Origin of the sequence: Streptomyces sp. NPDC102283, from assembly GCF_044766265.1 — a bacterium.
Taxonomy (GTDB): domain Bacteria; phylum Actinomycetota; class Actinomycetes; order Streptomycetales; family Streptomycetaceae; genus Streptomyces.
In genome coordinates this window covers 344833-402503 of record NZ_JBIWLQ010000005.1, presented here as the reverse complement: position 1 = coordinate 402503, position 57671 = coordinate 344833, and the positions used below count along the sequence as shown (strand labels likewise).

General features: G+C 71.3%; 45 protein-coding genes, 1 tRNA gene, 3 pseudogenes, 1 CRISPR repeat array and 1 riboswitch (2 of these 51 only partly in view). Of the genes and pseudogenes, 19 read left to right on the top strand and 30 right to left on the bottom strand.

The features are described from left to right. The 3 genes from ACIRJT_RS13255 to ACIRJT_RS13245 all read left to right on the top strand — a co-directional run. A protein-coding gene (locus ACIRJT_RS13255; RefSeq protein WP_403908255.1) for an SGNH/GDSL hydrolase family protein crosses the window boundary here: on the top strand, window positions 1–207 show its end. It extends 795 nt beyond the left edge of the window; 207 of the gene's 1002 nt are visible here — the last part of the coding sequence; its start codon lies beyond the left edge, outside the window; the stop codon is at window positions 205–207. A 176-nt stretch (window positions 208–383) separates the two neighbouring features. After that, a complete protein-coding gene (locus ACIRJT_RS13250) occupies window positions 384–1604 on the top strand; it encodes an acetyl-CoA C-acetyltransferase (RefSeq protein ID WP_403908106.1) in 1221 nt (406 codons plus the stop codon). Between the two features lie 421 nt (window positions 1605–2025). Next, the gene (locus ACIRJT_RS13245; protein WP_403908104.1) at window positions 2026–2901 is read left to right on the top strand and encodes a hypothetical protein; all 876 of its coding nucleotides are present in this window, start codon (window positions 2026–2028) and stop codon (window positions 2899–2901) included. 66 nt (window positions 2902–2967) lie between these two features. Here the strand turns inward: ACIRJT_RS13245 and ACIRJT_RS13240 are convergent, their stop codons facing one another. The 3 genes from ACIRJT_RS13240 to ACIRJT_RS13230 all read right to left on the bottom strand — a co-directional run bounded on the left by ACIRJT_RS13240 (window position 2968) and on the right by ACIRJT_RS13230 (window position 4624). Further along, the gene (locus tag ACIRJT_RS13240; RefSeq protein WP_403908102.1) at window positions 2968–3285 is read right to left on the bottom strand and encodes a hypothetical protein; all 318 of its coding nucleotides are present in this window, start codon (window positions 3283–3285) and stop codon (window positions 2968–2970) included. 138 nt (window positions 3286–3423) lie between these two features. Continuing rightward, window positions 3424–4308 carry a Bax inhibitor-1/YccA family protein gene (locus tag ACIRJT_RS13235; RefSeq protein ID WP_403908100.1) on the bottom strand — a complete coding sequence of 295 codons (885 nt, stop codon included), beginning with the start codon at window positions 4306–4308 and terminating at the stop codon, window positions 3424–3426. A gap of 230 nt (window positions 4309–4538) precedes the next feature. Further along, window positions 4539–4624, bottom strand: a tRNA-Leu gene (locus ACIRJT_RS13230). A 588-nt stretch (window positions 4625–5212) separates the two neighbouring features. Between ACIRJT_RS13230 and ACIRJT_RS13225 the strand changes: the two genes are divergently transcribed. Further along, window positions 5213–5983 carry an ABC transporter ATP-binding protein gene (locus tag ACIRJT_RS13225; protein WP_403908098.1) on the top strand — a complete coding sequence of 257 codons (771 nt, stop codon included), beginning with the start codon at window positions 5213–5215 and terminating at the stop codon, window positions 5981–5983. A 120-nt stretch (window positions 5984–6103) separates the two neighbouring features. Continuing rightward, entirely contained in the window at window positions 6104–8635 is a 2532-nt protein-coding gene (locus ACIRJT_RS13220) for an ABC transporter permease (RefSeq protein ID WP_403908096.1), read from the top strand. 93 nt (window positions 8636–8728) lie between these two features. On the opposite strand, the gene ACIRJT_RS13215 is transcribed toward ACIRJT_RS13220, so the two are convergent. From ACIRJT_RS13215 to ACIRJT_RS13145, 15 genes are all read right to left on the bottom strand, one after another. Continuing rightward, on the bottom strand, window positions 8729–10042 hold the full coding sequence (locus ACIRJT_RS13215) for a class I SAM-dependent methyltransferase (protein ID WP_403908094.1): 1314 nt from the start codon (window positions 10040–10042) through the stop codon (window positions 8729–8731). Window positions 10043–10373: 331 nt separating this feature from the next. Then, window positions 10374–11759, bottom strand: coding sequence for an NAD(P)/FAD-dependent oxidoreductase (locus ACIRJT_RS13210; RefSeq protein WP_403908092.1), 1386 nt, complete (start codon window positions 11757–11759; stop codon window positions 10374–10376). 444 nt (window positions 11760–12203) lie between these two features. Continuing rightward, a complete protein-coding gene (locus tag ACIRJT_RS13205; protein WP_403908090.1) occupies window positions 12204–13145 on the bottom strand; it encodes an exopolyphosphatase in 942 nt (313 codons plus the stop codon). Next, complete coding sequence (locus ACIRJT_RS13200; protein WP_403908088.1) at window positions 13142–13756, bottom strand: DUF501 domain-containing protein; 615 nt, start codon at window positions 13754–13756, stop codon at window positions 13142–13144. The genes ACIRJT_RS13205 and ACIRJT_RS13200 overlap by 4 nt, the downstream gene beginning before the upstream one ends. A gap of 50 nt (window positions 13757–13806) precedes the next feature. Further along, window positions 13807–14286, bottom strand: a complete 480-nt coding sequence (locus tag ACIRJT_RS13195) for a septum formation initiator family protein (RefSeq protein WP_403908086.1) — start codon at window positions 14284–14286, stop codon at window positions 13807–13809. A gap of 94 nt (window positions 14287–14380) precedes the next feature. Further along, window positions 14381–15661: a phosphopyruvate hydratase gene (eno, locus tag ACIRJT_RS13190; RefSeq protein WP_007456034.1), complete on the bottom strand. Its 1281-nt coding sequence runs from the start codon at window positions 15659–15661 to the stop codon at window positions 14381–14383. Between the two features lie 323 nt (window positions 15662–15984). Continuing rightward, window positions 15985–16701, bottom strand: a complete 717-nt coding sequence (locus ACIRJT_RS13185) for a transglycosylase family protein (RefSeq protein ID WP_403908083.1) — start codon at window positions 16699–16701, stop codon at window positions 15985–15987. A 5-nt stretch (window positions 16702–16706) separates the two neighbouring features. Then, window positions 16707–16890: riboswitch (cyclic di-AMP (ydaO/yuaA leader) on the bottom strand. Window positions 16891–17179: 289 nt separating this feature from the next. Beyond that, window positions 17180–18256, bottom strand: coding sequence for a transglycosylase family protein (locus ACIRJT_RS13180; protein WP_403908081.1), 1077 nt, complete (start codon window positions 18254–18256; stop codon window positions 17180–17182). Window positions 18257–18443: 187 nt separating this feature from the next. Then, on the bottom strand, window positions 18444–19787 hold the full coding sequence (locus ACIRJT_RS13175) for a cytochrome P450 (protein WP_403908079.1): 1344 nt from the start codon (window positions 19785–19787) through the stop codon (window positions 18444–18446). Beyond that, window positions 19784–20845, bottom strand: a complete 1062-nt coding sequence (locus tag ACIRJT_RS13170; RefSeq protein ID WP_403908077.1) for a nucleoside triphosphate pyrophosphohydrolase — start codon at window positions 20843–20845, stop codon at window positions 19784–19786. The genes ACIRJT_RS13175 and ACIRJT_RS13170 overlap by 4 nt, the downstream gene beginning before the upstream one ends. A 73-nt stretch (window positions 20846–20918) precedes the next feature. After that, window positions 20919–21575, bottom strand: coding sequence for a SurA N-terminal domain-containing protein (locus tag ACIRJT_RS13165; protein WP_403908075.1), 657 nt, complete (start codon window positions 21573–21575; stop codon window positions 20919–20921). Between the two features lie 198 nt (window positions 21576–21773). Next, window positions 21774–23411, bottom strand: coding sequence for a protein kinase (locus ACIRJT_RS13160; RefSeq protein WP_403908073.1), 1638 nt, complete (start codon window positions 23409–23411; stop codon window positions 21774–21776). Beyond that, the gene (locus tag ACIRJT_RS13155) at window positions 23408–24031 is read right to left on the bottom strand and encodes a hypothetical protein (protein WP_403908071.1); all 624 of its coding nucleotides are present in this window, start codon (window positions 24029–24031) and stop codon (window positions 23408–23410) included. The genes ACIRJT_RS13160 and ACIRJT_RS13155 overlap by 4 nt, the downstream gene beginning before the upstream one ends. 138 nt (window positions 24032–24169) lie before the next feature. After that, the gene (locus ACIRJT_RS13150; RefSeq protein ID WP_403908253.1) at window positions 24170–24706 is read right to left on the bottom strand and encodes a cysteine hydrolase family protein; all 537 of its coding nucleotides are present in this window, start codon (window positions 24704–24706) and stop codon (window positions 24170–24172) included. Window positions 24707–24825: 119 nt separating this feature from the next. Further along, window positions 24826–25572 carry an N-acetyltransferase gene (locus tag ACIRJT_RS13145; RefSeq protein ID WP_403908069.1) on the bottom strand — a complete coding sequence of 249 codons (747 nt, stop codon included), beginning with the start codon at window positions 25570–25572 and terminating at the stop codon, window positions 24826–24828. 215 nt (window positions 25573–25787) lie between these two features. Between ACIRJT_RS13145 and ACIRJT_RS13140 the strand changes: the two genes are divergently transcribed. Beyond that, window positions 25788–26450: a hypothetical protein gene (locus tag ACIRJT_RS13140; RefSeq protein ID WP_403908067.1), complete on the top strand. Its 663-nt coding sequence runs from the start codon at window positions 25788–25790 to the stop codon at window positions 26448–26450. Window positions 26451–26504: 54 nt separating this feature from the next. On the opposite strand, the gene ACIRJT_RS13135 is transcribed toward ACIRJT_RS13140, so the two are convergent. After that, on the bottom strand, window positions 26505–27299 hold the full coding sequence (locus ACIRJT_RS13135; RefSeq protein WP_403908065.1) for an HNH endonuclease family protein: 795 nt from the start codon (window positions 27297–27299) through the stop codon (window positions 26505–26507). A 111-nt stretch (window positions 27300–27410) separates the two neighbouring features. Beyond that, a pseudogene (locus ACIRJT_RS13130) lies at window positions 27411–28294 on the bottom strand (hypothetical protein). A 114-nt stretch (window positions 28295–28408) separates the two neighbouring features. On the opposite strand from ACIRJT_RS13130, the gene ACIRJT_RS13125 reads away from it, so the two are divergent. Next, entirely contained in the window at window positions 28409–28996 is a 588-nt protein-coding gene (locus tag ACIRJT_RS13125; RefSeq protein WP_403908063.1) for a TetR/AcrR family transcriptional regulator, read from the top strand. A gap of 135 nt (window positions 28997–29131) precedes the next feature. Further along, entirely contained in the window at window positions 29132–29986 is an 855-nt protein-coding gene (locus ACIRJT_RS13120; RefSeq protein WP_403908061.1) for a nucleotidyltransferase domain-containing protein, read from the top strand. A gap of 2 nt (window positions 29987–29988) precedes the next feature. On the opposite strand, the pseudogene ACIRJT_RS13115 reads toward ACIRJT_RS13120, so the two are convergent. The 3 genes and pseudogenes from ACIRJT_RS13115 to mfd form a co-directional block, all read right to left on the bottom strand. After that, window positions 29989–30545: pseudogene (locus tag ACIRJT_RS13115) on the bottom strand (GntR family transcriptional regulator). After that, on the bottom strand, window positions 30542–31081 hold the full coding sequence (locus ACIRJT_RS13110) for a GntR family transcriptional regulator (protein WP_403908059.1): 540 nt from the start codon (window positions 31079–31081) through the stop codon (window positions 30542–30544). The pseudogene ACIRJT_RS13115 and the gene ACIRJT_RS13110 overlap by 4 nt, the downstream one beginning before the upstream one ends. A gap of 202 nt (window positions 31082–31283) precedes the next feature. Beyond that, complete coding sequence (gene mfd, locus ACIRJT_RS13105) at window positions 31284–34817, bottom strand: transcription-repair coupling factor (protein WP_403908057.1); 3534 nt, start codon at window positions 34815–34817, stop codon at window positions 31284–31286. Between the two features lie 680 nt (window positions 34818–35497). Here mfd and ACIRJT_RS13100 point away from each other — a divergent pair. Continuing rightward, window positions 35498–36172, top strand: coding sequence for a DNA-binding response regulator (locus ACIRJT_RS13100; protein WP_403908055.1), 675 nt, complete (start codon window positions 35498–35500; stop codon window positions 36170–36172). A 162-nt stretch (window positions 36173–36334) separates the two neighbouring features. Here the strand turns inward: ACIRJT_RS13100 and ACIRJT_RS13095 are convergent, their stop codons facing one another. Together ACIRJT_RS13095 and ACIRJT_RS13090 are read right to left on the bottom strand one after the other, a co-directional pair. Next, a complete protein-coding gene (locus ACIRJT_RS13095) occupies window positions 36335–38920 on the bottom strand; it encodes an ABC transporter permease (RefSeq protein WP_403908053.1) in 2586 nt (861 codons plus the stop codon). Continuing rightward, window positions 38917–39705, bottom strand: coding sequence for an ABC transporter ATP-binding protein (locus ACIRJT_RS13090; RefSeq protein WP_371623881.1), 789 nt, complete (start codon window positions 39703–39705; stop codon window positions 38917–38919). Before ACIRJT_RS13090 ends, ACIRJT_RS13095 begins: the two co-directional genes overlap by 4 nt. A gap of 691 nt (window positions 39706–40396) precedes the next feature. On the opposite strand from ACIRJT_RS13090, the gene ACIRJT_RS13085 reads away from it, so the two are divergent. Further along, window positions 40397–41953, top strand: a complete 1557-nt coding sequence (locus ACIRJT_RS13085) for an MFS transporter (RefSeq protein ID WP_403908251.1) — start codon at window positions 40397–40399, stop codon at window positions 41951–41953. Here ACIRJT_RS13085 and ACIRJT_RS13080 read toward each other — a convergent pair. After that, a complete protein-coding gene (locus tag ACIRJT_RS13080) occupies window positions 41950–43524 on the bottom strand; it encodes a carboxylesterase/lipase family protein (protein WP_403908051.1) in 1575 nt (524 codons plus the stop codon). The genes ACIRJT_RS13085 and ACIRJT_RS13080 overlap by 4 nt on opposite strands. Window positions 43525–43927: 403 nt before the next feature. Between ACIRJT_RS13080 and ACIRJT_RS13075 the strand changes: the two genes are divergently transcribed. After that, a complete protein-coding gene (locus tag ACIRJT_RS13075; RefSeq protein ID WP_403908049.1) occupies window positions 43928–45391 on the top strand; it encodes a VCBS repeat-containing protein in 1464 nt (487 codons plus the stop codon). 358 nt (window positions 45392–45749) lie between these two features. Here ACIRJT_RS13075 and ACIRJT_RS13070 read toward each other — a convergent pair. After that, window positions 45750–45922 (bottom strand): annotated as a pseudogene (locus tag ACIRJT_RS13070) (haloacid dehalogenase); the annotation flags it as partial. A gap of 489 nt (window positions 45923–46411) precedes the next feature. Here ACIRJT_RS13070 and ACIRJT_RS13065 point away from each other — a divergent pair. From ACIRJT_RS13065 to ACIRJT_RS13055, 3 genes are all read left to right on the top strand, one after another. Beyond that, on the top strand, window positions 46412–47521 hold the full coding sequence (locus ACIRJT_RS13065; RefSeq protein ID WP_403908047.1) for a MarR family transcriptional regulator: 1110 nt from the start codon (window positions 46412–46414) through the stop codon (window positions 47519–47521). A 231-nt stretch (window positions 47522–47752) separates the two neighbouring features. Then, a CRISPR array of direct repeats spans window positions 47753–49508; the repeat unit is 29 nt; unit sequence GTGGTCCCTGCGCACGCGGGGATGGTCCC. 220 nt (window positions 49509–49728) lie between these two features. After that, the gene (locus ACIRJT_RS13060) at window positions 49729–50040 is read left to right on the top strand and encodes an ArsR/SmtB family transcription factor (protein ID WP_403908045.1); all 312 of its coding nucleotides are present in this window, start codon (window positions 49729–49731) and stop codon (window positions 50038–50040) included. Further along, window positions 50037–50426 carry a VOC family protein gene (locus ACIRJT_RS13055; protein ID WP_403908043.1) on the top strand — a complete coding sequence of 130 codons (390 nt, stop codon included), beginning with the start codon at window positions 50037–50039 and terminating at the stop codon, window positions 50424–50426. Before ACIRJT_RS13060 ends, ACIRJT_RS13055 begins: the two co-directional genes overlap by 4 nt. Before the next feature lie 9 nt (window positions 50427–50435). Here the strand turns inward: ACIRJT_RS13055 and ACIRJT_RS13050 are convergent, their stop codons facing one another. After that, window positions 50436–50996, bottom strand: coding sequence for an ATP-binding protein (locus ACIRJT_RS13050; RefSeq protein WP_403908041.1), 561 nt, complete (start codon window positions 50994–50996; stop codon window positions 50436–50438). Between the two features lie 167 nt (window positions 50997–51163). Between ACIRJT_RS13050 and ACIRJT_RS13045 the strand changes: the two genes are divergently transcribed. The 3 genes from ACIRJT_RS13045 to ACIRJT_RS13035 all read left to right on the top strand — a co-directional run bounded on the left by ACIRJT_RS13045 (window position 51164) and on the right by ACIRJT_RS13035 (window position 52799). After that, window positions 51164–52078 (top strand): Scr1 family TA system antitoxin-like transcriptional regulator, encoded by a 915-nt coding sequence (locus ACIRJT_RS13045; protein WP_403908249.1) that lies wholly within the window; start codon window positions 51164–51166, stop codon window positions 52076–52078. Continuing rightward, window positions 52035–52160, top strand: coding sequence for a DUF397 domain-containing protein (locus tag ACIRJT_RS13040; protein ID WP_403908039.1), 126 nt, complete (start codon window positions 52035–52037; stop codon window positions 52158–52160). The genes ACIRJT_RS13045 and ACIRJT_RS13040 overlap by 44 nt, the downstream gene beginning before the upstream one ends. Before the next feature lie 249 nt (window positions 52161–52409). Next, window positions 52410–52799 carry a DUF433 domain-containing protein gene (locus ACIRJT_RS13035; RefSeq protein ID WP_403908037.1) on the top strand — a complete coding sequence of 130 codons (390 nt, stop codon included), beginning with the start codon at window positions 52410–52412 and terminating at the stop codon, window positions 52797–52799. 63 nt (window positions 52800–52862) lie between these two features. Here the strand turns inward: ACIRJT_RS13035 and ACIRJT_RS13030 are convergent, their stop codons facing one another. After that, a complete protein-coding gene (locus tag ACIRJT_RS13030) occupies window positions 52863–54146 on the bottom strand; it encodes an MFS transporter (RefSeq protein WP_403908035.1) in 1284 nt (427 codons plus the stop codon). Window positions 54147–54199: 53 nt separating this feature from the next. On the opposite strand from ACIRJT_RS13030, the gene ACIRJT_RS13025 reads away from it, so the two are divergent. Beyond that, complete coding sequence (locus ACIRJT_RS13025) at window positions 54200–54571, top strand: MerR family transcriptional regulator (protein ID WP_403908033.1); 372 nt, start codon at window positions 54200–54202, stop codon at window positions 54569–54571. A gap of 123 nt (window positions 54572–54694) precedes the next feature. Here the strand turns inward: ACIRJT_RS13025 and ACIRJT_RS13020 are convergent, their stop codons facing one another. Continuing rightward, the gene (locus tag ACIRJT_RS13020; protein WP_403908031.1) at window positions 54695–55027 is read right to left on the bottom strand and encodes a hypothetical protein; all 333 of its coding nucleotides are present in this window, start codon (window positions 55025–55027) and stop codon (window positions 54695–54697) included. 751 nt (window positions 55028–55778) lie between these two features. On the opposite strand from ACIRJT_RS13020, the gene ACIRJT_RS13015 reads away from it, so the two are divergent. Then, window positions 55779–57671, top strand: partial view of an ATP-binding protein gene (locus ACIRJT_RS13015; RefSeq protein WP_403908029.1) — the 5' portion only. Its footprint extends 141 nt past the window's final position; only the first 1893 of its 2034 coding nucleotides appear in the window; the start codon lies at window positions 55779–55781; its stop codon lies off the right edge, out of view.

Sequence of the window (57671 nt, the reverse complement as noted above, 5' to 3'; positions counted from 1 at the left end):
GAGACCGACCGGCTGGACGGCGCACGCCGCGAGGACATCCTCCCGGTGGCGAAGGCCGCGTCCCAGGCGGCCCGGGAGGCCGGTACGGAGGTCACGGGGGCGCGCGCTCCCTGGGCCCTCCTCAAGCACCGCCGGCGGCGGCGTCTGCCCGCCTCCGCGGAGCCCGCTCCGCACCCGCACCCGGACGCCGCCCACGGGCACGCGTAGGGGCCGTCGCCACCCGGCAGGATGTCGGCAGGACGGGGGCAGGACTCCCTGAGCAAGCGCTTAGAAAAGAGTCCCGCATCACACGGCCTGCCGGGTGACCACGGCGATACGTCCGGGTAACTTCCAGAGGAGTTCCGCCCGTCCACACAGCCTTCCAGCCCCCTTGGAGCCGCGTGATGCCCGAAGCCGTGATCGTCTCTGCCGCCCGTTCGCCGATCGGCCGCGCCTTCAAGGGGTCCCTGAAGGACCTGCGCGCGGACGACCTGACCGCCACGATCATCCAGACCGCCCTGGCCAAGGTCCCCGAGCTGGACCCGAAGGACATCGACGACCTGATGCTGGGCTGCGGTCTGCCCGGCGGCGAGCAGGGCAACAACCTCGGCCGCATCATCGCCGTGCGGATGGGGATGGACCACCTTCCCGGCTGTACGGTCACCCGCTACTGCTCCTCCTCGCTCCAGACCAGCCGGATGGCGCTGCACGCGATCAAGGCGGGCGAGGGCGACGTCTTCATCTCGGCCGGCGTCGAGATGGTGTCCCGCTTCACCAAGGGCAACTCCGACAGCCTCCCGGACACGCACAACCCGCTGTTCGCCGACGCCGAGGCCCGCACCGCCGCCCGCGCCGAGGAGTCCGGCGCGAGCTGGCACGACCCGCGCGAGGACGGCCTGGTGCCGGACGCGTACATCTCGATGGGTCAGACGGCGGAGAACCTGGCCCGGACCAAGGGCGTCACCCGCCAGGAGATGGACGAGTTCGGCGTGCGGTCGCAGAACCTCGCCGAGGAAGCCCTGAAGAACGGCTTCTGGGAGCGGGAGATCACCCCGGTCACCACCCCCGACGGCACCGTGGTCGCCAAGGACGACGGCCCGCGCGCTGGCGTCACCGCGGAGGGCGTGCAGGGCCTGAAGCCGGTCTTCCGCCCCGACGGCCTGGTCACCGCGGCCAACTGCTGCCCGCTGAACGACGGCGCCGCGGCCTTGGTGATCATGTCCGACACCAAGGCGCGCGAGCTGGGCCTGACCCCGTTGGCCCGGATCGTCTCCACCGGCGTCTCCGGCCTCTCCCCCGAGATCATGGGGTACGGACCGGTCGAGGCCAGCAAGCAGGCGCTGAAGCGGGCCGGCCTGACCATCGACGACATCGACCTCGCCGAGATCAACGAGGCGTTCGCCGCCCAGGTCATCCCCTCCTACCGGGATCTCGGCCTGCCGCTGGACAAGGTCAACGTCAACGGCGGCGCGATCGCCGTCGGCCACCCCTTCGGCATGACCGGCGCCCGCATCACCGGCACGCTGATCAACAGCCTCCAGTTCCACGACAAGCAGTGGGGCCTGGAGACGATGTGCGTGGGCGGCGGCCAGGGCATGGCGATGGTGATCGAGCGGCTGAGCTGAGCCGCAGCGGAGGGTAGGGGTCGCCTGAGGAACGAAGGCGGCACCTGCCCGCAGCGGAGGCGAAGCTCAGCGCGACCACCAGCACGAGCGGCTGAGCTGAGCCGCAGCGGAGGGTAGGGGTCGCCTGAGGAACGAAGGCGGCACCTGCCCGCAGCGGAGGCGAAGCCCGGCGCGACCACCAGCACGAGCGGCTGGGCCAACCCCGCCGAGCTCCGACCGTGACCGAATCTCCCCCAGGATGTGATCTGCGTCCCGGGGGAGAGTCGTTTCCGCAGGTCAGAGCCAATATAGGGCTAAACACCGGACCGAAAGACCTGTCCATTTCGTGACGTAATGCACTGACAGCCCGTACCGGTACAGGTCAAGCTGATGTAGGAAGTCGGGGGTATCGATAGAAACCGGGAGTATGTCAGTGAGCGCCATGTCATTTGCCCTGTTGCTGACCACCGCCGCTGCCACGGCCGTCGGCGCCGCCGCACTGCACGCCGCTCACGGGCTGCGCAAGCAGGTGGCGGCGCTGCGCACGGAGCTGGCCGCCGGTCGCGCCCTCAGTGCTTCCGTGCCGCCGCAGAGCCGCAGTACGGCCACTCCCGCCGAGGAGATACGCACGGCCGTCGCCGAAGCGCTCGCCGAGGAGCGCGAGCGCGAGCTGGCCGAGGCGCGCGCTTTCTGGGCCGCCCAGGAAGCCCGTGACGCCGCCGACGCCCCGTCCCTGCTGGGCGGTCTGTCCGGCCTCGGCGACGACGCCCCGTACTACCTGCCCCGGCAGGCCGACTTCGCCGGTCTGGAGTCGATGGACCTCGAAGCGGCCGAGGCGATGGAGGAGCTCGCGGAGCTGACCGAGCGGACTCTCGCGGAGCACGGGACCGGCGAGCTGACCGACCTCCCGGAGATCGCGGAGATCGCGGAGTTCCCCGAGGACTCCCCCGAGCTGGCCGCCGCCCGCCGTCGCCACCCCTCGCACCCGGACTTCATCCCCGTACAGACACCGGTGGTCACCGACCACGAGCGCACCGTGAACCGGCTGGAGGAGCTGGCCGACACCGCGACCGAGCTGACCGACGTGCGGCCCGGCCCGCTGGGCACGCTCGACGTGTACGTCTTCGCGGACGGCACCACGCTCTGCATGACCCCCGGTCACCGCGAGACCGCCGAGCGCCTCGCCGACGCCCTGCGGGCGGGCCGGCAGCCGGTGCTGCTGGGCGGCTCGGGCGTCTCGGGCGCCTACGCCCTGACCTTCTCCTGCGGCGAGGACAACGTGTACATCCTCGCCGACCGCGTCATCGCCTCGTTCTGACCGGGGTCCACCCCGTACCGCCCCGGCCCCCGGGCGCGGGCCCCTCACACGCGTCACTCACACGCGTCACGCGAAAGCCCGCGCCGCCGCTTCCCCGACATACCGCACGGCCTCGTCCAACTCCTGGGACGGGGCCGTTTCCAGTGCCACGGCCAGGTCCCGCCCGGCGACGGCGAGCTGGTCGCCCACGGCGAACATCCCGGCGTCCGGCAGTTCACGCGGTTCGGCGTCCGGGTCCTCCAGACGCTGGGCCCGGACGGCGAGTTCGCGGGCCGCGGCCAGCGCCTCGGCGGCCGCACCGCGCTGGAGGCGGCTCTGCGGGGCCGAGCGCAGCCGGTCGGCGAAACGGTCCACGGCCAGGATCAGGGGCGTCGTATCGAGCACCCGGCCGACCCTACGCGGCCCTCCCGCCCGGCTGCCAACGCGCCGGGGCACGGAACGCGCAACGGCCCGCAGGCGCGATGCCTGCGGGCCGTTGCGGTGTCACGGGTACCGCGGATGCTACGGGTGCTCGGCGGTCGGTCAGTCGTCGCCGCTGAGGATCGCGACCAGGCGCAGCATCTCGATGTAGATCCACACCAGGGTCACGGTGAGGCCGAAGGCCGCCAGCCAGGACTCCTCACGCGGAGCGCCGTACGCGATGCCGTCCTCGACCTGCTTGAAGTTCAGGGCGAGGATGCACGCGCCGATGACGATGGCCACGATGCCGAAGATGATGCCGAGCGCACCGCTGCGGAAGCCGAGGCCGTCACCGCCGCCGAACACGGCGAACAGGAGATTGACCATCATCAGCAGCGTGAAGCCGATGGCGGCCGCCATCACGAAGCCGTAGAAGCGGCGCGTGACCCGGATCAGTCCGGTGCGGTAGGCGATCAGCACACCGGCGAAGACCGCCATGGTGCCGATCACCGCCTGCATCGCGGCGCCGGGAGCCCAGTAGACACTGACGATGTTGCTGATGACGCCGAGGAAGACACCCTCGAACGCCGCGTACGTCAGGATCAGCGGCGGCGAGGGCCGGCGCTTGAACGAGTTCACCAGCGACAGCACGAAGCCGATGATCGCGGCGCCGATGGCGACGCCGATCGCCGTGCCGACGTTCTCCTTGTCGACCGGCAGCGTCCACCAGGCGGCGGTCGCGGCGACGATCACGGTGCCGAGCGTCATCGCCGTACGCGTCACCACGTCGTCGATGGTCATCACGTCGGGACGGGCGGGCGCCTGCGGGGCGCCCTGGATGTCCGTCTGCGCGTAGGGGTTGGTGGCGTACGGGTTGGCGGCGGTGCCCTGCGCGTACGGGTTGGCGCCCGTCGCGGGGGCCCCGGCCTGCGGCGTCGCGTTGAAGCCCGCGTGGCCGTTGTCGCGGCTGAACCCCCGTCGCGAGAAGACCGGGTTGCTGCTCCTCATCTCACTCCTCCATGGCCACACTGCGTGGCCTTGCCACAAGAGTAATGGGTAGGCAAAAGAATCACCCTAGTGCCAGGGGAGGATCTTTGCGCCGGCTCACTTCGAGGCTCTCCGAGGCCCGGGAGGAATCGCGTACGGGGCGGGAATCGCGGGGCACGCGGGTGGCGGGGCTCACAGGACCGGGCGCCGGTCACGGTCTGGGCCGTCCGGGTCACGCACGGTGCGGCGCGTGGTGCCCGGAGCCGGACTCGAACCGGCACGCCCCCGAGGGGCAGCGAGGTTTAAGCTCGCCGTGTCTACGTTCCACCATCCGGGCGTGCCGCGCGGCTCCGCGTCTGGCTACCGACCCTATCCGGGGACGTCCCTCGATCAGCGGAACAGTGGCGCGATGTTGTCTTATTTTATTGACCGCTTGAGGGTCCGTCAGGACATCTGGCCGGGCTGACCACACGCCCGCGGCCGATCATGGGCGGTCCGTGGCCCGCACGGGAATGACGGAAAGTCGCCGCACTCGTACGGCCCAACGCGCCAGGTCCGCGCCAGGCTTCGCCAGGGCATCCGCCACCCTCGGGTCCGACGCCGCTCCGGCCCCGGGTCCGGCGTCGCTCCGGAAGGGCCCGCCCGCCGCCGGGGCCGCTCCCCGACCGCTCCCCGGCCGCGTCCCGCGTGCTCACCGTGGGTGACCGGCAGGCGGTGGCCACGACTCCGGTCAGGGTCGGTGTCATACCCGAGGAGGACGGATCCACGCTCGCGATGCGACTCAAGACGGCTACGGGAACGGGCATCGGGAGTGACGACCGGGGCCGATCGGGACGTAACGATGGAGTAAGTCCCCGAGGCATGGCGTCAGCGCCCGCCTCAGCACGGCCCATGCATCCGCATCACCCGAACCAGGAGCGTCCCAGTGACCACCACCCCCACCGTTCACCGCGCCACCGCGGTGGCTGCCCGCGCCACGGAGCTGTCGAAGGTCTACGGCGAGGGCGAGACGCAGGTCGTCGCCCTGGACCGGGTGACCGTGGACTTCCCGCAGGGCGAGTTCACCGCGATCATGGGCCCCTCGGGTTCCGGCAAGTCGACGCTGATGCACTGCGTCGCCGGGCTCGACAGCTTCAGCAGCGGCTCGGTGCGCATCGGCGAGACCGAACTGTCCACGCTGAAGGACAAGCAGCTCACGCAGTTGCGCCGGGACAAGATCGGCTTCATCTTCCAGGCGTTCAACCTGCTGCCGACGCTCACCGCGCTGGAGAACATCACCCTGCCGATGGACATCGCCGGCCGTAAGCCGGACGCCGCGTGGCTCCAGAAGGTGATCGACATGGTGGGGCTCTCGGAGCGGCTGAAGCACCGCCCGACCGAGCTCTCCGGCGGTCAGCAGCAGCGCGTCGCCGTGGCCCGCGCCCTGGCCTCGCAGCCCGAGATCATCTTCGGTGACGAGCCGACCGGGAACCTGGACTCCCGCTCGGGGGCCGAGGTCCTCGGCTTCCTGCGCAACTCGGTGCGCGAGCTGGGCCAGACCGTGGTGATGGTGACGCACGACCCGGTCGCCGCCTCCTACGCGGACCGGGTCATCTTCCTCGCGGACGGCGCGGTCGTCGACCAGATGATCCACCCGACCGCCGACGGGGTCCTCGACCGGATGAAGGCGTTCGACGCGAAGGGCCGCACGAGCTGACGCCGTCGGCGGCCGGCCGGCACGGCCGCCGCACCGGCTGACGCGGGCGCCCGCCGCACCCCGGCCGCCGCCCCCCGCGCGTCCCCGCCCCCCTTCCGGAACCCATCCCAGGACACAGACATGTTCCGTACCGCCCTGCGCAATGTGCTCGCGCACAAGGCCAGGCTGCTGATGACCGTGCTCGCCGTCATGCTCGGCGTAGCGTTCGTCTCCGGCACCCTGGTCTTCACCGACACCCTCGGCAACGCCTTCAGCAAGCAGTCCGCCAAGAGCTACGACAACGTCGCCGTCTCCATCGAGACGTTCGCCGGCGACGACGAGAAGACCGCCGGCATCGACGACGCCACCCTGGAGAAGATCCGGGGCCTGGACGGCGTGGCCTCCGCCACCGGCCGGGTCAACGGCTTCGCCGGGGTCGCCGACCCGGACGGCAAGCTGATCGGCAACGGCTGGTCCAACACCGGCGCGAACTTCGCCCCCGGCAAGGACGGCAAGGACGCGAGCTACGTCTTCACCGACGGCTCGGGCCCGGCGAAGAACGGCTCGGTCGCTCTCGACAAGGACACCGCGAGCAAGGGCAAGTACCGCGTCGGCGACCCGGTGCGGGTCGCGACCAACGGCCCGGTGAAGGAGTACACCCTCTCGGGGATCTTCACCACCGAGGACGGCGCGGTCAACGCGGGCGGCAGCCTCGTGCTGTTCGACACCGCGACCGCCCAGAAGCTCTACCTGAAGCCCGGCGTCTTCCAGAACGCCACCGTCTCCGCCGCGGGCGGCGTCTCCGACCGGAAGCTGCTGGACGCGATCGAGCCCCTGCTGCCGAAGGACGCCACCGCCCAGACCGGCAAGGCGCTGGCGGACCAGCAGGCGAAGGACATCGAGAGCGGACTGTCCAGCCTCAACGCCATGCTGCTGGCGTTCGCGGGCATCGCGCTGTTCGTCGGCATCTTCCTCATCACCAACACCTTCACCATGCTGATCGCCCAGCGGACCCGTGAGCTGGCCCTGATGCGGGCCATCGGAGCCACCCGCCGTCAGGTCAAGCGCTCGGTGCTGCTGGAAGCGGCGGTCGTCGGCACGCTCGCCTCCGTCATCGGCTTCGCCCTCGGCCTCGGCCTCGCCACCGGTCTGCGTTCCGCGATGGGCCTCCTGGGCGGCAAGATCCCCGCCGGCCCGCTGATCGTCTCGCCGACCGCCGTCCTCTCCGCCTTCGCGGTCGGTGTCCTGATCACCGTGCTGGCCGCCTGGCTGCCCGCCCGCCGGGCCGCGAAGATCGCCCCGGTGGCCGCGATGAGCAGCGTGCACGCCACCGCCTCCACCAAGTCCCTGGTTCTGCGGAACTCCATCGGCGGTGTGATCGCCCTGCTCGGCGCCGCGGGCATCGTCGGCGGCGCGGGAGCGGGCGGCACGTCCGGCCGGCAACTGGTCGCGGGCGGTGCGTTCTTCGCCCTGATCGGCGTCATCATCCTGATCCCGCTGCTGTCGCGCCCGGTGATCGCGCTGGTCCGGCCGCTGCTGAAGAAGCTGTTCGGCGTCTCCGGGAAGCTGGCCTCGCAGAACGCGGTCCGCAACCCGCGGCGTACCGGAGCCACCGCCTCCGCACTGGCCATCGGGCTGACCCTGGTCACCGGCATCTCGGTGCTCGGCGTCACGCTCGGCCAGGCCATCGACAAGATGACCACGGACAACATCAAGGCCGACTACATGGTCACGATGGCCAGCGGCGACGTGCTCGACCGGTCCGCGCTCAACGCCCTGGCGAAGGCCGACGGCGTGTCCGCGCTCTCCCCGCAGCAGGCGGCCTGGTTCGAGGTCGACGGGGAGTACCAATCGGCCTCCGCCGTCACCCCGGGCGACGTGGAGAAGGTCTTCTCCCTGACGACCGTCTCCGGCTCGCTCGGCACGCTGAAGGACGGTCAGGTCGCGGTCGGGTCCAAGACCGCCAAGTCGAACGGCTGGAAGACCGGCGACACGCTCCCGGTGAAGTTCGAGGACGACAAGAAGGGTGAGCTGACGGTCGGGGCGCTCTACAAGGAGAACGAGTTCCTCTCGCCCTTCGTGATCCCGAAGGAGCTGGCGGACGAGCACAGCACCTCCACCCGCCCCGAGATCCGGGAGATCTGGATCAAGTCGGACGGCGGCGCGAGCAAGGCCAACGAGCAGTCCATCGTGGACGCGCTCGGCGACAACCCGGCGATGAACGTCATGGACCGGCAGGACATCCGTGACATGTTCGGCGGCTTCATCAACACCGCCCTGAACATCATGTACGGGCTGCTCGCCATGGCCCTGCTGATCGCGGTCCTCGGTGTCGTCAACACCCTCGCGATGTCGGTGTTCGAGCGGCAGCAGGAGATCGGCATGCTCCGTGCGATCGGCCTCGACCGGGGCCGCGTCAAGCGGATGATCCGTCTGGAGGCCGTCGTCATCTCGCTCTTCGGCGCGGTGATCGGGGTCGGCCTCGGGGTCTTCCTCGGCTGGGCGATCGGCCAGACCCTGTCCGCCGACATCCCCGGCTACGCCCTGGTCATCCCGTGGGACCGGCTCGGCATCTTCCTGCTCCTCGCCGCCCTGGTGGGCGTCCTCGCCTCGCTGTGGCCCGCCCGCAGCGCCGCGAGGCTCAACATGCTGACGGCGATCAAGACCGAGTAGTCCGGGCCCGGGGGGCCGTGGGGACGACGAGGGGCCGGCGCCCCGCTGGAAAGCGGGGCGCCGGCCCCTCGCCCGTCGCCGTACGCGTACGGGTCAGGCGTCCCGGCCCTCTACGGGCTCCGCCCAGGTGCGGGCGCGCGACGGCATCCGGGAGCCGCCTGCCTCCAGCGGGCGCACCGCGAGGATCTGGTTGACGCCGATCTTGTTGCGCTCGAAGGAGAGCGCCGAGGCGGCCATGTACAGCCGCCAGACCCTGGCCCGGCCCGGGGAGGTGGCGCGTACCGCCCGCTCCCAGTGCCGCTCCAGGTTGGCCACCCACCGGCGCAGGGTCAGCGCGTAGTGCTCGCGCAGCGCCTCGACGTCCCGGGCCTCGAAGCCCGCCTCCTCCAGGGTGGCCAGGGTGCGGCCGAGCGGGGCCAGTTCGCCGTCGGGGAAGACGTAGGCGTCGATGAACGCGTCGATGCGGTAGGCGTCCTCGTCCCTCTCGGGGCGGCGGGCGATCTGGTGGTTCAGGAGGCGTCCCCCGGGCTTCAGGAGGGCGTAGAGGTCGTCCGCGTACTCCCGGTAGCGGACCGATCCGACGTGCTCGGCCATGCCGATCGAGGAGATCGCGTCGTAGGGGCCGTCGCGGACGTCCCGGTAGTCCTGGACCCGGATCTCGATCCGGTCGGTCAGGCCCTCCTCCGCGATGCGCTTGCGGGCGTGGGCGGCCTGCTCCTGGGAGAGCGTGATGCCGGTGACCTGCGCCCCGTACGCACGGGCGGCGTGGATGGCCATGGAGCCCCAGCCGCAGCCGACGTCCAGGAGGCGGTCGCCCTCCTTCAGGCCGAGCTTGCGGCAGACCAGGTCGAGCTTGTCGCGCTGGGCCTCCTCCAGGGTCCCCCCGTCCTGCCAGTAGGCGCAGGAGTAGACCATGGAGGGGCCGAGAACCAGGGCGTAGAAGTCGTTTCCGACGTCGTAGTGGTGGCTGATGGCCTCCTTGTCGCGGCGTCTGGTGTGCAGCGGGCCGGTGCGGCGGCGCACCTCCTCCGCGGGCGGGGCCGGCGGCGGCCAGGGGCCCGCGATGTCGAGGAGGCCGCGGGCGAAGGCGCGGACCTTGGGGTCGCGGACCGGGTGGACGGAGTCCTTGGCGTCGGCGCCGCGGTCCCAGAGCAGCCCGGCCAGATGGCCGAGCGCTTCGTACAGGTCGCCCTCGATGTCGATCTCCCCGGCCACCCAGGCGCGGGCCAGGCCCAGTTCGCCCGGCTTCCACAGGAGTCGGCGCAGGGCGCGGCGGTGACGGATCACGAGGACCGGGGCGCCGGGCGGCCCCGATTCGCTGCCGTCCCAGGCCCGGATACGGACCCGCAGGGGTTCCGAGAGCAACTCTTCGGCAAGAGCGGTCAGCCGCGACGCGGCGTCTGCCATGGCGCACACCTCCGTGGTGTTTCCCCGACAAGCACAACAATCACCAAGCGAACAGACATGCTCGTAGCCCCGCCGCGACACCCCGGGCGCCGTGGCGAGGTACACCTGCGTCAACTCTCCCCGCACACTCCGTCATCCCGCTACCGGGCAACGAATCGGCAAAGTGTGTGTATGCGCCACCCATATGGGCGGGATCTGGCCACGGCCCGCCGTCGCGCCCCGGGCCGCACCCCTGTCCGGATACGCCGAAGGGGCCGTCCGCACCACGGATGGCGGACGGCCCCTTCGGGCGTCGTACGGTGCGCTCCCCGCGGAGCGCTTCACCGAGAGGTCAGGAGGCCTTGGCCTTCTCGCCCTCGGACTTGGCGGCGGCCGGAGCCGGGGCCGGCTTGGCGGCCTCGTAGAACTCCTCGCGCGGCGTCTCCATGGCGCCGAGCGAGACGACCTCGCGCTTGAGGAACATCGCCAGCGTCCAGTCGGCGAAGATCCGGATCTTACGGTTCCAGGTCGGCATGGCCATGCCGTGGTAGCCACGGTGCATGTACCAGGCGAGACGGCCCTTGAGCTTGATCTTCACCTTGCCCACGACGATCATCGCTACGCCCTTGTGCAGGCCGAGGCCGGCGACCGCACCCTTGTTGGCGTGGCTGTACTCCTTCTGCGGGAAGCCCCGCATACCGGAGATCACGTTGTCGCCGAGGACCTTCGCCTGACGCAGCGCGTGCTGGGCGTTGGGCGGGCACCAGGCGTTCGGGTTGCCGGCGCGGCGGCCGACCATGTCCGGCACCTGGGCATTGTCGCCCGCGGCCCAGATGTAGTCGCTGCCCTGCACCTGGAGCTTCTCCGAGGTGTCCACGTGACCGCGGGGGCCGAGCGGCAGGCCGAAGCGCGCCAGCGCCGGGTTCGGCTTCACACCGGCGGTCCACACGATGGTGCTGGAGTCGACCTCCAGGCCGTTCTTCAGGACCACGTGACCGTCGACGCAGGAGTCCATCGAGGTGGAGAGGTAGATCTCCACGCCGCGGCTCTCCAGGTGCTCCTTGCCGTAGGCGCCCAGCTTCGGGCCGACCTCGGGAAGGATCTTGTCGGCGGCGTCGACGAGGATGAAGCGCATGTCCTCGCGCTTCACGTTCGTGTAGTACTTCGCCGCGTCGCGGGCCATGTCCTCGACCTCGCCGATGGTCTCCGCGCCGGCGAAGCCGCCGCCCACGAAGACGAACGTCAGCGCCTTGCGGCGGACGTCCTCGTCGGTCGTGGAGTCGGCCTTGTCCAGCTGCTCCAGGACGTGGTTGCGCAGGCCGATCGACTCCTCGATGCCCTTCATGCCGATGCCCTGCTCGGCGAGGCCGGGGATCGGGAAGGTACGGGAGACCGCGCCCATCGCGATGACCAGGTAGTCGAAGGGCAGCTCGTAGGCCTCGCCGACGAGCGGCGCGACCGTGGCGACCTTGCGGTCCTGATCGATGGTCGTGACACGACCGGTGAGAACCTCAGCCTTGGGCAGCACGCGTCGCAGCGGGACGACGACATGCCGAGGCGAGATGCTGCCGGCAGCAGCTTCGGGGAGGAAGGGCTGGTACGTCATGTACGACCGCGGGTCGACGACCGTGACGGTCGCCTCTCCGTATCGCATCTTCTTCAGAATGCGACGAGCTGCGTACAGGCCTACGTACCCACCGCCTACAACGAGGATCCTGGGACGCTCCGTGGTGCTCATGCCATCGAGTATCCACCCCGCCCCGGGGGGGTGCTCGTGAGCCCCTTCACAAGGATTGGGCGACCCTCTGCTACACTTCGCCGCCCACGTGACCCAGGTCATGGGCACGAAAGGGAACCACGGCACCGCGGGAAACGTTGTTCACCGCTTGTGAGCTGGCCCTTGACCCTTCGGACAGGGTGGACCACCCGTCCTCTTCATACGGACGCAACGCTCCCGGAACGCGCGCGCGGCACTCACGCGCACCCTCCGGGGCGACCGGTTCCGGCCTGATCGGCCCCAACCGCGACCAACAGGACCCGATTCCTTGTGAAGAAGTTCACGAAGTTTCTCGCGGCGCGTCTCCCAAGGGGTCCCCCGGACGGCCCGGAGGGGCTGGATCGGGGCTCGACAGTGCAGGTGACGATGCGATGGAGCGGGCAGCCGGAGGGGCTGCCCGCCCGGCTACGCCGCGCTCCAGGCGATCCCGTCGAGGATGTCGTGCTCGCTGACGACGACCTCGTGGGCGCCCGTCCGCTCCATCACGGCGAGCAGGACGATCGCCCCCGCGCCGATCACGTCGACCCGGCCCGGGTGCATCACGGGGATCGCGGCGCGCTCCTCGTGGGTGGAGCGGAGCAGATGCTCGGTGATCGCGCGGACCTGGCCGCGGGTGACCCGGGAGTGGTGGATGGCCGCGGAGTCGTACTCCGGCAGTTCCAGCGCGATTCCGGCGAGCGTGGTGACGGTGCCCGCGAGGCCGACGAGCGTGCCGGCGCCCTGGAGCGGCACCGTCGGCTCGACGAGGTCGAGGGCGGCGTCGACGTCCGCGCGGATCGCGGCGGCCCGCTCGTGGCTGGGCGGGTCCATGACGGTCCCGTCCACGGTCAGATGGCGCTCCGTCATCCGTACGCAGCCGATGTCCACGGACCGGGCCGCCTCCACCCGGTCCGAGCCGAGGACGAACTCGGTGGAGCCGCCGCCGATGTCGACGACCAGATACGGCTTCGCCAGGTGGTCGCTGCCCGCCAGTTCCTTGGTGGCCCCGTCGAAGGAGAGCTGTGCCTCCTGGTCGCCGGTGATCACCTCGGGCTCGACGCCGAGGATGTCCCGGACCCCGGCCACGAAGTCGGCGCTGTTCTCGGCGTCGCGGGAGGCGGAGGTGGCGACGAAGCGGATCCGTGTCGCGCCCAGCTCCTCGATGACCGCCGCGTACACGCGGCAGGCGGCGAACGTCCGCTCCAGCGCCTCGGGGGCGAGCCGGCCGGTCCGGTCCACGCCCTGGCCGAGGCGGACGATCGTCATGCGCCGGTCCAGCTCGGTGAAGGAGCCGGTGGCGGGGTCCACGTCGGCGACGAGGAGTCGGATGGAGTTCGTGCCGCAGTCGACGGCGGCGACCCGGCTCACGCGCCCTTCCCCTCGGGGGCGCCGTCCAGGGGGCGGAAGGCGAAGTGGCCGCCGTCGCCCTCGTCCACCGTCCAGCCGTCGCCCTCGCCCTGCGGCACGCAGGGAGTGACGCAGGGGCCCTTGGTCCACCACTCGGGCAGCATCGCGATGGCCTCGTCGCCCAGCGGGTTCACCCCGGGGCCGGCGGCCAGCGAGTGGCCGACCAGGACGTGCAGGCACTTCACCCGGTCCGGCATGCCGCCCGCGCTCGGGAAGCCCTCCAGGACCTCGATGGCGTCGCGGCGGGTGATGTAGTCCTCGTGCGCGGCCCGGTAGGCGTCGGCCAGCTCCGCGTCGGTCTCCAGACGGGCCGTCATCTCCTTCATGACCCCGTTGGCCTCCAGCGTGCCGATCGCCGAGGCCGCCCGGGGGCAGGTCAGGTAGTACGTCGTCGGGAACGGCGTGCCGTCCTCCAGACGGGGCTGGGTCTCCACCACGTCCGGGTTGCCGCACGGGCAGCGGTGCGCGATGGCGCGCAGACCGCGCGGCGGGCGGCCGAGCTGCTGCTCGAACGCGGCGATGTCCGCGTCGGTGGGCTTGGTGGACTCGGTCTGCGGAGGGGGCGTTTCCATGCCTGCCTTGGTTCTGCTCGGAAGCTCGTAGAGGTGGATGTGCGGGTAGGTCAGTCGCGGTCGGCCCGGTCGGCGCCGTCCACGCCGTCCCAGAGGTTCGAGTGCCACGGCCGGTCACTCGCGCCCGACTCGCCGCGGCGGTCCTGGGCCGCGTCGGGGTCGGCCACGGTGTAGCCGGTCTCCCCGGGGAGGACGTAATGGAGGTGCTGGCGGGCCAGCCGCATGATGTACGCGTCGTCCTGGAGCCGCGCCTTCTCGTCCCGCAGCTCCTCGGTGCGCTGCTCCGCCTGCTGGGAGAGCCGCTCCTGCTCGGCGATCTCGTCGCGTTGGGAGACGTACTGCCGCATCGGGTAGGCGAGCGCCACCACCAGGGAGCAGACCACCAGCGCCAGGAACGCGGCCCGGCCGGTGAGCCGGGAGCGGCGGGCCTGCCGGCGGTTCTGGGATCGGTACACGCGGGCCGCGGTCTGCTCGCCGAGCAGTCGCAGCCTGGTCGCGGTGGAGAACCGGTCACGGTCCTTCCCGGCCATGTCTCCCCGCCTCCCCGTTACATACGTCCGTCCCCGCACACGGTACGGGACCGGGTGCGGGGACGGGCGGAGGCTACCGTCTTGACGCTACGGGTCAGCCCTTGAAGCGCGGGAAGGCGGAACGACCCGCGTACACCGCGGCGTCGTCGAGGATCTCCTCGATGCGCAGCAGCTGGTTGTACTTGGCGACGCGGTCCGAACGGGCCGGGGCGCCGGTCTTGATCTGGCCGCAGTTCACGGCGACGGCGAGGTCCGCGATGGTGACGTCCTCGGTCTCGCCGGAGCGGTGCGACATCATGCACTTGAAGCCGTTGCGCTGGGCCAGCTCGACGGCGTCCAGGGTCTCGGTCAGCGAACCGATCTGGTTGACCTTCACGAGCAGGGCGTTGGCGGAGCCCTCCTCGATGCCGCGGGCGAGGCGCTCGGGGTTGGTGACGAAGAGGTCGTCGCCGACGATCTGCACCTTGGCGCCGATGCGGTCGGTGATGACCTTCCAGCCGGCCCAGTCGTCCTCGTACAGCGGGTCCTCGATGGAGACCAGCGGGTACGCGGAGACGAGCTCCTCGTAGTACTCGGTCATCTCGGCGGCCGAGCGGGACTTGCCCTCGAACTCGTAGACGCCGTCCTTGTAGAACTCGGACGCGGCGACGTCGAGCGCGAGCGCGATGTCGCGGCCCGGGACGTAACCGGCCTCCTTGATGGCCTCGACGATGAGGTCCAGGGCGGCGCGGTTGGACTCCAGGTTCGGGGCGAAGCCGCCCTCGTCCCCGAGTCCGGTGGACAGGCCCTTGGTCTTGAGGACCTTCTTCAGCGTGTGATAGACCTCCGCGCCCCAGCGCAGGGCCTCGGAGAAGGACTCCGCGCCGATCGGAGCGATCATGAACTCCTGGACGTCCACGTTGGAGTCGGCGTGCGAGCCGCCGTTCAGGATGTTCATCATCGGAACGGGCAGCAGGTGCGCGTTCGGGCCGCCGAGGTAACGGAAGAGCGGCAGGTCGGACGCCTCGGAGGCGGCGTGCGCGACGGCGAGCGAGACGCCGAGGATGGCGTTCGCGCCGAGCGAGGCCTTGTTCTCGGTGGCGTCCAGGTCGAACATCGCCTGGTCGATGAGGCGCTGCTCGGTGGCGTCGTACCCGACGAGCTCCGGGCCGATCTGCTCGATGACGGCGAGGACGGCCTTCTCGACGCCCTTGCCCATGTAGCGGTTGGGGTCACCGTCGCGAAGCTCAATGGCCTCGAACGCACCGGTGGAGGCGCCGGACGGAACAGCAGCACGGCCCGTGCTGCCGTCGTCGAGGCCAACCTCGACCTCGACCGTGGGGTTGCCGCGGGAGTCGAGGATTTCCCTGGCTACGACGACGTCGATGGACGGCACGAGGCATCTCCTTCTGGGATCTGACACTGGTTGTGCAGGGTCACTGTGGCCTTGCGGCACGAGCCTATCGGGCCCGGCCGCGTCGGCCAGCCGACCGCCCGCCTCCTGGGACGAAAAAGGACCCAAGGGCCTGCATCACGGGACAAAACTCTAGAAATCTACTGAGCGGTAACAACAAGAGGTGAACGAATACGAGTCCACGGGCCTCCGCCTCCCACGAAGAACCCGGCCCGGCGCGCTGGGGGGACGAGCGCGCCGGGCCGGGAAGCCGTGCGAGGGGAAGTGCCGCCGGACGCTTCCCCTCCGGGGAGGAGAGACGGCGATTACTTCAGGTGGAGCTGCTGGCCCGGGAAGATCAGGTCCGCGTCCTTGACGATGTCGTCGTTGAGGTCGAAGAGCTTGCTCCAGCCGCCCTTGACGCCCTCCGCCCCGGCGATGGTGCTCAGGGTGTCGCCGGCCTCGACCTTGTACTCGCCGTCGCCCTTCTGGACCTTCTCGCCGGTCGGGGTGGTGACGGTCTTCTTGCTCTCGGCCTTCTTCTCGGCCTGCGGAGCGGTGCGCTGCTCGGAGCGCGTGGTGGGCTGCTCGGCCTGGCGCTCGGGCTGGGCCTGCTCGGGCTTGCTCTCGCCGGAGCCGGAGCCGGTGTTCACGCCCGGGTCCACACCGTCGTTGGTGAGGCCGCCGGCGCCAGCGCAGGCCCAGGCGCCCGGGCCCTGCAGGTCGAGAAGCTTCTCGGCGGTGGCGATCTGCTGGTCCTTGGAGGCCAGGTCGGCACGGGAGGCGTACTGCGTACCGCCGGCGGCGGCCCAGCTGGACTGCGAGAACTGCAGTCCGCCGTAGTAGCCGTTGCCGGTGTTGATGGACCAGTTGCCACCGGACTCGCACTGGGCGACGGCGTCCCAGGTCTCGACGGAGGCGGCGGAAGCGTTGGTCGCGCCCATCAGCGGGACGGCGATGGCGGCGCCGGTGACACCCGCGAGGGTGGCGATGCGGGTGGCCTTGGACGGGCGGCGGTGCTTGCCCTTGCTGTTCAGCAGCATGGAACGAATCTCCTCACCGACGCCTACGAGGTGAGCTGTCGGGTTCGGGCTGATGAGTTGCCCGGTCGCACGGTGCTGCTCGCGACTTCACCCCAAGCCGTTCCCGTACGTCCTCGTCGGTCTCGACGAGGCGTCCGGACCCGGCGGCCTACCTGGGTCCCCCGCTCCTGCCTACGGCGCTTACGCGTCTGTTCCCTTCGACCGACGGCAGGATTCGGCGTGACGGTCGACGGGGCCCGCGGTGCGAGCGGTTCCGACCGTAAACACAGGCAACCCCGACATTCAAAGATGGACATAGGGGGCAATCAACCCGAACTCGCGGTGGCCTGCGGGCCGTTTCCGCAGGTGGGGGGCGATACGCCCGGACCGGCCGGACGAAAAGCGCCAGTTGAAGCAAAGAGACCCATGTCTCACTTACGCAAAAGTGGACATAGGTCTCTTAACTGCCCCGATTTTCGGGGGGTTTTCCCGAATTCGATCAGTTGGCGGCGGGCGCCCCGGCGGACGCCCCGGCACCCTCCGGCGCCGCCTTGTCCGCACTCTTGTCCGCGCTCCTGTCCGCATCCCGGTCCAGGCCCAGTTCCAGGTTCTGGCCGGGCAGGATCAGGTCCGGGTCGGAGCCCAGGAGGCCCTTGTTCGCCTCGTACAGGCCGGTCCAGCCGCCGGGGATCTCCTGCGCGTCGGCGATCGCCCAGAGGTTGTCGCCGGGCCGCACCGTGTACCCGCCGGAGGCCGCAGCGCCGCCGTCCCGCGCGTCGCCGTCACCGCGCGAGGCGTGCCGGCCGGATTCGCGGGGGCCGTCCGTCCGGCCCGCGTCGGCCTCCTCGGGCGCGGGGGCGCCCCGGTGCTTGCCCGCCCTGCCGTCCTCGCCCGCCGAGGCGTCGGGGACCGTGGAGGGGTCCGAGGCGTCGGGGGCGGGCGGGACGGAGGGCGTCACCGAGGAGTCGGGGCGCTCACTCCCCTTCTCCGCGCCACCACTGCCACCCTTGTCCGCCTCGTCACCCTTCTCACCCTTGCCGGATTCATCAGCTTCTCCGGACTTGCCGGATTCACCCGTTTCGCCGGGTGCGTCCGCTTCACCGGTCGGGCCGGTCGTCGGGTCGGCCGAGGGGTCCGCCGACGGATCGGCGGACGGGTCCGCGGACGGCGAGGTGCCCGGGTCGACGCCCGGCAGGCCGCCGTCCAGTGCGAGGCCGGAGATGACGGCGCAGCTGGGCCACGCCTTCGGGCCCTGGTCGTCCAGCACCTTCTCGGCCACCGAGATCTGCTGCGAGCGGCTGGCGAGGTCGGCGCGGGGTGCGAACGCCGTCCCGCCGTACGCCGACCAGGTCTCCTGCGAGAACTGGAGCCCGCCGTAGTAGCCGTTGCCGAGATCGGCGCTCCACATGCCGCCGCTCTCGCACTCGGCGACCCGGTCCCAGGTGGTGGCCTCGGCGGCCTGCGCGCCGCCTGCGCCGAGCAGCGGGATGGCGATGGCCGATCCCGTCACGCCTGCGGCGACGATGATGGCGGGTGCCTGACGAGGGCGGCGGTGTCTGCCGTTCGCGGAGCCCATGGGTATGCCTTCCGTGCGACTGACAAGCGAGTGACCTGGGCGCCGCGCAGCGGATTCCGTGCCGGACTCCGTGTCTGCTTCGGCGCACAGGTGACGCGTGAGCAAGGTGCGACCGACGCGTCGAACCGTGAACCTAGCGGGACTCGAACGTGTGTCACAAGTCGATGCAGCGCAGATCACGTGAAAGTCACAGAGTTGACACTGTGTCACTTTTTTCGGATCGGCTACCCGGTTCGAACTCGACCGGAAGAGTGCGCAGACCACGCATGATGAGCCCGCCACGCCAGCGCAAATCGCCAGCTTCTCCTGCAAGTCGCAGGTCAGGAAGGCGTCTCAACAGCGTGGCCAGCGCGGTCTGGCCCTCCAGCCTGGCCAGCGGCGCTCCCAGGCAGTAGTGGATGCCGTGCCCGTATCCGAGGTGCTGATTGTCACGCCGTGCAAGGTCCAGGGTGTCCGGATCCGTGAACCGCTCCGGGTCGCGGTCGGCCGCCGCCAGCACCACCAGCACGGGATCCCCGGCGGCGATCTCCTCGCCGCCCAGGGTCAGCGCCTCGGTGGCGTACCGCCAGGTCGCCATCTCGACCGGCCCGTCGAACCGGAGCAGTTCCTCGATGCCGGTGGCGAGCAGCGCGTCCTCCCCCGCCGCCAGGGAGGCCTCCAGCCGGGCGCGCTGCTCGGGGTGGCGCAGCAGCGCGTAGGTCCCGTTGCCGATGAGGTTGACCGTCGTCTCGAACCCGGCGAACAGCAGGATGAACGCCATGGCCGCCGCCTCGTTCTCCGTGAGGTGCTCGCCGTGGTCGCTGGCCCGGATCAGTCCGGAGATCAGGTCGTCGCCCGGGTTCTCCCTCTTGCGGTGGATGAGTTCGGCGAGGTAGCCGCGCATCTTCTTCACCGACCGGGCGACCCCGCCGCGCGGCCCGCCGCCGTGCCGGATCATCATGCCCGCCCAGTCCCGGAAGTCGTCCTGGTCCTCGCGGGGGACGCCGAGCAGGTCGCAGATGGCGTAGATGGGGAGCGGGAAGGCGAAGTCGTGGATGAGGTCGGCGTTCCCCTTCTCCACGAAGTCGTCGATGAGCCGGTCCGTCAACTCCTGCACGCGGGGCGCGAACTCCGCGACCCGGCGCGGGGTGAACGCCTTGGACACGAGCCGGCGCAGCCGGGTGTGGTCCGGCGGGTCGATATTGAGCAGATGCGTCATCAGCTCCGCCTTGCGCTCCCCCGGGATCCCCGTCTTCCCCTTGGCGTGCGGCGACTCGGCGTGGTTGGCCGGGTTCTTGGAGAGCCGCGCGTCGGCGAGCGCTTCCTTGGCGTCCCCGTACCGCGTCACCAGCCAGGCCTCGACCCCGCTGGGCAGCGAGGTGCGGTGCACCGGTCGGTGCTCACGGAGCCAGGCGTAGGCCGGGTAGGGGTCGGTGGCGAACTCCCAGGTGAAGAGTTCCGGGGCGGGGGCCGCCGGGACGGCCCCGCTCGGGGCGGTGCTGTGGGGGCAGGCGGAGGGCTCGGGGGTGCGTGGGGCGGGGCTGTCGTTCACTCCTTGACGGTATCGGTCGGCAGACCGACGTCTTCCCGCAGCTTCCCGGCGCGGTTCGTCCCGCCCTCCGCCGCCACGATCGCGTCGCGGTAGGCGCGGGCGGCGGCGCGCAGGGCGGCCTCCGGGTCGGTGCCGTTCGCCTCGGCGGAGACGGCGAGGGCCAGGAGTTCGTAGCCGATGGTGTCGCCCGTGGGGAGGGGGACATCGAGATCCGCCGTACGGACGCGGCTCGCGAGCTTCGCTGCGAGGGCCAGGCCGGGCTGGCCGAGGGGGACGCCTTCGGTGACCGACGTGCGCTGCTTCTCGATCGCCTTGGTGCGCAGCCAGTGCGCGTGGACGTCCTCGGGGGTCTCGGCGCTCTCGTCCCCGAAGACGTGCGGGTGGCGGTGGATCAGCTTCTCGACCAGGCCGCCCGCGACATCGTCGATGGCGAAGGGCTCCGCCCCGTCCTCCGGGCGGCCTTCCTCGGCGATCCGCGCGTGGAAGACGACCTGGAGCAGGACGTCGCCGAGTTCCTCGCGCAGTTCGTCCCGGTCGCCGTCCTCGATCGCCTCGACCAGCTCGTACGCCTCCTCGATGGCGTACTTGGCGAGGCCCCGGTGCGTCTTCCGCGAGGTCCAGGGGCACTCGCGGCGGATGCGGTCCATGACCTGGACCAGGTCCAGCAGGCGGGCCCCGGGCAGGTCGTAGGAGCCGGGGAGCAGTTCCAGGTCCGGCATGGCCACCCGGCCCGAGCCGCCGAGCCGGGCCAGGCCGTCCGTCAGGCGGCTGTCGCCCTCACCCCCGACCAGGACGACGACGGTCCGGCCGCCCGCGCAGTCGGCGACCAGTTCGTCGGCCGAGGGCGTGGCGTGCTCGACGCTTACGCCCGCCTCGCGGAGATAGGGGAGCTGCGGGTGGTCCGGGCCGGCGACGAGGACCCGGTCGGCCGCGTGCAGCGTCTGCCAGGCCGGCCAGGACAGCAGGCCGGGCGCGACCCGGTGGCTGGCGGTGAGCAGGACGACCCGGCCGGGGTCCGCGGGGGTCTCGACGGGGGCGTCGGGGGTTTCGGCGTTCACTCTGCGAACCTACCTCCGGCCCCGGGCCCCCGACCCGCCGGTTCAGGCACGCGCCGGTTCAAGCGCCGCCGGTTCAGGCACCCGCCGGGGAGTCCTTCGGCGCGAACTCGGTGACCTGGGTGATCCAGGGCGCGCTGTAGTTGCCGAGCTGCATCTTCTGGTCGTCCCAGGTGCCGAAGCGCGGGTTGACGTCGATGTCGAGGGCCTTCGACGCCTTGGTGAGGGCCTCGCCGACGACCTGCTGGCCGGCCGGTGTGCCGAGGTCCGCGCCGAGCGCCTCGGCCAGCTTCGGGAGCTGGACCTCCTGGCGCATGTCGGTGTCGATCTGGTCCGGGGCGACCCAGCGCTGCTGGAGCATCATCGCCTCGAACCGCTTCTCGCCGCCCTGCTGGGCGCCGCTGGCCCTCCGCATCTCCTGGATCTCCTTGCGGGTGACCTTGACCCCCGCGTCCGCGGCGGCGCGGTCGAGGATCCGGCCGAAGATCAGCCCGTGCAGCTTGGCGCGGTTGAGCTGGCCCGACTTGTTCACCAGCTGGTCGGCCTCCGGGGAGCTCTCCTGGGCGCTGCGGACGTCCGCGGCGCGGTCCTGGACCGTCGACACCTCGATCCGCTCGCCGCCCACGACGGCCGCGGCGCCGGGGTGGGACTGGTTGCCGCAGGCCGTAAGGAGCGGCGCGGCGACGAGGGTCGCGGCGAGGACGGCGAGCGCGGTGCGACGACGGCGGTGCAAAGGAGCCTCCCGGGGAGAGTTTGTGCATCAGTGCACAAAGCCTTGCGGTGATCGATGTTAGGCAGTGGAGGTGGCCGGTGCCACTGATTCGACCAACGATTCGGGAGGAGTTGGGGATGTGGTCGGGAAAGCGGTCGGGAGAATGGTCGGAAAAGCGGTCGGGAAGGTGTTCCGGCAGGGGCGGTTACGGGGGTGCTGTCAGCCCCCGCGGACGTCCCGCTGGTGGCTGAGCAGGCGGCGCAGGTCCATCGGCAGCGGGTGGTGCGGCCCGTAGGTGCGCTCGGCGTCGTACAGCAGGGCCTGGAGCTGTGCCCGGCCCGCGGTGTGGTCGCCGACCGCCAGGAGCAGTTGCCCGATGCGGTGCCGGATGTCGAGTGCGCGGCCGGGGTCGGAGGCGATCGGCCCGTAGGCGTTCTCGTAGTACGGGAGTACCGCGCGGTACTCGACCAGCGCGGCCCCTGCCTCACCGAGCTGTTCGAGGCACTGGGCGGCGTCGTAGCGGAACTGGAGGGCCTGCGCGTCGGCCCGGCCCGCTTCGGCGGTGCGGTCCTCGGCGAGGCGTCGCAGCTCGGGCAGGGCGCGGCGGTACTGCCCGTCGTCCATCAAGGTCGCCGCGTACTGCTTGCGCAGGATGCGGACGACCGGCGAGTGCTCGCCGTGCTCGGCCGCGGCGGCCGGGAGCGTGGCACCGAGGACGTCCACGGCCTGGGTGATCCGGCCCTCGCCGAGCAGCCTCTTGACCTCGTCCACGGCCCGCGCGACGTCCGGCCGGGCGGGCGGCGGGGTGCTCCGCGGCAGGTGGGCGGGGCGCGCGGGGGTCGGCGCGACGGCCGGAGGCGGGGTGAAGGAGGGCGGGGCGCCGAGGGAGGGCGGCGCCGCGGCGAAGACGGCGGGTGCGGGCACGGAGGCCGGGGTCGCGACCCGGTCCGGCCAGGGGGCGTGCGGCCGCAGGAACGGGCGCGTCGGGTCGAGCGGCCCGACGGGGGTCCCGTGCTTCGGGAGCAGCGGGGCCAGGTCCTCGTACACCTCCTGGGCGGAGGCGGGCCGGTCCTGGGGGTCCTTGGCGAGGAGCCGCAGCACGAGGGCCTCCAGCGCGACGGGGACCTCGGGGCGGGTCTCGCGGACCGGGAGCGGGGGCTCGTAGAGGTGGCGGTGCAGGACGCCGAGCGCGGTGGACCCGGCGAACGGCACGTCACCGCTGAGGAGTTCGTGCAGGAGCACACCGAGGGCGTACAGGTCGGTGTACGGGCCGACCGCGCCGCCCATCGCCTGCTCGGGGGCCATGTAGGCCGGGGAGCCGATGGGTGAACCGGTGTGCGTGAGGCGGGTGGTGTCCGTGTCGAGGACGGAGGCGACGCCGAGGTCGAGCACGGTGACGGTGCCGTCGGGACGGACCATCACGTTCCGGGGCTTGAGGTCGCGGTGGACGATCGGCACCGCGTGCACCGCGCAGAGGACCGCGCAGAGCTGGGCGGCGACCGCGACGGCCCACGGCCAGGGGTAGGGGCTGCTCTCGGCCAGGTGGTCGGCGAGGTCGGAGCCCTCGACGTACTGCATGACGAGGTAGAGGTCGTCGTCGTCGCTGCCCGCGTCGTGGACGGTGACCAGGCCGGGGTGGTCGACCTGCGCGGTGACCCGGCACTCGCGGACGAACCGGCGGCGCAGTTCGTCGGCCGCGTCGCTGCCGGTGGGCCCGGCGACCCGGTCGGGGCGCAGCAGCTTCACGGCGACACGGCGGTCCAGGCGCCGGTCGTAGGCCGTCCACACCTGACCCATGCCGCCCTGGCCGAGGATGGTCGCCAGTTCGTACCGGTCGGCGATGATCCGCCCGCTCACCGGCCCTCGCCCTCCTTGTTCTCCTTGCGCAGGTAGTCGCTCAACTCGTCCAGCTCGGCACGGACCTGGTCGAGGCGCTGGGGCGCGGGGGTGGGCGTGGGCGGCGGGGTCTGCACGGTGTACGGGTTGGGCTGCGGGTGCGGCTGGTGCTGGTGCGGCTGGCGCTGACTCTGCCGCTGGTGCTGGTGCGGCTGGTGCTGCGCGGGGTGCTGCTGGTACAGGAGCGGTGCGGAGTGCCCGGGAGCGAGGTACGGGGCCGTGGGGCCGAGGGCGTTGTAGTGGCGGATCTCCGCGTACAGGTAATAGGTGATCACCCCGGCCAGCAGGGCGACGATCCAGACCATCATGAACAGCGCCGCCGCGTCCGACATGTCGTCGGGGTCGTCGGGTGTGTCCATGATGAAGGCGAACAGCGCGACGTTGAGGACGATCACGACCGCGAGCAGCACCCAGTCGCGCGGCCTGCGGGTGACGAACGCCAGCCGCAGCATCGCCACCCAGCCCAACAGGCCGCAGCTCAGCACGGTCACCGCCACGAGGATCACGCGCACCGTCGTGAGCGTCGCCGGGGACGGCCGGGAAGTCGTCTGCTGCTGCGGCGTCGGGCCGTAGCCGTGCATGTGCTGCTCCTGGGACGCGTATGTCGGACGTGTGGGGTGAGCGTATACACCTCCACCGACCGGGCGACCCCGGGTTGTACCCGACGTTCTGCCGGACCGCTGCGGTTCACCGCGCCCGCGCGGGCCCGCCCTCCCCGGTCACCCGGCCGCCGCCGGGGCTCCACCGGTGAAGTCCACCTCGGCCGCCGGCAGTACGCGCACCCGGCGGCCCGGGAAGCGGAGGTTGCGGTAGATCTCGTTGTGGTGCGCTACGGACGCCTCCGGCGCGGCGTACGGGCCGGGGCCGGGCCGGACGGAGGTGGTGTGCCCGTCCGCGACGAGGACCACGTCGTACCCGCGGCTCAGCGCCTGCCGGGCCGTGGACTCGACGCAGATCTCGGTGGCGAACCCGGTGACGACGACCTCGGTGACCCGCCGGGCGCGCAGGACCGCGTCCAGGTCCGTGTCCAGGAAGCCGTCCGGGGCGGCCTTGTGCACGACCGTCTCACCGGGGGCGGGGGTCAGTTCGGGCACGATCCGCCAGCCCTCGGTCCCGGACACCAACTCCTCGTCCCGCTGCTGCACCAGCACCACGGGCGCGCCGGTGGCCCTGGCCCGCCGCTGGAGACCGGCGATGGCCGCGACGGTGCCGGAGGCCCGGTACGCCATCGCCACCAGGGCGTTCTGCATGTCGATGACGAGAAGAGCCGGGGCGGGCGCGGGCGTCGCGGCGTGCGCGGGCGTCGCGGCGGGCGCTGTGCCCGGGCGGACGGACCTCGCGGCGGTCGCCGGGCCCGGCCCTTCGGGCTCGGGCGTCACAGTTGGTGCCGCACCCAGACGTTGGGCTCGACGTAGACCGCGTAACCGTGCGCGAGCGCGCAGTGCACCGGCACGAGCGCCCCCGGCACCTCCACCGGACCGTCCGTGTCGAACGGCAGCCCGGTCCACTCCCGCCACTGGGCGAGCGAACCGCGCACGGTCATCGACACGGTGGCGACCGAGTCCACCTTCCCGCCCGCCCGGGCGTGCACCCGGAGCCAGGGGTCCTCGGGCAGCCCGTCCTCGGCCCGGGTGAGCCGGGCGTACTCCTCCATCGGCAGGCCGGACCGCAGGTGCTTGCCGTTCGGGCGCACCGGGGCGACGACCTGGCCGAAGCCGTGCCGTCGCGCGTTGTCGCGCATCGCGGCGAGCATCCGGCCCGATATCCCCTTGCCCAGATGGCCGGTGGCCACCGTGATGTCGATCGCGCTGACCGTGTCGGGTGTGTTCCCGCGCCGCAGGTCCGAGAACGCCCACAGCAACACCTGGTCCCAGCCGCCGACGGGCAGTTCGCCGCGCCCGGGGGCGTCCAGCAGGAAGGGCACGCTGAACGCGCGCGCGACCACGACGCCCTCGGGGTCGGTGGCGACCAGCACGTACTGCGGGAACTCGACGGCGATCCGCGGGAAGTTCGCCCAGCCGACGAGGTCCTCCAGGATGAAGTCCGGCCAGGTGTCCGGCATCCGGTCAAGGGCACCGGCCAGCTCCGGGCGTTCGGCGAGGGTGGTGATGTTCAGCTCCATGCGCGCGACCCTAGACAGCCTCTGCGGCTGCCACCAGCGAATATCGGCACGGGACCACCGTTCACGCCTGGCGCGATCCGGCCGGGACCGGCTGTCGGAACGGGCCGGAACCGGCTGCCGGAACTGGCGGTATCCGGCCGGAACCATGAGGTGTCCATGTCGCGTCCCCACCCGTGACTTCGCACCCCGTGCGCCACTCGTCGAGGAGCAGAACCATGACCCAGCCCGGCACCGCACCGCCCCGCCCCCGGAGAGCCGCCGGGTGCCTCCAGAGCATCGTCGTGCTCGCGGTGATCCTCGGCCTGGGCTACGGGGCGTCCAAGATCTTCGGTGACGACTCCTCGAAGAGGTCCTCGAACTCCTCCTCGTCCTCGTCCGCTTCGGACGGCAAGGGCGGCTCGTGGGAGATCGGTGACTGCGGAGGCCCGGACCCGGAGAACAAGCCGGACGGCTACCGCGCCTTCGACTGCGACGAGTCGGGCGCGACCTTCAAGGCCCTGAAGATCGAGGACGCGAGCTTCCTGCCCAACGCGATCCAGTGCCCGGCCGGTACGGACCTGATCATCCAGGTCTCCCGGGTCTTCGGCTCCGGCGACGACAAGAAGGGCGGCGGCATCCCGACCAACACGGTCTGCGGCCGCAACCTGACGGGTGACCACCCCGGCGACGCGGGCGCCGGCGGCGGCCAGCTCGTCGAGGGCGACTGCATCTCGGCGACGGCCAAGGAGATCGCCTGCGCCTCGGCCGGGGCGGAGGACTTCAAGGTCCTCGGCCTCGTCAAGGAGAAGACCGAGTGCCCGGCGGCGACCACGGAGCCGATGCAGCTGATGATGGCGATGGGCCGCCCGTACGACGTCATCTGCGGCGGCAAGGCCTGAGACCCGCCCGCTCCCGGTGCGGTGGCAGCCGGCCAGCAGCCGGTCAGCAGCCGGTCAGCCGCCGCACTGGGTGAGCATGGTCCGCTTGTCGGCGGCCGTGACCGGGAGTCCGTACTTCAGCGAGACCTGGGCGAACCGCACCGCGTAGGAGCAGCGGACCGGCTTGTACGGGGGCAGCCAGGAGGCGGGGCCGGAGTCCCGCTTGGCGTTGTTGGCCGGGCCGTCCACCGGGATGAGGTTGAGCGGGTCGTTGGCGATCCGCTCGCGCTTCGCCTCGTTCCAGCGGGCGGCGCCCATCTGCCAGTCGTAGGACAGCGGCATCACATGGTCGATCTGCACCTTGGTCGCCTGCTGCTTGCGCCAGTCGATGCTCTCGCCGGTGTAGGGGTCCTGGAGGGTCATCGACATGACCACGCAGTCGGATCCGGCCTTGTGCTCGATGTCCTTGCCGTCCCGGGCGAGCAGGTCGTTGCGGGTGTCGCAGCCGTTGCGGGCGAGCGGGATGCCGTCGATCCCGTCCTTCCAGGCGTAGCCGAACTTCTTCCGCTCGTAGCCGGTCTTCGGGCCGCGCCCCTTGGTGGCCACCTTCTCGATGATCCGCCGGGCGGCGGCCCGGTCCGCGTCGGTGGTGAGGGGGGCCAGGCCCGGCTTCGTACCGTCGGGGTTGTCCAGCGGGCTGGCGCCGAAGCCCTCGGCGGACCGCGCGCCGCCGTTGGTCCCGCCGCTCGCGCCGGCTCCGCCGCCGCTGTCGGCCGCGAGGTCGTCGGGGCCGCAGCCGCCCGCCAGGGCGATCGCGACGAGAGCGCCGATGGCGGGCAGGGCCGCGCGGTACGTACGGGGAGCTATCACGTGAAGCCGTCCTGACGGGGAGAAAGCCGAGCGCCGAGAATCCTAGGGGCGTCTTCCCCGCCGGGGGCGCTTCCATGACCGCGCTTCAGCACACGATGGGTCCCGGCCCGGTCACACCTTCCCGATGCCGAGGGTGTTCTCGGCAGGCAGCATCCCCGAGCCGATGGCCTCCAGCCAGGGCTTCTCCAGCAGCTTCACCAGCCGCTCGCGCCCCGGCTCCCCCAGCGCCCGCCACGGCGCGGCGGCCTCCTCGTCGGTGCGCAGCTCCACCTTCGCGCGCAGCTCGCGCCCGGCGGCCGAGGCCGTGCCGTCCGCCGCGAGCAACCCGCGCTCCCGGAGCCGCCGCTGGGCCGCGTCCCACACCTCCGCGCCCCATCCCCGGCTCGCGAACACCTCGGTGGACGCCGCGCCGACCGCCGAGAAGGAGACCAGCGACTCGACCGGGTCGAGGCCTGCCCCGGTCAGGGCGGCGATGTGCCCGTCGCCCCGGTGTTCACGCAGAACGGTCGCCGCCTGCCAGAGCACCAGGTGCGGGGCGTCCGGCCAGGGAAGGCCGGAGTTGGCGGGCCCGAGGCCGCCCGGGACCGGCTGCGCCGCCCGAGAGGTCCTGGCGGCCTCGGCCGCGCGGCGGGCCAGTGCGGCGGCCTCCGTGAACTCCGCCCCCTCCACACGGTCCCCGAACAGGGCCCGGTAGGACCGGTCGACCGCCCGCAGCCGGGCGGCGAGAACGTCCTCGGGGGCGGCGGTCGCCCAGACGGCCGGAACACAACGCCCCACCATCGCCGGAGCGAAGCTGTGGAACGTCCGCACCACCTCCTCGGCCCCCACCGCTCCCAGCGGGGCCGCCCGCCAGGCGAAGTAGCTGGACCAGCGCTCCTCGGTGTCATACCCGAGCGCGGCGGCCTCCTCGAAGGCTTCGGGTGCGTGTACAGAACGGCGTGCAGGGGCTCCAGGAGGTGCCACATCTGCCGCACGCGGGTCGGTTCTCCGGTCATGATCTCCACCTTCCCGGAAGGGAGTCGCACATCTTGCCAGTGACTAGATCAGACCTCCAGCATGCGCGCCCCTTCGAAACTTGTCAATGACTAGATGCCGGGTAGGGTGCTGCCATGACCAGTGAGCGCGAGCGCACCTACCACCACGGCGACCTGCGGCGCGTGATCCTGGACGCGGCCCTCGACGTCATCGCGACGAACGGCCCCGGGGCCCTGAGCCTGCGCGACCTGGCCCGGCGGGCCGGCGTCTCGCACGCCGCGCCGGCGCACCACTTCAAGGACCGCACGGGCCTGCTGACCGCCGTGGCCGCCGAGGGATACGCCCTGTTCGCCGACGCGCTGGCCGGGGCGCCGGACCTCCGGGAGCGGGGCGTCGCGTACGTACGGTTCGCGGCGACGCACCCCGCGCACTTCCAGGTGATGTTCCAGCCCGACCTGCACCGCACCGACGACCCGGACCTCCTGGCCGCCCGCGCCCGGGCGACCGAGGCCGTGCGCGCGGGCGTGGCGGACCTCCCGCCGGCCGGCCGGGGCGAGGACGAGCGGCTCGCGGGCCTGGCCGCGTGGTCACTGGCCCACGGCTTCGCGACACTGCTGCTGAGCGGCAATCTGGCCGACGCGGTGGAGGGCCGGGCCCCGGAGGCCGTCTTCCGGTCCCTCACCGGCCTGATCTTCACGTCGGAAAACGGCCGCGCCAGCTGACGGGGCGTCCTCCAGGCTGCCACTCATGGGCGTTTCCTGAGTGACGAACGAGGTCCCGCGGCGGGACCGGAAGCCGCCCGGCGTCCACCGCCGGGCCCGTTCGTATTCCTACGCACCCACCCAGGAGGCCCGCCCATGCCGCACGCCCGACCCACCCACGCCCGCGCTCACCGGCCCTCCGACGGCCTGGACCGCCGCATCGAGCTGCTGCGCGCGACGGCCGAGGCCGATTCCCGTGTGGAGGGCGTCCTGTTGTACGGCTCGTGGACGCTCGGCGAGGCCGACGCCCACTCGGACCTGGACACCTGCCTCTGCGTACGGGAGGAGGACGTCGACGCCTTCGACGGGCGGGAGTTCGTGGAACGGCTGGCCCCGCTGAAGCTGGCGTACACCAACATGTACGGCATCCTCGCCGTGGTCTTCGACGACCTGATGCGCGGTGAGTTCCACGTCGAGCCCACCGGCCCCGGCATCGCGGAGATCCGCACCTGGCGCGGCCAGGTCCACCTGCCCCGCCCGGAAGTCGCCGTCCTCCTGGACCGCACCGGCGAACTGACCGCCGCCGCGCGCGAACTGGCCGCCTTCCGCCCGCCGGAGCCGGTGTCCACCGCCCAGCAGCTGACGGACGAACTGGCCAACTGGACCTTGATGCCGGCCCACATCCAGACCCGGGGCGAGCACGCCCGCGCCTACAACCTGCTGCACGCGGTGATCGCCCCGCTTCAGCTGAAGCTCTGCCGCCTGCTGCGGGGCTCGACCACTCACTGGCTCACCCCGAGCCGCGCCCTGGAGGCGGACCTGCCGCGGACGGACGTCGAGCGGTACGCCACGACGACCGGGCCCTTGACCTCAAAGGCCCTCCGCACGGCGGCGGCGAACAGCTGGCAGTGGAGCCGGGAGCTGGCGGCCGAGGCGGCGGGCCGGTGGGGCATCGATCCGCCGCTGGGGCTGCACGAGGAGATCGCGGAGGCGCTGTCTCCGGCTGAGTGACCTCAGCCGTTCTCGGGCCCGAACTCGTACTGCACCTCGTACAGATGGCCCGCCTTGACCATCGGCGTTGCCTCGATGGGCCGGTCGTCGTCGCTGGGCGTGCCTCCCGGGATGCGGCGGCGCTCGGTGATGGCCGTGCCGCCCGGTGGGAGCGCCGGCGCGTCCGCGACATCCGCCGGAGGTTCGGCATCCGTGACGTCCAGGAGGGTGCTGCGGGCGCGCGTGCCGCCGTTCGCCGTCTCGGTCAGCCGGCGGCAGGGCTCTCCCGAAGGGACGGCGCCATGTACGCGGCGGGCCGTATCGTGCGCTGCCGATGTTCGCGTACGGTCACCGACGCGCCTGCCCGGCCGACCACCAGATGCTCGTCCTTGAGGAGTTGCAGGGCCTTCCGAACGGTGGCGTTGGCGGCGCCGAACCGCTCCTTCAATTGTGCGGTGGAGGGCAAGCTGTCGCCCGGAGCCAAGCTCCCGGACATGATGTCGTCGCGCAGATCAGCGGCGATCCGCTCGTGCAGGGAGCGGCTGTCCGTCTCGCCCGTCTCCGGTCCGTGCACCGTCATCCGATCCTGATCTCGTACCGCAGCTTCTGGCCCCGGGGAGGCATGACCATCACATCGACCTGGATCGGCCGGTCGTGCGCGTCGAGTGTGAGCCGGGCCAGTTCGAGGACCGGCTCACCAATCCTCAGTGCCAGCTCAGCCCGTTCACTCTCGGACGGCATGCGAGCGGCCACGTCTTCCCTGGCACGGACTCCCACGTGCCCGAGTTCGGCGAGCAGCCGGACGGCTCCTCCCCGGATCTTCGCCGTGCCGGCCAGCCCTGTGCCCCGCGCGATCTCCAGCGGGTAGTAGGTGTCGGTCAACTCGCACGGTTCGCCGTCGAGATACATGATCCGCCGCCGCCCGACGACCTGTCCGCCCTGTTCCACCGCGAGCAGGTCGGCCACGCGCTCCGGGGCGGCGACTTCGCCGGCACTCACGATCTTCTGCGTGCCCCGTCGCCCCGCCGACGCCGCCTCGGCACTCCAGACGTCGCCTCCGCCCTCCGCCGTCGTCAGGTAGTGAGCGGACGCGCTGATCAATTCGCCCTCACCCATGGCTTCCTTCCTCGCCGACGACGGACCTCGCCGGTGCACACGGTAGGTGACTCCGTCGGACTTCGGCGTCGACCACCGCGTCGTGGGCAAGACGGTGTGGGCCGCGTTCCAGCGGCCCGCGACGCCGTAGCGGCCCCGGCCAGACGCATCGGGCCCCGCCGGTCAGCCCGGCGGGGCCCGATCGTTCACGCGGCACCAGGCGCTACGACCCCAGGATCGTCGTCAGGAACTCCCCCGTCCACGCCAGCAGTTCGCGGCCGATGACCGGCTTGCCACCGATCTTTCCGGTCGTCGGGCGCGGGACCAGGATCTGGTGCGCGGCCGGCTTGATGATCGTCTTGGGGTGCAGGCGCTTCAGGCGCAGCTCCTGGGACTCGCGCAACTCCACCGGCGCGAAGCGGATGTTGGAGCCCTGGAGGACGATCTCGCCGACGCCGCAGGCGCGGGCCAACATGCGCAGGCCGGCGACCAGGAGGAGGTTCTCGACCGGTTCGGGCAGCGGGCCGTAGCGGTCGGTCAGCTCCTCGCGGACCGCGCGGATGTCGTCCTCCGAAGAGGCCGAGGCGATCGCGCGGTAGGCCTGGAGGCGCAGCCGCTCGCCCGGGGCGTAGTCGTGCGGGACGTGTGCGTCGACCGGGAGCTCGATCTTGACCTCCAGCGGGGGCTCCTCCTGCTCGCCGCCCTCCATCTGGGCCCGGTAGTCGGCGACCGCCTCGCCGACCATGCGGACGTACAGGTCGAAGCCGACGCCCGCGATGTGGCCGGACTGCTCGCCGCCCAGGAGGTTGCCCGCGCCGCGGATCTCCAGGTCCTTCATGGCCACGTACATGCCCGCGCCCATCTCGGTGTGCTGGGCGATCGTGGCCAGGCGCTCGTGGGCGGTCTCGGTGAGGGGCTTCTCCGGGGGGTAGAGGAAGTAGGCGTAGCCGCGGTCGCGGCCCCGGCCCACCCGGCCGCGCAGCTGGTGCAGTTGGGAGAGGCCGAAGTTGTCGCCGCGCTCCACGATCAGGGTGTTCGCGTTGGAGATGTCGATGCCGGACTCGACGATCGTCGTGGAGACCAGGACGTCGAACTTCTTCTCCCAGAAGTCCACCACCACCTGTTCCAGGGCCGCCTCGGACATCTGGCCGTGGGCCGTGGCGATCCTGGCCTCCGGGATGATCTCGCGGAGGCGGGCGGCGGCCCGGTCGATGGACTCGACCCGGTTGTGGATGTAGAAGACCTGGCCCTCGCGCAGGAGTTCACGCCGCACGGCCGCACCGATCTGCTTCTCCTCGTACGGGCCGACGAAGGTGAGGACCGGGTGACGCTCCTCCGGCGGGGTGGTGATCGTGGACATCTCGCGGATGCCGGTGACCGCCATTTCGAGCGTACGGGGGATGGGGGTCGCGGACATCGTGAGCACGTCGACGTTGGCGCGGAGCTTCTTGAGCTGCTCCTTGTGCTCGACGCCGAACCGCTGCTCCTCGTCCACGATGACCAGGCCGAGGTCCTTGAACTTGGTCTCGGAGGAGAAGAGTCGGTGGGTGCCGATGACCAGGTCGACGGCCCCGTCCTTCAGGCCTTCGAGCGTCGCCTTGGACTCCGTGTCCGACTGGAAGCGGCTCAGGGCCCTCACGTTGACCGGGAACTGGGAGTAGCGCTCGGTGAACGTACCGAAGTGCTGCTGGACCAGGAGGGTCGTGGGGACCAGCACCGCCACCTGCTTGCCGTCCTGGACCGCCTTGAACGCCGCCCGGACCGCGATCTCCGTCTTGCCGTAGCCGACGTCGCCGCAGACCAGCCGGTCCATCGGGACCGTCTTCTCCATGTCCTCCTTGACCTCGGCGATCGTGGACAGCTGGTCGGGCGTCTCCGCGTACGGGAAGGCGTCCTCCAGCTCACGCTGCCAGGGGGTGTCCGCGCCGAAGGCGTGGCCGGGGGCGGCCATCCGGGCGGAGTAGAGCTTGATCAGGTCGGCGGCGATCTCCTTGACCGCCTTCTTCGCCCGCTGCTTCGTCTTCGTCCAGTCCGCGCCGCCGAGCCGGTGCAGTGTCGGGGCCTCGCCGCCGACGTACTTGGTGACCTGCTCCAGCTGGTCGGTCGGGATGTAGAGGCGGTCGCCCGGCTGGCCGCGCTTGGCGGGGGCGTACTCGACGAGGAGATACTCGCGGGTCGCGCCCTGGACCGTACGCTGCACCATCTCCACGTACCGGCCCACACCGTGCTGCTCGTGGACGATGTAGTCGCCGACCTCCAGCGTCAGCGGGTCGATCGTCTTGCGGCGGCGGGCCGGCATCCGGCCCAGGTCCTTGGTGGCGGTGCGCTGGCCGGTCAGGTCCGTCTCGGTGAGCACGGCGAGCTTCAGCCCCGGGTCGACGAACCCCTGCTCGATGGCCCCGCAGGAGACGTGCACCAGGGACGGGGTCAGCTCGGTCAGGTCGGCGTCGAGGCGGGCCGCGATGCCCTCGCCGCTCAGCACCTCGACCGTACGGGTGGCGAGGCCCTGGCCCTCCGTCACGTACACCGTGCGCCAGCCGTCGGCCAGCCAGCCCTTGGTGTCGGCGAGCGCGCGGGCGGTGTCGCCCCGGTACGCCTCGGGGGCGTGCATGGAGAGCTGGAGGGTGTCGTCGTCGTGGTCGGCGGCGTCGGCCGCGAACGGCGAGATCGACCACCACATCATGTCCAGCTCACGGGCCCGGTCCCGGACGTCCGCGATGCCCCACAGCGAGGCCGCGCCCACGTCGATGGGGGCCTCGCCGCCGCCCGCGCTCGCCGCCCACGACGCCTGGAGGAACTCCTGGCTGGTGGCGACCAGGTCGGCCGCCCGGGTGCGGACGCGCTCCGGGTCGCAGACGATCGCCATCGCGTCCTTCGGCAGGACGTCGAGCAGCAGCTCCATGTCGTCGACCAGGACCGGGGCCAGGGACTCCATGCCCTCGACCGCGATGCCCTCCGCGATCTTGCCGAGCAGCTCGCCCAGCTCCGGGTGGGCCTCGGCGAGTGCCGCCGCCCGCTCCCGCACCTCGTCGGTCAGCAGCAGCTCACGGCAGGGCGGGGCCCACAGCCCGTGCGCCGCGACCTCCAGGGACCGCTGGTCGGCGATCTTGAAGTAGCGGATCTCCTCGACCTCGTCGCCCCAGAACTCCACCCGAAGGGGGTGCTCCTCGGTCGGCGGGAAGACGTCCAGGATCCCGCCGCGCACGGCGAACTCGCCGCGCTTCTCGACCAGTTCGACCCGGGAGTACGCGGCGGCCGCCAGCGCGTCCACGACCTCCCCCAGATCCGCGCTCTGCCCGCCGCTCAGCGCCACGGGCTCCAGCTCGCCGAGCCCCTTGACCTGCGGCTGGAGCACGGAGCGGATCGGCGCGACGACGACGGAGACCGGCCCCGTCTCCGGGTCGTCCTCGCGGGGATGCGCCAGGCGTCGCAGCACGGCGAGGCGCCGGCCCACGGTGTCCGAGCGGGGCGAGAGCCGCTCGTGCGGCAGCGTCTCCCAGGACGGGTACTCCGCGATGGTGTCCGGCGGCAGCAGCGTGCGCAGGGCGGCGGCCAGGTCCTCCGCCTCCCGGCCCGTCGCGGTGACGGCCAGCACGGTCCGGCCGGTCTGCCGGGCCAGCGCGGCCACGGCGAACGGCCGCGCGCCGGGCGGGCCCACCAGGTCGACGTGTGCCCGGTGCCCGTCCCCGGCGGCCTTCACCGCCTCGGCGAGCGCCGGGTCCGTAACGACGACATCCAGCAGACCGTGCAGGCTCATGAAGTTTCCGTCCGGGGTTCAGATCAGATGCGGCTCAGGGTTCACCGGCAGCCGGCTGCTACCGGGGCAACGCGAAGGGCCCGACACGTCAGGGGTGCCTGATCCGCCGGGCACCCCCGGGGGCCGGGGTGACTTCCAGAGTACGACCCGGGGACGACAGCCGCGCCCGCAACCGGTGAGCCTGCGGTCCGTGCCGCCCCGTCGCCCGCGTCCCCGGCCCGGCCGCCCGCCCGCCCCCACGCACGATCCGGGCCGCCTGCCTCACGCCCGATCCCGGCCGCCGCTCCAGGCCTGACCTTGGCCGCCCGGTTCACACCTGATCCGGATCGGCCGCTTGATGCCCGATCCAGGCCGTCCGGTCCGCGCCCGGCCCGCCGCCCGTCGCGCCGTCACCGCCGCTCGTCGACGGTCGCGCGCCGTTCATCTCCGTCCCGCGCACAGTTCTGCCGGGGATCCTCACAGGAGTGTTCCCAGCGTCTAGTCTTTGCCCGACCCTTGCACGGACACGCGGACGGGCACAGCGGCCGGCCCGCCATCCATGCGGTACGGGGCAGGGTCAACGGCACGAAGCACGGGGCACGGAGTACGGGGCACGGGCGGAGCGAGCAGCGGCCGGGGCGGGCGGCGCGGGGCGATCCCCTCGGCGTACGCCTCCACGGCACCAGGCATCGGGGGCGTACGTGGGCGAGAACGAGATGTCCGTCTTCGGGCTCCCGGAGGCCGAGGAAGAGGTCTACCGGCACTTCCTGCGCAACCCCGGCACCCGCGCCGACGGCCTCCGTCTCCTGCCGCACTCCCGCTCCCGGGAGGCGCGCGCCCTGATCGCGCGGCTCCAGGAGCTGGGGCTGCTGCGCACCGAGGACGCCGAGCGGCGGATCTTCCCGGCGGATCCCGAGGTGGCCCTCACCCGGCTGGTGGACGTCCGGCTGCACACGCTGCATCAGGAGTTGCAGCGCGTCACCCGGTCGCGGCACGTCATTGACGGTCTACGCGCGGAGCAGGGGGCCCGTACACCCCCTCCCGACACCTCGCGGGGCGCACTCCTGGCCCACCGCAGCGGCCTGGTCTCCAGCATCGTCTCCCTGTGCGAACGGATCTGGGACCAGGCCGACGAGCTGTCCCGGGCGGGCGACGGCACGGGGAGCGGCGAGGGCGCCGCCGTTCCCCGCCCTTCCGGCATCGAGCGGCGGGTGCTGGTGTCGATGTGCACGGTGGGCAAGGACGAGGCGGGCGCGCGGGAGCTGGGGGTGTCGGTGCGGACCTATCGGCGGCATGTCGCCGATCTGATGCAGACGCTCGGCGCGGCCAGCCGGGCGCAGGCCGCGCTGCTGGCCCGGGAACGCGGTTGGATCTGAGGACCGAAGGCCCGGCCGCGCGAAGGCCCGGCGGCCTCGGCGAGAGGAAACCCGGGTGCGGGAAACGCGGTCGGCCCCGGGACGTTTGGAGGAACGTCCCGGGGCCTGCCGGTCATCCTACGGCGACGCCCGGAGGGTCACCGTTGTCGGGAGGGCGTCGGCTCACCCGTCCGCTGCGATGGCGTTCAGGACGTTCATCCGGCCCGCCCGGAAGGCCGGGACGAGAGCGGCGAACAGTCCGACGAGGGCGGAGCAGGCGAAGACCGTGAGGATCGTCGGCCACGGGATCTCCAGGACCTCCAGCCCCTCCAGCGCCAGCAGCTTCTGGGCCGCGGTGCCCCAGCCCATCCCGAGTCCGAGTCCGAGCAGCGCTCCGAAGAGGGCGATGACCACGGACTCCAGCCGGATCATGCGGCGCAGCTGGCGGCGGGAGAGCCCGATGGCGCGCATCAGGCCGATCTCGCGGGTCCGTTCGACCACGGACAGGGCGAGGGTGTTCACCACACCGAGCACCGCGACGATGATCGCCAGGGCGAGCAGGCCGTACACGATGTTCAGCAACTGGCCGATCTGGTCCTTCAGCTGCTCCTTGAAGTCGGCCTGATTCTGCACCTTGTAGACCGGGTACTCGGCCATCGCGCTCTTCAGGGCCGCGTACGCCTCCTTCTCCTTGCCCTCCTCCGCCTTGCCGAACATGGCCACGTTCTGCGGCATCCGGTCGGCCGGGACGTAGGACGCCGCCGTCGTGAGGTTGGTGTACATCGCGCCGCGGTCGATGTTGGTGTCGTCGGAGGTGATGGCGGCGACCTTCAGCTTCGCCGTCTCCCCCGCCCTGAAGGCGACGGTGAGAGTGTCGCCGACCTTGACCCCGTGCTTCTCGGCGTAGTCCTCGCCGACGGACATGGCGTTCTTGCCGTAGGCCTTCGAGAGGTCGCCGGAGAGCGCGGTGCGCCGGACGTCCTGCTGGTACGTGGGGTCGGCGGCGGTGATCCCCTCGTCCTCGGTCTTTCCGTTCGGGGCGGTGATCTTCGCCTTGACGAAGGTGTAGTCGGTCATGTGCTCCAGGCCGGGGACGGCGCGCACGGCGTCGGCGGCCTGGGGCACGATCGGGCGGCCGGTGCTGCTGTCCTGGACGATGAAGTCCGCGCCGACCGACTTGTCGAGCTCCTCGGTGGCCGAGGCCACCATGGAGGACCCGACGACGGACAGGCAGGCCACCAGGGCGAGCCCGATCATCAGGGCGGCTCCGGTCGCTCCCGTACGCCGGGGGTTGCGCAGGGCGTTGCGCTCGGCCAGCCGGCCGACCGGGCCGAAGAGCCGCAGGACGACGACGCTCAGGGCCCGCACCACCACACCGGCCAGGAGTGGGCCGATCACGATGAAGCCGATCAAGGTCAGCAGTACGCCGAGGGCGAGGAACATCGAGCCTTCGGTGGCCTTGTCCGCCTGGGTCGTCGCCCACAGGGACGCGCCGCCCGCCGCCGTCAGGAACAGACCGATACCGGCCCTGATCCAGCCGGACTTGCCGTCTGCGGGGGTCCCGGCGTCGCGCAGCGCGGCCATCGGCGAGACCATGCCGGCCCGGCGGGCCGGGATGTACGCGGCGAGGACGGTGACGACGACGCCGAGCACGAGGCCGATCACCGGGGTCGTCCAGGCGACGGTGAGGTCGCCGGTGGACAGCTCCATGCCCACCGCGCCCATCGCCTTCATCAGGCCGACGGCCAGTCCGACGCCGGCCGCGACGCCGAGCAGGGAGCCGACGATGCCGAGGAGGACCGCCTCCACCAGCACGGACCGGTTGACCTGCTTGCGGCTGGATCCGATGGCCCGCATCAGACCGATCTCGCGGGTCCGCTGGGCGACCAGCATCGAGAAGGTGTTGACGATGAGGAAGATGCCGACGAGGAAGGCGATCCCGGCGAAACCGAGCATCGCGTACTTCATGACGTCCAGGAAGGACCCCATGGAGTCCTTGTTGGCGTCCGTGGCCTCCTGCTGGGTCTGGAGCTTGTACGCGGCCGAGCCGTCGAGGGCGGTGGCGACGTTCTGCTTCAGCCGGGTGTCGCTGACGCCGCTCTCCGCGCTCACCAGGATCTGGGTGAAGACGTCGGGAGCGCCGAGCAACTGCTTCTGTGCGGTTGCGGTTTCGAGGTAGACGACGGCCGCGCCCGGGTTGGTGACGGTGAAGGACGCGATGCCGCTGATCTTCGCCTTCATGTCGCCGGTGGCGGCGATGATGCGCAGCTCGTCACCGATCTTCAACCCGTGCTTGTCCGCGGTGTCGGCGTCGACCATCGCCTCGGTGGGGCCGCGGGGTGCGTGTCCGGAGGTGATCTCCATCGAACGCAGGTCGTTCCCGGTCCAGTTGCTCGCGATGGTCGGGGCTCCGGTCTCGGAGCCCACGTTCTTGTTCTCGCTGTCGACGACGGTGACCGCCATGGAGAAGACGGAGCCCTCCGCCTTCTTCACCCCGTCGGCCTTCGCGACCTCCTGGACGGCGGAGGCGGGCAGCGAGGCGGGCTTGCCGTTGTCGGGCTGCTCGTCGTTCCCGCCGGCCGTCTTCGGGCTGACGGTGACGTCGGGCGAGGTCACCGCGAAGAGCTTGTCGAAGGTGGTGTTCATCGTGTCGGTGAAGACGAGCGTGCCGCAGACGAACGCCACGGACAGCAGCACCGCCACGGCGGAGAGGGCCATCCGGCCCTTGTGCGCGAGGAAGTTGCGCACCGAGGTCTTCCAGACAGTCATGACGTCCGCCCACGTGCGTCGAAGTGCTTCATGCGGTCGAGGACCTGGTCCGCGGTCGGGTCGTACATCTCGTCGACGATGGATCCGTCGGCGAGATACAGCACCCGGTCCGCGTAGGAGGCGGCGACGGGGTCGTGGGTGACCATGACGATGGTCTGGCCCAGCTCGTCGACCGACTTGCGGAGGAAGGACAGGACTTCGGCCCCGGCGCGGGAGTCCAGGTTCCCGGTGGGCTCGTCACCGAAGATGATCTCCGGCCGGGCGGCGAGCGCCCTGGCGACGGCGACGCGCTGCTGCTGACCGCCCGAGAGCTCGGTGGGGCGGTGCTTGAGGCGCTCGGCGAGCCCGACGGTCTCCACGACCTGCTGGAGCCATGCGGCGTCGGGCTTGCGGCCCGCGATGTCCATCGGCAGCGTGATGTTCTCCAGTGCGTTGAGCGTCGGGAGCAGGTTGAACGCCTGGAAGATGAACCCGATCCGGTCGCGCCGGAGCTGGGTGAGCTTCTTGTCCTTGAGCTTGGTGATCTCGGTCTCGTCGAGATAGATCTCGCCCGACGTCACCGTGTCGAGCCCGGCCAGGCAGTGCATCAGGGTCGACTTGCCGGAGCCGGACGGGCCCATGATCGCCGTGAACTGCCCGCGGGCGATGTCCACATCGACGTGGTCGAGCGCGACGACCCGGGTCTCCCCGGTGCCGTATGCCTTCACGACCTGCCGCGCTCGCGCCGCGACGGCCGTACGCCCTCCAGTGCCCCCGTGCCTGGGAATGGTCACAGCCGTTGTCACGGTATTTCTCCTATGTCGGTCGATGACTGGACGTCATTGGGTACGGTCCGAGTCTGGTTTCTGAACGGTGTCCGGCGCGATGGTGCCCAGCGCAGTCTTCAGGTGGGGTTTTCCCTACCTGCCCCCCTGCGGCGGCCCGTAGCGGCGACGTAAGAACAGGTTAAGGAAACGCCCCCCGCCGCCACGTCCTCCGCCGGGAGGAACGGGCCCTGGCCACTATGAGGGGGCGCCCCCTAGGGGACTCGTCCCCCAGAGGGAGGCGAGGTCAGGGGCACCGTTCGCCGGGGCGGGACCGCGGGCGGGGCGGCCGACCAACCGGAGCGGAGGGGTCCGCCGGTGCCCCATGAGCCGCCCTGCCGCTTCCCCTCGCTTCCCCTCGCTTCCCCTCGCCGATCCCGCGATCGTTCTCCTCGTCCCGCCCCGCCCCGTACGGCGCTCCCGGATGAGACAGTGCCCCGGGAGATACGTGCATAGGGAAGGAAACCCGGTGAGCGGCACGGACGACAAGAGCGACGTGAGCGCGGGCGGCACAGCCGACCCCGGCGCGGGCGCGAGTACGGATACGGGCTCCGGCTCCGGCTCCGGCTCCGGCGCGAGTACGGATACGGGTACGAGCTCCGGCGCGGGCGCGGGCGCGGGCGCGGACGGGAACGCGGACGGTAACGCGGACGGGAACGCGGACGGCACGAAGATGTCGCCCGCCCTCACCACCCCCCGCGGTCGCCGCCCCGTCGTGGCGGCGCTCATGCTCGGCATGGCGCTGGCGGCCATCGACGGCACCATCGTGTCCACCGCAGTCCCCCAGATCGTCGGCGACCTGGGCGGGCTCGCCGTCTTCTCCTGGCTCTTCTCCGGCTATCTGCTGGCCGTCACCGTCACGCTCCCCCTGTACGGAAAGCTCTCCGACACCTTCGGACGCAAGCCGGTACTGATAGCCGGAATCATCCTGTTCCTGATCGGCTCGATCCTCTGCGCGGCCGCCTGGAACATGGGCGCGCTCATCGCGTTCCGCATCGTCCAGGGCCTGGGCGGCGGCGCGCTCCAGGGCACGGTCCAGACCATCGCGGCCGACCTCTACCCCCTCAAGGAACGCCCGCGCATCCAGGCGAAGCTGTCGACGGTGTGGGCCACCTCCGCGGTCGCCGGGCCGGTGGTCGGCGGGCTGCTCGCCGGGTACGCCGACTGGCGGTGGATCTTCCTGATCAACCTCCCGGTCGGCGCGGTCGCGCTCTGGCTGATCGTCCGCCACCTCCACGAACCCGCCCGCCCCCGCCCGGCCGCCCGGCCCCGCGTCGACTGGGCGGGAGCGCTCGCCGTCTTCGCGACCGGCGCCCTGCTGCTCACCGCACTCGTACAGGGCGGCGTCGCGTGGCCCTGGCTCTCGGCGCCCTCGCTCGGCCTGTTCGGGGCGAGCGCGGTGCTGGCCGCGCTCACCGTCGTGATCGAGCGGCGGGCGGCGGAGCCGATCATCCCGGGCTGGGTGTGGCGTCGGCGCACCATCGCCTCGGTCAACCTGGCGCTCGGCGCGTTGGGCCTGCTGATGGTCGCGCCGACCGTCTTCCTCCCCACGTACGCCCAGTCGGTGCTGGGCCTCGGGCCGATAGCGGCCGGGTTCGTGCTCTCGGTGATGACGCTGAGCTGGCCCGTCACCGCGGCCCTGTCCGACCGGGTCTACAACCGCATCGGCTTCCGGCTCACCGCGATCATCGGCATCGGCGCCGCCCTGCTGATCCTGCTGGCCTTCCCCCTGCTCCCCTACCCCGGCGAGCCCTGGCACCCGGCCCTGCTCATGCTCCTGCTCGGCGCGGCCCTCGGCCTCTTCCAACTCCCCCTGATCGTGGGCGTCCAGTCCACGGTCGGCTGGGCGGAGCGCGGTACGACGACGGCGTCCGTCCTCTTCTGCCGCCAGCTCGGCCAGAGCATCGGCGCTGCGCTCTTCGGGGCGGTCGCCAACGGCGTCCTCGCCGCACGCCTCCTCGACGCCCCGGTGGCCGGCCTCCCCGACGACCTGGACGCGGTCGCCCGCGCCCTGGAGGACCCGGGCACCCTCTCCGCGGCGGCGACGGACTACCTGCGCCGGGCGGTCGACGCCGCGGTGGACCACGTCTACATCGGGGCCGCCGGAGCCGCGGCCCTGGCCCTCCTCGCCCTGATCACCCTGGCCCCGCGCCGCTTCCCGGTCATCACCGAGACCGCCGAGGCCCCGAGGACCACCGGGGCGGCGGACCGGCAGGACAGCCCTTCCTAGAACCCGGCGCCCTTCGAACCGTTCTCCGGGTCGAGCAGGGGCATGGCCGCGAAGGCGTGGTCCGCCCAGATCCGGCGGGATTCATCGTTGGCGTACGGGGCGATCCCCGTGGCGGTGTCCATGAGCCGGGTGAGACGGCCCGGGGCGCGGTACGGGGACCAGCCCGGGTGTCCGTCCTTGGCGAAGGAGGTCCATGCCCGGCGGAAGTGGGCGGACACGGCCTCGGCCTCGTCGCGGGCTTCGCCGATGAACGTGGCGCTGAACTCCGTGGTGAAGTCGCCGAAGGTGAGCGGGACATCCAGGCCGTGGCAGGCCCCGGCGACGCCGCCGAAGGCGGGTGCGGGCCAGGTGAGTTCGTAGACGTGCGCCTGGCCGCCGGCTTCGGCCTGCGCCTCGGCGAGGTGGACCGTGGGCATGCGGAACAGCCAGTCGGAGTGCACCAGTTCGTACAGGCGCTCGGCCGAGGCGCCCGGGAAGGCTTCGCGATAGGCCCGCTCGCCGTCCGGGGCGGGGGCCAGGGTGCCGAGCGCGGCACGTGCCTGGTCCTCGGTCACCTTGCCGATGAGTCCACCGAGGAAGAGCGCGAAGCGGAATTCGTCGCGGGTGTGCCCGGTGAGCAGGTCCACCTGGCGGGCCGAGCCCGCGGCCACGGACCGCCAGGGCGCCGCCGGCAGGACGTCGCCGTCGACGACGGGGCAGATGAGCATGGAGGTGTCGGCGATGGCGCCCCAGCGCCGGGTGTACTGCCGGGATACGGCGATGTGCGCGCCGGTGGCCTGTGCGAGGGCCGCCGGCGACAGGGCGGCGAGGTCCGTCATGGTCGCTTCCACCCCCAGGGAGGAGGTGATGGTGGAGGCGATGTCCGCTGCGAGGTCCGGTGAGAGGAAGGTTCCCGGCACGCTCTGCGCGATGGCCCGGCCGAACAGACCCCGAGCGCGCGGAACGGCCAGGAGGGCGGCGATGGAACCCGCTCCCGCGGACTCGCCGAAGACCGTGACCCGGCCGGGGTCACCACCGAAGGCGGCGATGTTCTCCCGCACCCATTCCAGTGCGGATATCTGATCGAGCAGGCCGCGGTTGGCGGGGGCGCCCTCGATGTGGCCGAACCCCTCGAAGCCGACCCGGTAGTTGAGGGTGACGAGGACGACCTCGCCCTCCCGGGCGAGCCTGGCGCCGTCGTACTCGCTGGACATGCCCATGGTGTAGCCGCCGCCGTAGATCCACACCATGACCGGCAGCCGCGCCCCCGCAGACGGCTCGGGGGTCCAGACGTTCACCGTGAGCCAGTCGTCGCCGCCCGGTACGTCCGTCTCCGCCGTGGCCGACGGGACCATCGGCATCGGGGTCTGCACCGGCGGCGGACCGAAGGAGAACGCGTCGCGCACGCCGTCCCACGGCTCCGGGGGGCGGGGGGAGGCCAACCGCGCCTCGCCGACCGGCGGTCGCGCGTAGGGAATACCGCGGAAGACGGCCAGGCCGCCCTCCGCTCGTCCGCGGACCGCACCGGACGCGGTGCGAACCACCGGGCCCGCACTCCCGGCTTCGGCTGTCGAAGGCTTGCCTGTCGTCATGAGGACTCCATTCGTTCCGTCCGGACCGGCTTCCCGGCCGGGCGCCATGGGCGTGCGGAGCGGCACCGACAGCCTCGGGCTCCGGCGGCCGACGCGATGCCATCCGCGTGGATACGAGGCACCACTATCTTGATAGGCAATTCGATACTTGCCTATCGTGGGGGGCGCGCCGGACGATGCCCTCAAGGCCCTGGCCGAGCACACCCGGAAGAATCGGCCGGCGGATCTCGGGGCGCGTACGACGAGGGTGAGCCGCGCTTCTTGATCACGTGGGTCCGGTGGGTACAACCCTTGGCCGGATCCAGCCGTCTGTACGCATGCAGATCAACTGCATTCGAACGCGCAGTGACCATCGGGTGAACGCACCCGGGACGTTCCCGCGCACTCTCCCTTAGGAGTCCGCGTGACTGCCCGCACCCTCGGTACACGCCTGGTCCTCGCCATCACCGTGGCATCCGCCGTCGCCAGCCTGCCGCACGTCGCCCATGCGGCCGCGCCGACCGGCCCCGTACAGGCGACGACCGCCCCCGCCGGGCCGCAGGACGACTTCAACGGTGACGGGTACGGCGATCTGGCGTTCTCGGCGCCCGGGGCGACGGTCAACGGTTTCGCCGGTGCCGGATTCGCCGGAGTGGTCTACGGGTCGAGCAGTGGCCTGAAACCTGCCACCAAGCAGGTCCTCACCCAGAACTCGGCCGGCATCCCCGATGTCGCGGAGACCGGGGACCGCTTCAGCAGCACGCTCGTCTCCGCCGACCTCGACAAGGACGGATACACCGACCTGGTGGTCGGCTCGGCGGGTGAGGACGGTGCCGGCGTGGACGCCGGGACGCTGACCGTCGTATGGGGTGGTGCGGCCGGGCTGTCGGGTGGGGCCACACTCCTGGTGGGCACCCCGTACAGCGAGGTCGGCAGCGAACTGACCGCGGGCGACTTCGACGGGGACGGGCTCAAGGACCTCGCCACGTTCGTGCACGACGACCTCCAGGTCCTGGCGGGGCCGTTCACCCGCACCGGAGCCGCGGCCTCCGCCACCCTGACGCCGTATGCCACGCACCGGTGGTTCGAGCTCAGGGCGGGCGATGTCAACGGCGACGGGCGAGACGATGTCGTGGGTGTCTCCCACCACGACAGCGAGGACGACCTGCGGATGGTATCCGTCGCCGCGGGCAGCCCCACCGGTCCAGGTCGCTTCAGCGCAACGACCGGAGCCGACGGGCACCGGCTGGAGGCCGGGGAGAAGCTCGCCGTCGGCAACGTGAACGGCGACGCGTACGCCGACATCGTCGTGGGCCGCCTCGAAGGCTACGACAGCGACGTCGACCACCCCCTCTCGCTCGGCGGCCTGGTCACCTATGTGCCGGGCAGCGCCGCGGGCGCCCAGGGCGCCAAGGCGAAGGTCTTCAACCAGGACTCCGCGGGCGTGCTCGGCGTCGCCGAGCGCGGCGACCTGTTCGGCCAGTCCCTCGCCATCGCCGACACCAACGGGGACGGCTACGGGGAGGTCGCGGTCGGGGTGCCGGGCGAGGCGCTCGGCACGGTCGCACGGGCGGGCGGGATCGTGATCCTGCCGGGCACGGCGGCCGGCCCGACGGGCACGGGTTCGACGGGCTTCAACCAGACCACCGAGGGCATCACGGGGACGGCGGAAGCGGGCGACCTCTTCGGCGGTGCGGCCGCGTTCGTGGACGGCAACAAGGACGGCCGCGCCGAACTGGCCGTGGGCGCACCCGGCGAGAACGCCGGTGAGGGTTCCCTCTGGGTCGTTCCGTCGATGAAGACCGGAACCGGCTCCTTCACGTTCGGCCACGGCACGCTGGGCACGGTGGCGGTCAAGGCGGCCCTGGGGTCGTCCTTCAGCCGCTGAGTAGTGCGACGCCGCCCCCGGCCTCCTGCCGCGGGCGGCGCCCGCCGATGACCGGACCCAGTACGCGAACGAACGTGGACCTGCCCGTCGTAGCGGCCACGACGTGAGCGCTACCGCTGCCTGCGGGGAGTACCGTCACCGGCCTGCGCGTCGGGGTGACCGTGCCGTCGGCCGCGAGCTCTGCGGACGCAAGCACCCCGTCGACGTACAAGGGCGACGAGCGCCGGCAGCCGCTGCACAACGCCGCGGCCTCCTGCAACGGCGAGAACGCGTGCGTGTCCGGCCCGACCACCGGATGTCGTTCCGCTACTACGGGCAGGCCTTCTATACGGGCGGGGCCTTCTCTTACGGGCAGGCCTTCCTGGGCGAACAGACCTCGCCGCAGAATGCCGCCCGCCGGGACCGTCCGGTTACCGGCGATACCGAGCCACGGGCCGTCCGCACGCAAGGCCGCCAGGGACTCTCGTACGTTCAGGGGTACAGATCCGTGTCCGTGCGCGGGTCGAAGTGCTCAGGCCGCGCTGCGACGGCCGAGTGATCGTGCGGTGGAAGGCCCGCCCTTCCGGCAGGGGGGCAGGCTTCCGCCCGGTCCGGTGGACAGCTCCGCCCCACGACGGGCGGCGACGCGTCCCCGCGGTACGTAGGCATTCCCCGAAGCTCGGGCCCCGAGTCCCGGGCTTCGGGGTTCGGGGTTCGGGGTTCGGGCTCCGGGACGGTCGGGTCACTCTTCCGGGGTACGTGAGCGGGTCCCCGGCCCGAAGCTCGGGTGCCGGGACTCGGGCGTCGGGATGCGGGACCCGGGGTTCGAGCGCCTTCTTTAACCGGCAGGGAGAAATAGGGGGTTGGGGAAAACCTCCCCTACCTCCCTGCCCCGTAACGGGCAGCAAGTATGACTAATGGTGACAGCTTGCGGCACAGCGTCACGACTGCTTACGGTGCGAGAACCAAACGACCCCGACCGGTGTTAGAGCACCAGGCCGGGGTCTCACCACAAGATCGATAACCCAGAAAGCCGATCCCATGGCTACCAAGCACTTTAGCTCTGCCCTGCCTGCACCAGTGGCCTCCGCCGCGTACCCGATGGCCAAGCCCGGCTACGGCAAACGCTCCGCACCGGACCAACAGGCCCGTACGCGAGATGACTTCGCTCTCCTGCCGACCCGTGAGCGGTACGTCGCCGGGTTCGTCGACCACCTCCCCGATGGTGCCGCGATGAGCGTGAAGACGCTCGCGAAGCAGCTTCCGCTCTACGGCCAGCAGGCCATCTCCACCGCTCTCACGGCCTTGTCCGTCGCCGGGCATCTGCGGCGCGTGCGGTGCGCGGTCGGCGGTGCGGGCGAGGAGACGCGCTGGGTCTTCCGCACGTTCTGGTCGCGCACGGCCCGGGACAACGAGTGGTGGAACACCTACCTCGCCACCGAGAAGGCCACCCTGGCCGCAGCCCCCGCGCCGGAGACGTCCGTCCCCGACACGGCACCGCCGCCACCGTGGGCCCCGCCCGAGGAACCGCCGCCACCTGCACCGGAGGCGTCCGACACGGACCAGGCTCCCGAACCCACTGCCGTGCCGCACCAGCGCACCCCGCCGCAGGCACCGGACGCAGAGCCGACTGCGCCCCCACCGCCCGCTTCGGGCGCTGCCCCGGCATCGCCCCGCACCTCCGAGGGCGACCCATCCCCCGCCTACCTCGCCCTGGCCCGCCTCGGCCGCGACGATCACCGCTTGGCCCTCTCCGCCGACGACTGCGCCGCCCTGGAAGCACAGGCAGCACAGTGGCTCGCCCGGGGCGTCAGCGTCGACTACCTGACCAGCGCCCTCACCGCGGGACTCCCCGCCCAGGTCGACAGCCCCCTCGGATTCCTCCGCCGCCGCCTCACCGACAAGATCCCACCCCGCCTGACCACCGAGAACACCCGGCCCGCCGCCCCCGCCCCGGCTCGCCGCCTCCTCATGGAATGCACCGACTGCGGACGCCCCGGCCAGCCAGAAGCCCTCCCCGACGGCCTCTGCCGCCCCTGCCGCACAACCCACACCGGCTCCGGGGGCGGAGAGAACACGACCCGCCCGATCGAGATCGCCGACGTCAAAGCACACATGAGCAACCTTCGCGACCTGCTCAAACCCGTCTGACCTCCACAGTCCGGCTGGTCTCACGGTCCTGGCATACCGAAGCCATCAGCAAGGTGCACTCCACCTTCCTCTTCAAGACATCGCCCCCTGCCGCCCCGGAAAGGGCAGAATCACTCCCAAGCCTGCAGAGCTTCAAGCAAAGCCATTTGCAACACAGAGGGCAATATGTCCAATTCTCAACAAGTGGGTAAATTCAGCCCCGTCTCCACATAAACCCGCAGGTCACGAACTGTGGTCCCTGCGCACGCGGGGATGGTCCCCGGACGCCTTGATCAGGACTTCCGTCATCTGGGTGGTCCCTGCGCACGCGGGGATGGTCCCATCGGCACACAGCTCACGCCAGTGCTGGAGCGGTGGTCCCTGCGCACGCGGGGATGGTCCCCCGGGTGATCCCGCGCCGGTAGTACCTGACAGGTGGTCCCTGCGCACGCGGGGATGGTCCCGGACCGACCGCCGTCCCGTTGCCCTGGACGTGGTGGTCCCTGCGCACGCGGGGATGGTCCCGGCTTGCGATGCCGAGACCTTTACCGCCTTGAGTGGTCCCTGCGCACGCGGGGATGGTCCCACCGCGTACACGTTCAAGGTGGCGGCGGTGACGTGGTCCCTGCGCACGCGGGGATGGTCCCGTAGAAGCGCGCGTTGCCGTCGACCGTGGCGTGGTCCCTGCGCACGCGGGGATGGTCCCTTTAGTGCGCTAACGTTCGGGGCGTACCGCAGGTGGTCCCTGCGCACGCGGGGATGGTCCCGCCGACCCGGACGCGCCCAAGGGCTTCTACAGGTGGTCCCTGCGCACGCGGGGATGGTCCCTTCATACGGCTCGCGTACTCCACGTTCCAGGCGTGGTCCCTGCGCACGCGGGGATGGTCCCAAGTGGTTCGGGCGCAACATGGGCGATCCCAAGTGGGCACTGCGCACGCGGGGATGGTCCCCTCACCGAGAGCGTGCCGCTCCCCGACGCGGTGTGGTCCCTGCGCACGCGGGGATGGTCCCCCGACCCCGATGTTCTTCACGGCCGAGAGGAAGTGGTCCCTGCGCACGCGGGGATGGTCCCGTCATTCGTCTCCCCTGACGCTCCTGGCTGCAGTGGTCCCTGCGCACGCGGGGATGGTCCCAGGCTGGCGATCGTCTTGCCGGATCGAACCGAGTGGTCCCCGCGCACGCGGGGATGGTCCCCACCAGTGCGTGACGGCCGGTGGGGTGTCGGGCGTGGTCCCTGCGCACGCGGGGATGGTCCCCTCCCGGCGGTGGAGGAGCCCCTGGTCGCTTAGTGGTCCCCGCGCACGCGGGGGTGGTCCCCAGAACGCCCGCCGGTCCGGGATCGGGGACGCGTGGTCCCCGCGCACGCGGGGATGGTCCCCAGGACAGCTTCCCCGCCCACTGCGTGGCAGGGTGGTCCCCGCGCATGCGGGGGTGGCCCCTCGGGCAGGTCCTCTAGCGTCGGCTCGGTCTCGTGGTCCCCGCGCACGCGGGGTTGATTCCCGCGCGTGCCCGTTCCCGACGTTTTGGCCGGCGTGGTCCCGCGCATGCGAGGGTGGTCCCCGCGCACGCTGGGGTGGTCCCGGGTTCGTCGTGCCGTAGTCGATGCCCAACCAGTGGTCCCCGCGCACGCGGGGGTGGTCCCCTTCGCGTCGATCACGACGAGCCGCCGGGGCGGTGGTCCTCGCGCACGCGGGGGTGGTCCCGAGTACGACCGGCTGGGGCAGCGCAAGCTCGGGTGGTCCCCGCGCACGCGGGGATGGTCCCATGGTCTTGGATTTGTAGTCGTAGCCGGCCGCGTGGTCCCCGCGCACGCGGGGGTGTTCCCCTGACCACGATGGGCAAGGCGCTCGGCAACGGGTGGTCCCCGCGCATGCGGGGGTGGTCCCGGCAGCTACCACGGGTGGCACGATGCCGTGATGTGGTCCCTGCGCGTGCGGGGGTGGTCCCCAGCGGACGCCCCACGTCCTGGGCCTTCCTGAGTGGTCCCCGCGCACGCGGGGGTGGTTCCTACCGGCAGGCAGACTCGGGCAAGCTCGTTCCGTGGCCCCCGCACCTGCGGGGGCCCAAGGGAGTCACGTCGTTCTGCCTCAGTGGCGAGTGCTCCCCGCTCGCCATGGCACCCCTTCTCCCACGGCTCCCTCCATGGCCCACGCTCCGCGAGGCGACAACGGATCCCGGCAACCGGACCCGCCTTGATAGGCAAGTCGCTACTTGCCTATCGTGAGGTCATGGCGGACGATGTCTTCAAGGCCCTGGCCGACCCCACCCGGCGGCGCATCCTCGACGAGCTGACGGAACGGAACGGCCAGACCCTGTTCGAGATATGCGCGCGGCTCACGACCAGACACGGTCTGGGCCTGTCCCGTCAGGCGGTCAGCCAGCATCTGGCCGTCCTGGAGGCGGCGGGCCTGGTCGTCTCGCGGCGCGAGGGCCGCTACAAGTTCCATGACCTCGACACCGAACCCCTTGAGCACATCGTCAGCCGATGGCTCGGGCCGAAGACACCAGAGACACCAGAGACACCGGAGAGCACCCCATGAGAATCAACCTGACCAGCGTCTTCGTCGAAGACCAGGAGAAGGCCCTGCGCTTCTACACCGAGGTCCTGGGCTTCCGGAAGAAGCACGACGTCCCGCTCGGCGGCGAGGACCGCTGGCTGACCCTGGTCTCGCCGGAGGACCCCGACGGTGTCGAACTCCTCCTGGAACCGAACAAGCACCCCGCCGTGAAGCCGTACACGACCGCCCTGGTCGAGGACGGCATCCCCGCCACCGCCTTCGCCGTGGACGACGTACAGGCCGAGTTCGAGCGACTGAGCAAGCTCGGCGTGCGGTTCACCCAGGAGCCGGCGGAGATGGGTGCCGTCACCACAGCGGTCCTGGACGACACCGTCGGCAACCTGATCCAGATCATGCACAGCGCATAGGGAGCGCCCTCACTCCCCACCCGGAAAGCCCGGACCACCCGGAGGCCTCTCCGCCGCCACCTCCGCCCACACGGTCTTCCCGATCGGGTTCCGGGGCTCCCACCCCCACCGCGACGCCAGGCACTCCACCAGGAACAGGCCGCGCCCCGACTCCTGATCGTCCGGCGGCAGCTTCGGGTTCTCGGGCGTCCGGCCGAGCACCGCGTCCGAGACCTCGATACGGAAGCGGCTCGCGGGACCCTCGTAGTCCACCCGCACATGGAAGTTCCGCCCCCGGAGCCGCCCGTGGCACACCGCGTTGGCGGCCAGCTCCCCCAGCACCAGGGCCACCGCGCACGAGGCGTCCGTCATCGGCCCGAACCCCCAGTGGCCCAACTGCCGCACCACGGCCCGGCGGGCGAGCCGCGCGCCCCGGGGCGTGGAAGGGAACTGCCGGGACAGGGAGCCGTGGCCGTTGGCGGTCAGCCCGAAGCCGCGCGGAACGGGCCGGACCGCTTCTCGCGTACCCGCCTCCTCCGCCTTCTCCGGCTGCTCCGCCGTGGTCGTCTTCTTGCCGGTCATGCCGACCATCCGTTCGCTCGACTCTCCTCACGTCACCCACACGTGCGAGTTCCGTGACGTTCCGTACTCAAGAGTCGGCAGCGCGGCCTAGCCTCGGAAGGTGACAGCGCCTTACCTCGTAGGCCGTAAGGAACGGAAGCAGCGCCGTGACCAAACCCCTTGACCCGCAGTCCTCCATGGCCGCGCTCTTCGGATCGCGCGTACGCAAGTTACGTACGGCGGCCGGACTCACCCAGACCGACGTGGGCGCGCTCACGCACGTGGTCGGCAGCCGCATCGCCCAGATCGAGCGCGCGACCGGGGCGAAACCGACGCTGGAGCTGACCCGGGCCCTGGACAGGGAGTTGGTCGCGGACGACCTGCTGATCGACCTCTGGCCGTACGTGTACCGGGAGGCGTATCCGGACTGGTCGCGGGCGTTCATCGCCCACTCCGCCCGCGCGACGGTGATCCGCGAGTACTCCTCGCATGCCGTGCCCGGCCTGCTGCAGACCCCGGAGTACGCGCGAGCCCTGCTGAGCATGGGCCACTCGCTGCGCGACGCCGAGCACCTGGAGGAGCGCGTGGCGGCCCGCCTCGACCGCCAGGTGCGGCTGACCGGCCCGGCCCGGCCGGAGCTGTGGATCGTCCTCGACGAGGCCGTGCTCCGGCGTCCGGTCGGCGGATCGGCGGTGATGCGCGGCCAGTTGGAGAAGCTGCTCCGGATGGCGGAGGAGCCCAACATCACCGTTCAGGTACTGCCTTTCGACCAAGGCGCGCACGGCGCGCTGGCCGGCTCCCTCACGGTGCTGGTGATGCCGGACGGCACCAAGATCGCCTACACGGAAGGCGCGCACCACGGCCAGTTGACCGAGGAACCGGACGAGGTCGAACAGTTCGCTCTGACTTACGATCAACTCAGGGCGATGGCACTGCCGCCGCTGATGTCGCTCGACCTGATCCGATCCGTGCTGGAGGTTGATTACCGTGCAGGGAGCATCCCGTCCCGATCTGACCGCCGCCGCTTGGCGCAGCAGCAGCTACAGCAACGAGGAGGGCGGCAACTGCGTGCAGGTGGCGGACGGATTCCCCGGCGTCGTCCCCGTCCGTGACAGCAAGAACCCCCACGGCCCCGCCCTCGTGCTGGCCGGCGCCGCCTGGACCGCGTTCGTCGAAGCGGTCGCCGGTCACTGAACATGTGCCAGCAGCCGGGCCCTGGACAGGTTGCGTGCGGCGCTGCGGAGCCCCGTACGGCCTCGTTTCCCAGCGCGTCGCCACGGACGGCGTGGACATTCTCGTCGAGCACGGTCTTGGGGGCCTCCGCCGGGCCAGGGACGGCCAAGCCCCCACCCAGGAGGTCATGGCGCAGTACCTTCGCTACCTGACCTGGGAGGCGGACGACGACTTCCCGTCGAGTCTGCAGCTCGCCAGTACGGGAAAGCGGTGCCGACGGTGATCGATCCACGGTTCGGTCGCGGACTGCCCGTGATCGCCGCCAGTCGCGTCCCGGTCCAGACCATCACTGACCTGTGGGAAGCCGGCGAGACCGTCGAGGACATCGCCTACGACTTCGACATGGCCCCCGAGCAGGTGGGCGCACTGTGCGAAGCCGTGGTGCGGCTTGCCGCCCGAATTCTTCCTCGATCGCGACCTCGGACACCGATTGGCGGACGAGCTACGAGCACGCGGATGGCTCGTCCACCTCATCGGAGACGCTTTCCCCCAGGAGGAGGACGGACGGCGCATGACCCGATCCGAGCGCAGGCGGCCAGGATCTGCACCGCCAGGCCGCCGAGCAGGTGGGCGATGCGGGGTGCGTTGGAGCCGGCGTAGGCGGGGCCGCTGTTGCGCAGGAGTCCGGCGGTGCGGGCCCCAGCGCCCTCGTGGACACCCTCGTCATCCCCCGCTGCCGAATGGTGGGGTGAGGTTCCGCGCATCCGGTGCGGAGGTGGTCTCGTGTTCGCATGTGCGGCTGGTGAATCCGTGCAGACGTGCGCCGATGACGATAGCGAGCGTGGGGAGCAGGAGCGCGAGTGTGATCCAGCCCAGGGAGGGAGGTCCCAGCACGTTGAGGGTGATACCGCCGATGATCCCGCCTGCGGCGATCCCGAGGTTCCAGCATGTGGTGAGGAGTGCTTGTGCGACGTCGCCTGCTGCACCCGCGGCGTCAGCGATCGCAGTTTGCAGCAGGGTTGAGGCTCCGCCGTACGCGAGTCCCCACAGGGCCGCACTGGCGTACACGAGAGCGGGGGTACCGGAGAAGACACTCAGGATGAGAGCGGCTGTCGCCAGGAGCGTGCAGGCGAGAATCATGAGCGTGCGCAGGTACCGGTCGATGAGTACGCCGGTGAGCCAGATGCTCACGAGTGAAACCAGCCCGAAGGTGAGTAGCACCGAATCGACCTGACCTGCCATGCCGAGCGGGGCCAGGAATGGGGCGATGTAGGTGAAGAGGATGTTGTGCGCGAACACGAACGTCAACGTCACGACGAGGATCGGGGCGACCCCGGGCAGGCGGAACGTGTGGAGCAGCGGCAGTCGTGCGCCCTTGGATTGGCCGGGGAAGTTCGGAACGCTGGCGATCACCCATACGAGCAGTGCGAGAGTCACCAGCGTGATGATCCCGAATGCGAATCGCCATTCGACGACCTTGGCGAGGAACGCTGCTGCGGGGACTCCGACGGACAGGGCAACGGTCCCGCCCGCCATGGCGATGGCCATGGCCTTGCCGCGCTGGTGCGCGGGAACCATCCGCCGGGCGTATCCGGCAAGGAGCGCCCAGAGCATGCCGCCGACGATGCCGCCGAGGAACCGCGCGGCCAGGGTGAGCGCGAAACTGTCGGAGAAGGCGGTGACAGTGTTGGCGATCGCGAACCCTGAGATCGCGAACAGCAGCAGGTGCTTGCGTCGCCAGCCGATCGTAGCTCTCGTCAGAGGGACCGCCGCGAGGATCGCACCGATCGCGAAGACCGTGACGCTCTGTCCCGCAGCCGCCTCACTCACTCCCAGGTCGCGGCTCATCTGCGACAGCATCCCGGCGGGCATCGTCTCGGTCAGGAGCGTGATGAATCCTGTGGCGGCCAGCGCCAGCAGACCCGCGATGGGGAACCGCGTCTCAGCGGCCGGAGGACGTGGTGACGTATCCGTTCGTGTCATATCGTCATCATCAATGTGTGACATTAATGTGAGGGTCAAGTGCGGTTGCATCGCAGCCCAGACGTGAGGGGTGAGGGATGCGGATCGGAGAGCTTTCTCAGCGCACGGACACGCCGGTGCGGATGCTCCGTTACTACGAGGAACAAGAGTTGATCGAGTCCGAACGGCTCCCTAACGGGTACCGGCGCTACGAGGACTACGTTGTCGATCGGGTGCGGCAGGTCCGGGGCTTGCTCGATGTCGGCCTGCCGACGCGGATCATCAAGCAGATCCTTCCTTGCTTGGACAGTCCGCAGGCGATACATCTGCCGTACGTCACCCCAGACATGATTGCGACACTCGAACGCGAACGCGACCGGATGGCAGAGAAGATCGAATGCCTCACGAAGAATCACCGAGCCATCGACGACTATCTCCACGCTGTGAGCCGCGAAATCCGAGCTTCCTGATGAGGTGCCCCAGTAGCGTCTGCTGACCGGCGGCGCCTGGCAGCATCGGAGCAGGACGGCGCGGGGCGACGGCCCGGATCGGGTCTGATCTGCCGTTACGCGGACTGGAGTGCTTTGCGGTGCTCACAGTCGAGTTGCCTTGCCCGTTCCGGCGGCCGGGCCGGTGAGGACGAGCCGGACGGGACGGGTGGCGCGGTGGTAGGCCAGCATGTCCGGCAGCGACCCCTCTCCCGGCGACGGGTGCTCCCCGGCATGGATCCGCCCGGCGGGCAGGGCCCTCGCGGCGCGAGCCGGAGCGGGCTGCAGGACGTAGCGCGGGTCGATGTGCTGGGAGTCGTCGCCCAGCAGTTGCCGATGTGCTCTGCCCTCGCCGTCGGCGACCTGCCGCTCCAGCGTTGTGGCCCGGCTGCTCGCGAGCTCCGCGTCGACCCCCTCCACCGGCCTTCGCAGCGCCATGAGCGCCACGGTCAGACAGGCCGCTCCCAGAGGAACGCACTCGCCTGCCCGACCTGATCACACGGGCGCTCCCACGAACGCCCCTGGGGCAGGTCCGAATCGGCCGACGCCCTTGTTGACGGGGCTACCAGTCACCGAGCGACACGAACCCGGCGCCGTCTCCTGCCTTGGCCATCGAACACGGCACGGCTTCGGTGCCTCCCGAAGTGCTGAACAATCCCTGTCGACACGCGTGAACAAAGCCAGACCCGAGGCCACTCAGAACCGGAGACGAGAACAGCTGCTTACTGGTGTCACTGAGCACTTACCGGTGACATCCGGATCTACCGATGCAGCCTCGCCCTGCCGAACGGCACGGCGAGGTTTTCCAGATTGACCGAAAAGAATTCCTCCGCAGCTGTCATCTCCGCTTCGCGGCGTGATCCGCTGCGTCAGCCGAGGCCCATCGGTGGGCGCAGCGCACACACCTGGGCCGCCGTCGGGCAGCTAGGTTCGCCCGGCGCCCGCCCTCACGAGCGCGCCACCTCGCGAGTACCACAACATCCAGAGCCCACTGGCCACTTCCCGACAAAATCACTCTGCCTACGGACTATGCCGCAGACCGGATCATCCGCCGCACAAGCATGTCTACGATGTGGTCAACCCCTGACAGGAAAGACCGCTTCCGCTTTCCTCCGATGCGCCAAGGTGATCTGCACCTTCTCGGAGCGGCCGCATACCTTCTGCCCGGTAGATCTGAGGGACCGCATACATGCCGAAACCCGCACCAGCCAGTCAGCACCGGCCGAGGAAGACGCCCAGGGCCGCGATAGCCCCGCTTGTGGCCGTGTTGTCGGCGAGTGCCGTCGCCGGAGCCGTGGCAGCGACTCTGGCGCCCTCGGAAGCGCGCGGCTGGGTTGTGGCGGTGGTTCTCACCGCCTGGGTGGCCCTGGCCGTCACCCTTGCCACCGCTCACGGCGTCACCCGGCGGGCCCGGCGCTCGGCCTCGGCCGAGGGCGCGGAGGCCGAACGGCTCAAAGCCTCCCTGGCCGCTCTCGAAACGGACACGGCGCACACCGCCGACGTGGCGCTGCCCGCGTTGATCCAGCTGGTCCGCGGCGGAGTGACGGCCGCCGACGCCCTCGGCCGGGTCCCGTTGCCGCGCAGCCCGCGTCAGCGCAAGCTGCTGCACGTCCTCGCGACCACGGTCGAAGGGCAGGCGCAGCAGACCGCCTCGCTGCGGACGGAGAGCACCCGGGTCCACGACGAGCTGGGAGCGGAGAACGCACGGCTCCGTGAGGAGCTGCGCGCGCTGACCTCCGAGGTCGACCGGTTCACCCGCGAGACGCTGCCGGGAGTGGTCGCCAGGCTCCGTGACGGCGAGTCCGGCACCACGGTGCTGTCCGAGGTGTACCTGCCGGACCAGCCGCTGCTGCGCGCGTCGGTCGAGGCGGTGCTCCGGGAGCTCTCGCTCAGCGAGCGCCGTGCTCTCGCGGCGACGACCGCGTCGGCCAAGGCGCTCAGCCGGGTCCAGGCGAAGTCCGTCAGCATGCTCGCCGATCTGCGGAACATGCAGGAACGTCACGGCGAAGAGGTGTTCGGGGATCTGCTGAAGCTGGACCACAGCACCTCGCAGCTCGGCCTGATGACCGACCGGCTGGCGCTGCTGATGGGCGGCCGGCCGAGTCGCGCCTGGAACAGGCCGATCGTCATGGAGAGCATCCTGCGCGGCGCGGTCGGTCGCATCGCCGCCTACCAGCGCGTACGCCTGCACTGCTCCTCCAACGTCTCCATCTCCGGCTTCGCCGCCGAAGGCGTCATGCACCTGCTCGCCGAACTGATGGACAACGCCGCCAACTTCTCGCCGCCCATCGACGAGGTGCACGTCTACGTCGAGGAACGCGGCACCGGCATCGTCGTCACCATCGAGGACAGCGGTCTGAAGATGGCCGACGCGGCGATGCGGCGGGCGGCGGACTCCGTCTCCGGCCGGATGACCGACCTGGCGACCCTCCAGGGCACCCGGCTCGGCCTCGCCGTGGTGGGACGGCTCGCACTCAAGCACCGGATCAGTGTCAACTACCGCCCGTCCTCGCGCGGCGGCACCGGTGTGGTCGTCCTGCTGCCCCGGCATCTGATCGCGCAGGAGCCCCGCGAGAACCACCCGACTCCGGTCCAGCGGGCGGTCGCCGCACCCGCGGCGCTCCCAACGCCCACAGCGACGCCGCCCGCGCCCGCCTCCCCGGCGCTGCCGCCCGCGCCCGAGCCCGCCCCCGTACAGCCGTCACCGGCCTACACGCCTCCGCCCGTCACGCCCGCGCCCCTGACGCCCTCCGTGCCGGAAGCGGTCGCGCCCGCCCCCGTAACTCCGCAGGACCCGTTCGCTCCGCAGGACCCGTTCGCTCCGCAGGACCCGTTCGCTCCGCCGGCGCCCGCCGCGGCGGAGAACCACCTCGTGGTCCGTCCGCGCGAGCCCGGACGGGGTGCCGTCGGCCCTGCGGTGAGCTCCACCCCCGGCGGCCTGCCCGTACGCACGCCCGGCCGCACCATGGCGGAGGCGGACCGGGAGCGCGGCCGCCACCGCGGCTCGCCCGCGCCCGCGGCCCCGGGAGATCCGCGCGGCACCACGCCGCGGACCTCACCGCCCCGCAGCGCGGGACAGCAG

Coding starts and splice junctions, on each gene's coding strand:
- ACIRJT_RS13245 (WP_403908104.1), top strand. CDS start 2,026: ATGTCATTTGCCCTGTTGCTGACCACCGCCGCTGCCACGGCCGTCGGC.
- ACIRJT_RS13200 (WP_403908088.1), bottom strand. CDS start 13,756: ATGGAAACGCCCCCTCCGCAGACCGAGTCCACCAAGCCCACCGACGCG.
- ACIRJT_RS13110 (WP_403908059.1), bottom strand. CDS start 31,081: ATGGGTGAGGGCGAATTGATCAGCGCGTCCGCTCACTACCTGACGACG.
- ACIRJT_RS13210 (WP_403908092.1), bottom strand. CDS start 11,759: ATGAGCACCACGGAGCGTCCCAGGATCCTCGTTGTAGGCGGTGGGTAC.
- ACIRJT_RS13060 (WP_403908045.1), top strand. CDS start 49,729: ATGGCGGACGATGTCTTCAAGGCCCTGGCCGACCCCACCCGGCGGCGC.
- ACIRJT_RS13085 (WP_403908251.1), top strand. CDS start 40,397: ATGTCGCCCGCCCTCACCACCCCCCGCGGTCGCCGCCCCGTCGTGGCG.
- ACIRJT_RS13125 (WP_403908063.1), top strand. CDS start 28,409: ATGACCAGTGAGCGCGAGCGCACCTACCACCACGGCGACCTGCGGCGC.
- ACIRJT_RS13030 (WP_403908035.1), bottom strand. CDS start 54,146: ATGTCACACATTGATGATGACGATATGACACGAACGGATACGTCACCA.
- ACIRJT_RS13055 (WP_403908043.1), top strand. CDS start 50,037: ATGAGAATCAACCTGACCAGCGTCTTCGTCGAAGACCAGGAGAAGGCC.
- ACIRJT_RS13155 (WP_403908071.1), bottom strand. CDS start 24,031: ATGCACGGCTACGGCCCGACGCCGCAGCAGCAGACGACTTCCCGGCCG.
- ACIRJT_RS13065 (WP_403908047.1), top strand. CDS start 46,412: ATGGCTACCAAGCACTTTAGCTCTGCCCTGCCTGCACCAGTGGCCTCC.
- ACIRJT_RS13095 (WP_403908053.1), bottom strand. CDS start 38,920: ATGACTGTCTGGAAGACCTCGGTGCGCAACTTCCTCGCGCACAAGGGC.
- ACIRJT_RS13235 (WP_403908100.1), bottom strand. CDS start 4,308: ATGAGGAGCAGCAACCCGGTCTTCTCGCGACGGGGGTTCAGCCGCGAC.
- ACIRJT_RS13180 (WP_403908081.1), bottom strand. CDS start 18,256: ATGGGCTCCGCGAACGGCAGACACCGCCGCCCTCGTCAGGCACCCGCC.
- ACIRJT_RS13120 (WP_403908061.1), top strand. CDS start 29,132: ATGCCGCACGCCCGACCCACCCACGCCCGCGCTCACCGGCCCTCCGAC.
- ACIRJT_RS13080 (WP_403908051.1), bottom strand. CDS start 43,524: ATGACGACAGGCAAGCCTTCGACAGCCGAAGCCGGGAGTGCGGGCCCG.
- ACIRJT_RS13050 (WP_403908041.1), bottom strand. CDS start 50,996: ATGGTCGGCATGACCGGCAAGAAGACGACCACGGCGGAGCAGCCGGAG.
- ACIRJT_RS13140 (WP_403908067.1), top strand. CDS start 25,788: ATGACCCAGCCCGGCACCGCACCGCCCCGCCCCCGGAGAGCCGCCGGG.
- ACIRJT_RS13195 (WP_403908086.1), bottom strand. CDS start 14,286: ATGGCCGGGAAGGACCGTGACCGGTTCTCCACCGCGACCAGGCTGCGA.
- ACIRJT_RS13220 (WP_403908096.1), top strand. CDS start 6,104: ATGTTCCGTACCGCCCTGCGCAATGTGCTCGCGCACAAGGCCAGGCTG.
- ACIRJT_RS13185 (WP_403908083.1), bottom strand. CDS start 16,701: ATGCTGCTGAACAGCAAGGGCAAGCACCGCCGCCCGTCCAAGGCCACC.
- ACIRJT_RS13145 (WP_403908069.1), bottom strand. CDS start 25,572: ATGGAGCTGAACATCACCACCCTCGCCGAACGCCCGGAGCTGGCCGGT.
- ACIRJT_RS13215 (WP_403908094.1), bottom strand. CDS start 10,042: ATGGCAGACGCCGCGTCGCGGCTGACCGCTCTTGCCGAAGAGTTGCTC.
- ACIRJT_RS13025 (WP_403908033.1), top strand. CDS start 54,200: ATGCGGATCGGAGAGCTTTCTCAGCGCACGGACACGCCGGTGCGGATG.
- ACIRJT_RS13250 (WP_403908106.1), top strand. CDS start 384: ATGCCCGAAGCCGTGATCGTCTCTGCCGCCCGTTCGCCGATCGGCCGC.
- mfd (WP_403908057.1), bottom strand. CDS start 34,817: ATGAGCCTGCACGGTCTGCTGGATGTCGTCGTTACGGACCCGGCGCTC.
- ACIRJT_RS13020 (WP_403908031.1), bottom strand. CDS start 55,027: ATGGCGCTGCGAAGGCCGGTGGAGGGGGTCGACGCGGAGCTCGCGAGC.
- ACIRJT_RS13045 (WP_403908249.1), top strand. CDS start 51,164: ATGGCCGCGCTCTTCGGATCGCGCGTACGCAAGTTACGTACGGCGGCC.